This window comes from Primorskyibacter sp. S87 (genome assembly GCF_049801055.1).
GTDB lineage: Bacteria > Pseudomonadota > Alphaproteobacteria > Rhodobacterales > Rhodobacteraceae > JBNAGF01.
Genome location: NZ_JBNAGF010000009.1, coordinates 16100 through 73229 on the forward strand (window position 1 = coordinate 16100; position 57130 = coordinate 73229).

The window sequence follows — 57130 nt, forward strand, 5'->3', positions numbered from 1 at the left end:
CCCGGCCTGCCGGCAGAATTTCAGGAAGTTTCGCTGCGAAACCTCAAATTGGCTCCAGCAGATGCCGGACATTCTCCATTACCGCATCAACAAGATCCGCCGTTACATTCTTTCCATGAAACCGGATCGCCCAGCCGTTGGGACCATGTTCCTTTTCAATCGAAATCCCATTGGCAAGCTCCGTTCGCCCAGACCGCGCCACGGTATTTTTGGACTTCGGACGTCCCCCTCGCGACGGATCGACCTCTGAACCTTCAACGCGTTCAATCAGGGGCAGCATGAGGGCCCATTCCTCGGCAGCGTCTTTTGCACGGACCTCTTCAAGCACCCCACGCAGCTCTTCGGCAAAACCGCCACGCAGAGCCGAAGCCAGCCTTAGACACTGCCTTTCATTCATGGACGTCGCATAGTTGAGCATGTCGCCAAGTTCTTCATGGATCAGAGCGAAGGAGCGAATCTTGGACCTTTTTGCCTTCGAGGCTTGCCTGAATAAGACGGATACAGCTTCGTCTATGGTCTCAAACACGCCGTCATAGACCGCCATAGCCGCTGCCCGGCCGCGCTCATACTGGCTGAGCCCGGCGCGAACCTCGTTCTCCTCGATCATCGCAACGAGCGTATCGGCAAAACTTGACGGCTTTCTGATAAAGGCAGGAATGGTCTTCCAATGCGCGCCGCCGCTGGCCGTATTGAGATTTTGAAAGGCCGCAAGGCGCCGGAACCCTGATATCAAGGCATATCTTCCAGCCGCCTCCGGATTGGCCGGCTCGAAAACCTCAATGGGCAAACGTAGGCCATTGCGAGAAATCGAAGCCGCCAATTCCCGCATCTCCTCGTCATCCAGCGACATTCGATCCCGCGATAGCGCGTCGGCTGTGACGTCGTGGATCGGGATCTCGACAGCGACAAGCCCTTTGTCCTCAGCATCACGCATACGCTCTGCATCGGCTCTATTCCGGGCAATTTCCTCTCTGTCCGCCTGGGGGAGGGGGTCGTTGTGCATCGCAGCATCAGCAACCACATCGGCAATCGGCGGTCGCGCCCCGAGTCGGGTGGACAGATCCAGATCCACACCGGCTTCGATCTCCTTCAATTGCTCGGGTGAGGGGGCCTCAAGCGTTCTCCGTCTGGCCATCTGCTCTCTCCTCCTGCTGTGCCTCTTGCTGGGATTCCGTCATCTGGCTGTCGCGCCACCACGACCCGATCAGCAACTCTTTGAATTCCGCATAGGTCCGGTCGAACACTTCGCGTCCGCGTGTATAAGTCTCGCGGTTGAAGTTACGGTAATCCGCCTCGTAAATACCGTTCACGCTTTCGCCGGCTTGTCCGACCATGGCGGTATAATCTTGCCGGTAAGCGTTCATCATATCGCCGAAATAGGCCTGTATCACATTAGCCAAATCTGTCTGCTGGCTTGCGTCGAACCGGGTAATGACCGCGCGTACTACGTCCCATTCAAACTTCATCTCCGGCAATCCTGCCCGTCGCCGGGCAGCGTTTTCACCATCTTCGATACTGGCAAATGTCGAGTAGAGCATGTCAAAAAACCGCCCAGTAGAGTCGAATTCCAGGAAAGATGCTCCCAGCGGCACAAGAATGATGTCTGCCGCGGCCAGCGCATTGATCGTCAGGTATCCAAGGGCCGGAGGAGTATCGAGCAGAATGATATCGTATTCCTCCAGCGCCCCGCCACGTTCCAGAGCTTCGGTCAAGGCATCCCAAAGCGGCCAACTGCGCAGGCCCATCCTCCAGACGGGAATCTGGAACTCAGCCCAGTAGAGATTCAGCTGGGCTCCAATCAGGTCGATGTTAGGCCAATGGGTCTTCTGAACTACGTCTCCGAGCTCAACCTTGAGGGATTCCGTCAGCGTTTCATCAAGAGGAAGGGCAGGGGACCCGGCCGCCTCCCGGACTTTGTTTTCTGCCTCCACATGCGTTGCATAATCTCGTGCAAGCAGCGGAAATACGGTTTGCCATTCGTCGGCCACCTGACCGCCCATGATCGAGGTCATCGAGCCTTGGCTGTCAAGGTCCACAACCAGCACCTTGTACCCATCCAGCGCTGCCGACATCGCCAAATGTGCTGCCGTTGAGGTTTTACCAACGCCGCCCTTGAAATTCGCGACCGCGACTACCTTTGCGGGCAATCCCTTTGGCCGGTAAGGGCGGTACTCTTTAGTGCTGACGCCTTCCTCGGCGAAATGGTCGCGCAGCTTCAGAACATCTTCGAGACTGAACCAGCGGGACCCTGTCTGACCTTCACCCTGCGGCAGATCGGGGTTCTTGTTCAGCACCCGCCGCAAATGCGCCGGCGCCACGGGGATCAGGTATCGGCAGATTTCCCACGTCGAGAATTTGCGCAACCGCTTGCGACCATCCGGGGCGTAACCGCGCTTGGCCAAATCATCCCGCCCACGTCCCGCAAAGGCGGCAGCCTTAGCGAATCGGGCGGTATCGACTGCCTCGCCGAGTTTGCTTGCAGCTGCTTCGGGATCGAGGTTGAAATAGGGGGGCAGGGGGGTATCCGGTCTTTTTGCCATATGCTCGTGCCTCTTGTTGGGCTTGTGCGATCAGATCGCGTGATTTGCCTGTTATCTAACAAATCATCGCACATCTTTAGCTGGCTGTGAATCATCTAATTCAACCGCACTCAATTTCGTTGCACGGTGGTTTCGCAGCGAAACTATGGGTTTAACCCTAAATGAAATAGACACGACGGAGCTATAAAGATTGTGAATCTTTAGAGAGTCTTTAGAATCTTTCGGATCTGTAAGGCCAAGTAATAAATAGTAAAAATGCCAATCTGGTACCGATCTCCGGTATGAAAGGAACCCATATGCGGGATATTGGGTCACCGTTTGCGGGATCAAGCGCCCCGATTCGCAGGAGCAGGGGTTCCCGGACTCGGGAAGGGGCAGAATTGGGCTGTTTCGCACTCTTTATCCCCAAATCCTCCGGGTTTCGACACCTTAGCTCTGTGGACAAGTGGGTGCCTGTTGCTAAAGGTACCCGTTTGCGGGACGGGCCGATCCTGTATTTGGGTCCCCAAACACTGATTGAGCGCGGGTTCCTTTTGCGTCATACTAAGCGCGAGCCACCCCCGGCCAGCAGAAGATAACGAACGTAAACGTCGATTGGGGGAGGAAAGGGCAGTGAGATGGAGCAGGACAGCATTCCGCATGACCAATTGACCGGACCGCTTCGGCGGCAGTCAGTCAAAAAGAACGTGGCCGCGATTCATGTCTCGGGCAAGTTAACGCTGTTACAGCGCAAGCTGTCGAACGTGTTGTTGCTGAATGCCTATGACGCGCTGATTTCGAAACCCAAGCACCAGATCGACGCGCGCACTTTGTGCATGATGGTAGGGTACAACTCGAACGATATGGAAACGCTCAAGCAGTCACTGCGCAGTCTGGCCGAAACCGTTGCCGAGTGGGACATGCTCGATGCGCAGGGACGGCAGGAATGGGGCGTCAGTTCGCTGCTGTCCTATGCCAAGCTGAAGGGGGGGGTCTGTGAGTATGCCTATTCCCCGGCGCTGGCGGAAAAGCTGCACGACCCCAAGGTGTTCGCGCTGATCAATCTCAACATTCAGCGGCGGTTCACCTCGGGTCACGCGCTGGCGCTGTATGAGAATTGCTATCGGTTTGTGCGTACGGGCTCGACAGGTTGGTGGCCGATCGATCTGTTCCGGCGACTGATGGGTGTGGATGGAAGCGCCTATTACGAGAGCTTCAAGCACCTGAATGCCAAGGTTATCAAACCGGCCGTGTCCGAGGTGAACAAGACCTCGAACATTCTGTTGACGCCGGAATTCAAGAAGATGGGGCGTCAGGTTGCGGAAGTCCGGTTCCTGATCAAAGAGAACCCGCAGCTGGCGATGCTGGATATCGATGATGGTGAGGGGGTCCGGCAGGGTGCAGTCTATCATCGGTTGACCGAGGTTGGCGTCAGCGACCGGCTGGCACGCCAGTGGATCGCCGAACATGGCGAGGACTATGTCGGCGAGAAGCTGGATTATCTGCAGGGCAAGGACGGCGTCGAGAGCCCGGTGCGTTATCTGAGTGCCGCTCTGCGGGATGATTACCGTGCAGAACCCGAGAAAGAGGTGTCTCCGGAGATTCTGGCAGCCGCTGAGGCCCGCAAGGTGGAAGCGCAACAGGCCGCAGCTGACGAAGCGGCCCGCGACCAGGAGAATGCAAAGATCCGCAAGCAACGTGCGGCCCGGCTGGCCCGGATCCGGGAACTGGCAGCCGGTCGCTCGCCGACCCAGCGCGATGCCGATAAACGGCTATTCCTGACCCGATTGGATGATGAAACCGATCGATCCGAATTCCGCCGGCTGGGATGGGGATCAGCCCTGTTGGTGCGCGACATGGTCGCCTTTTGGGAAGAGCTGAGCCCGGGCGCCTTTGAAGACGTTGACGCCTGATCAGGTATCGCAGGCGCGGATCCCCATGGCGATGATGCGCTTTCCTTTGATTTTGTAGGCTCTGTGCAGGCGGTTTCGACCCGTTTTCATGTACCAATCGCGCAGAGGTTGGGGGTAGTATTGCGCGATCACCTGCGAAAAATACTCGAACCGGTCCGGCGGTAGAGGCTTGCCATTCAGCTTTGGGCCGTGAAAGCCGAATTCGGTATTTGGAGAGATGCAGGTGTTTGGCAGGCCCAGCAGCATTGTGCAGGTGGAGTAGCAGACCTTTCCCCGGATTTCGACCGGTTGGCCGGAGGCACGCAAGTTTCGCAGTTCATACAGCCTGTCCTTGATGTATCCGCCGCGATCATTGCCGACGACGTATGGCGGATATGAACTTTGGGCGCTGGCATCGGACACCGGGTCAAGCCCGAACGATCCTGCCACGACCCAGAGAAGAAACGCGGCAGTCTTGCGAGCTTGGCTGGCATAGCCCTGTTGCGACCGCGAAACGGCCCTATTCAGATATCTCATTGTTTCACCCCTAGATTTGCCGGCGGAATTGCAGGCAACCCACGCCCCACGTGGTTCGGGTAGGAGAGCCGTTTCGTTATTAACAGGGGATTGAGATCACGACGGAAAACCCGGCAAATGATCTGAAAACTGGATCTATCGGTGAATCGAAAAAGCCCGCCGGTTAGGGCGGGCTCGACGAGAACGCGACTAAATTAGTGGAGTGTCAGCTGCCGCCGCCCGTTGTGGTTGTTGTGCTGGTGCTGGTGGTTGATCCACCACCACCGGCGAGTGCGGCAAGACCCAGAAGGCCGGCACCTGCGCCGACAAGCGGCAGAAGGTTGTCGGCGTTTTCCAGAAGCTCGATGCATTCAGGAATTTCGGCATTTTCAGGCTGCCGACAGAATTCACGGTTCAGGACGGTGGGTTGTGGCGTGGGTGGCGTATCCTGGGCAAATGCGACCGGCGCGACCACAGCCAGAGTTGTACCAACAATCAGCGCTTTGCGAAATGCCATAACCAATATCCTCAACCAAGAGTTCCGACGATCGGGCAACTTGTAGCACGAGTCGCCGATATGTTGAACAGGGCAATATGTGCTGCCCTGCTCATTTGTCGCCAAATTGTGGTTTATTCACCGCGCTTTATGTGCTTTGGCCGGCTACTTCTTGCGAAACGCATCCTGGAGGGCCGCGCCGAGGGCACTGTTGGGTTGCGATTCCTTGCCGGATCGGGTGCCGGCGCCCTTGTGGTGTTGTGGCGGCTTGGTCTGTTTTCCGCCCCTGTTCTTATCGCGGCTCTGAACAGCTTCCTGATTCCGGCTTTTGTGTTCCTGCTGGTCGGGATGATCTCTGCTCTTGCGCATGGAAAGCCCGATCCTCTTTCGAGGCACGTCCACCTCGGTGACACGGACCTTGACCACCTGTCCGGTCTTGACCACGTCGTGCGGATTTTTCACGAACCGGTCGGCCAGTTGGCTCACATGCACCAACCCGTCCTGATGCACGCCCACATCCACAAAGGCACCAAATGCGGCAACGTTTGTGACCGTGCCTTCGAGCAACATTCCGGGTTTCAGGTCGGTGATTTCTTCGACTCCATCGGTAAAGGAAGCGGTCACAAAGCTGGGCCGCGGGTCGCGTCCCGGTTTTTCCAGTTCGGAAAAGATGTCGCGCACAGTGGGAAGGCCAAAATCATCATTGACGAACTGCTCTGCTCTTAACCCCTTTAACGCGCCAGCATCGCCCATGATCTGGCGAATGTCCCGGCCACAGGCCTGAACGATTTTGCTGGCAACGCCATAAGCTTCGGGGTGGACGGAGGAGGCATCCAGTGGCTCTGCGCCGTCCCGAATTCGGAGAAACCCGGCGCATTGTTCATAGGCGCGGGGGCCGAGTCGGGCGACATCCAGCAGTTGTTTGCGAGTGGCAAACGCGCCGTGGATATCACGATGCGCGACGATGGATTCAGCCAGACCCGGTCCAAGGCCGGAGACATGGGCCAGAAGCGGTGCGGATGCTGTGTTGAGATCGACACCGACGGCATTCACCACGTCTTCGATCACGGCTTCGAGCGATTTTGACAGGCGGTGCTGATCGACGTCGTGTTGATACTGGCCGACGCCAATGCTTTTGGGTTCGATTTTTACCAGTTCGGCCAGCGGGTCCTGCAAACGGCGCGCGATAGAAACCGCGCCACGCAAGCTGACATCAAGGTCGGGAAATTCCCGCGCGGCCAGTTCAGACGCAGAGTAGACCGATGCGCCGGCCTCGCTGACAACGACCTTGGTGGGAGATTTCACCGCTTGGGGCAGCATTTTCAGCGTTTCACCCACCAGCCGTTCGGTCTCGCGGCTGGCTGTTCCGTTGCCAATTGCAACCAGCTCGATCCCATGGCGGGAAATCAAGTTGAGAATCGATGATTGCGCGCCCCTTACATCGTTTTTGGGCTGGAAAGGATACAGGGTTTCCGTGGCTACCACTTTTCCGGTCGCGTCCACAACTGCGGCTTTGACGCCGGTGCGAATGCCAGGATCGAGCCCCAGCGTCGGGCGCGCGCCGGCAGGCGCGGCAAAGAGCAGATCCTTGAGGTTGCGGGCAAAGACCTGAATGGCTTCTTCCTGTGCGCGCGATCGGAGATCAGCCATCAGTTCCAGCATCATCGAAAGCGACAGCTTCACCCGCCAGGCCCAGCCCGCCGTCTTGCGCAACCAATTATCACCGGGGCCGTCGCCGCGGGTATTCAGGTGTGATGCCACGATTGCTTCGGCCCGTGCCACTCCGTGTTCGGGTTCGGGGCTGATATCGAGGGTAACGACACCTTCTTTGGATGCACGCAGCATCGCGAGAGCGCGGTGCGACGGAATTTTGGACCACAGTTCCGAATGGTCGAAATAGTCCGAGAACTTGGCGCCGGCCTGTTCCTGCCCTTCGATCAGTTTCGCCGTCAACAGAGCCTCACGTTGCAGAAAGCTGCGCAACTCGCCCAACAAAGCCGCGTTTTCGGTAAGGCGTTCCACCACGATGTCCCGCGCTCCGTTCAACGCGTCTTTCGCTGTTGGAACCGCTTCGGAGATATACTCTTCGGCAAGGGATTCAGGGGATGCACTTCGGTTGGCCAGAATGGCATCAGCCAAGGGCTCCAACCCGTTTTCCCGTGCGATCATCGCTTTGGTGCGGCGTTTGGGTTTGTAAGGCAGATAGATATCTTCAAGCTGCGCCTTTGTCTCCGCCTGAGCGATCGACTTTGCCAGACCGTCGGTCAGTTTTCCCTGTTCCCCGATCGAGCCAAGAATGGTTTCGCGCCGCGCTTCCATCTCCCGAAGGTAATCCAGCCGATCGGCCAGAACCCTGAGCTGGCTGTCATCCAGCCCTCCGGTGGCCTCTTTGCGGTATCGGGCTACGAACGGAACGGTGGCGCCTTCGTCTAGCAGTGTGACGGCGGCTGTAACCTGCTGCGGTTGAGCGTTGATCTCGGTCGCAATGGTACGGGTGATGCGGGTGGTTGTGTCCAAGTTTTGGGCTCCTGTGGGCAGAGTCTGGAGGAGTGTCATAGCCGCATGGCGATCATCGTGCCAAGGGGGTGGCGGAATTTCGGTCGGAGCTCCACAAAAACTTTTGTCATGGTGGCGTGCAAAATCCGTGAATATTGCGCGTTAAAAAATTCGTGCTACAAGGAGTCATGCAGGAAAAAGAACTGCCCGAAGACGATCAAGAAACCTCTGAAGAGGATCTGTGGTTTCTGCCCGGACCACCCGAGGAAACCAACCCAGAAGACCCGCCCTGGCCAATGGCGGCTCGGGAGGGAAGCTTGGAGCCTGCCGTGTGGCGCGGGGCGGAAGCCGCTCAATTTCGAGCATTGCTGAACGCAGGGCAGGCCGCGGCCCGGTTCGCAGAGCGGCTGAGGCAATTCCCCGACGGGGTCGCGGAACGAATGGCGCTTTCGACAGTATCAGCCATTCTACAGGAGGAGGGCATTTGGCTGGGCGAAGACCGGATCGCGCTCTATCGGGTCTTGCGTATTGGCGTCAGTGACCAGGCACGCGACCTGTCACGTGCAGATTGGGCAATCCGGCGTTTGTTGGCCGCAGCGGGTTCCGAAAGCCCGGTTGCAGATCTTGCCGTTTTTCTCGGTCGCAGCGCGGTTAGCGAGCCGCAAAAGATTAGGGGTGAAGATCGCCCGTCCGGAATCGAACTGGATGGGTTGAGCGATCAGATGCACCATACCCTGTCGGGGACAAAAAATTGTCACGCGTTTTTGCGTGCGACTTATGCCTTTTCGATGTGGCGGGCTGAGGGGATTACGCCTTGGGATGAACTGTTGGAACCGACGGTGGCTGCCTTGAGGATCGCCGCGTCCGATACGGGGTTTCCTGCTGGATTGCAGTTTCTGCCATTGATTGCCGGGTATCGGTTGGATCGTCACACGCTGGAGGATGCGCGCGGATCTGCCGAGGCACGGCTAACTACTTTTTGCACTGCGGTCGAAGCCGGCGCCTTGAGTGGATTGATGGCACTGGATCAGCTTGCCGCTTGGGAAACACGAGCCAAAGAGGCTACTGTAGACCTGTCTGGACGGACGCCGCCGTTGCTGATCGAGGCATTGATGCGCTATCCGATGGTTTCAGCTGAATTAGTCTCGGAAGTCGTCGGCAATTCTAAGGCAGCGGCGCGACGCAATCTCAACCTTTTCCTCGAACGCGGACTGATCCGCGAGGTCACCGGGCAGGACCGCTATCGCTTTTGGACGGTGACCGGGTAAAGGGCCGGCTCCTGACGGCTAGTGCAGACCGCGCGGGATCGTTCTGGACCAGGTCTTGACCATGACCTCTTGCCCGTCCGAACCCTCGGTGGCGCGCAGGTCGCGAGTCAGGTAGAAGTTCCCGGCGTCGCAGGTCATTGAATTTCTGGTTTCAATGGTGACCCGCCAATCCCCGCGTTCGAAAGTAAACAACCATTCAGCGTCAAACCGGGCCGAGGCCGGATCGTCGGGATGAATGCCATAGTGCATCCGCACGTGGCTGCCGACGACCAGCCCGTGATACGGATCACGCGCTTTGCCATAGTCGTCGAACGTGTCCAGCACCAGTCGACCATCCGCCAGTGTTCGGCGCTCGGACGTGCCACTCGCCGTGCGAAGTTGATCGACTTGGAGCATTGGGTAGTCGCGTGCCGGGCCGGGGTTTTGCGGGGCAATCTCGTGGGTGACCATGCGCTTTGGCAGATGCAGGGCGCAGTTCTCGAGATGCAGCGTGACTTTGGCTGCATCGCCCACAGGCCAGACAATCGGCCAGTAGGATGTTGACAGCGCCAACCGAAGCACATGCCCGGGCCGCAGATGATGCGCACATTCGTTGAGTTCTATCTCGGCCTCGTAGATCTTGCCGGGCACCAGCTCTTCGGGTTCGGCGTGGCTGGCATAATGCGTCAGGTTCAAGGGCCGGAACGAGATGCGCTGCGACACACCCTCGGGGCTCACATCACAGAGGCGCGCCACAAGCTGGGCAACCGGTTTGTCCACCGAGAAGGAGAACCGGAAGCGGGGACGGCCCAATAGTTCCAGCGGCTCAGTCAGAGGCGGCGTATCAAAGCAGATCGAGAGAGCATCATCAATTGCCTGATCTTCTGCAAGCTCGTTGTCGATCCGCATGCCGGGGCAGAAATACCCGCCAGCCTGCCCGAGTTGAGCAGGATTAGACACAAGTATGGTCCCGTCGGATCCGGAGTGATCCAACCCGTTCGGGCCGGGTTTGAGGACGAAATCATGAATGTTGGCCGAAGGCCAGTCCGCCTCGGCGATCCAGCGGCCTTTGCGGGGTTTGTTCTCTTTGGTCGGGTTGAAATGCTCCTGAATATAGGCGCGGTAGTCGGGCAGATCTTCGGCCCCGTTTTCCGCTCCCCTGAGCCATCGATCGAACCACGTGATGACTTCGCCGTGAAAATCCGCCGGGTCAAGTTTTGCGATATGAGCGTATCGATGTTCCCACGGGCCCATGAGTGCCTTGGCCGGAACGGAAAGGTTCTTGGCGATTGCGGATGGTGTGTTCAGGTAGGCGTCCGCCCAACCGGTGATCGCAAGGACCGGCGCCTGAATGCGTGACCAGTCCTCGCAGATTGATCCATGCTGCCAGAATCTGTCACGGGTGGGATGTTCCAGCCAGTCGGCGGCGCTGAAAGGGACATCTTCCAAGCGGGCAATCCAGTCTTCGCGCCAGTCCGGTCTCAGGTCCGGATCGGCAGGCCGGGTCAGATAGGCGAACATCTGGCTGCCCCAGTTCACGTTGTCGGACAGAAGGCACCCGCCCATGAAGTGAATGTCGTCGGCATAGCGGTCCGCCGTCGAGGCCACGGAAACCACCGCCTTGAGGGCGGGCGGGCGACGATAGGCCAGTTGCAGACCGTTGAATCCACCCCATGAAATCCCGATCATGCCGATATTGCCGTCGCACCAGTCCTGATCGGCAATCCATGCCAGAACCGCTTCGCCGTCGCTGAGCTCCTGTTCCGAATACTCGTCGTCGAACTGCCCCTCGCTGTCGCCGGTTCCGGCAATATCGACCCGAATGCAGGCATATCCCGCCTTGGAAAAGACGGTATGTGTGGTTTCATCCCTCGGTGCGGTGCCGTCACGCTTGCGATACGGCAGGTATTCGAGGATTGCCGGAACGGGGCCGTCTTCATCGGGCATCCAGATCCGGGCGGCCAAGCGTCGACCGTCTGGCAATTCAATCCAGGTATTCTCGATCACTTTGACCGGCATCTGCGCCCTCCGATGTAACTGCGGTTTTGATTGAGCATCAGCCTATCCGCATTGTCCACGCCGGAACTGACCGGGTTCCGACATGAATGGTAAATTTGCGGCGCTGTTCTCAAGACTTCTTACAAGGGAATCTCCCAAGCTTGGGAACCAGACTACCGATAGTTCCGCCGGGATCGGCCGCGCCAACCGACCTTTGCAATAGGTATCATTGCAACACCGGCGTTGATCGGCAAACGTGGTTTTCAATATCGATGTGATGTTTGGGGACAGGATAGGAATGGACCATGCTGCCCGCCTGGATGGCGATTTTGACTATATCATCGTAGGGGCCGGGACCGCAGGTTGCGTGTTGGCCAATCGGCTGACCGAAGATCCGGGCATCCGGGTGCTGTTGCTGGAAGCAGGGAGATCCGACAATTACCATTGGGTGCATATTCCGGTCGGTTACCTGTATTGCATCGGAAACCCGCGCACCGACTGGATGATGAAAACCGCGCCCGAACCGGGTCTGAATGGCCGGTCGCTTGTCTACCCGCGCGGCAAGGTGCTCGGTGGGTGCACCTCGGTCAACGGTATGATCTACATGCGTGGGCAGGCGGTGGATTATGATCACTGGCGGCAGTTGGGAAACACGGGCTGGGGCTGGGACGACGTCCTGCCGTATTTTCTGAAATCCGAGGACCACCATGCCGGGGACAGTGACATGCATCGCAGTGGTGGCGAGTGGAAGGTCCAGAGGCAGAAGCTCAGCTGGGAGATTTTGGAGGCGGTGCAGGAAGGCGCAAAGGAATTCGGTATTCTGCCGCGCGCGGATTTCAACGACGGCAATAATGAAGGCTCTGGCTTTTTTGAAGTCAACCAGACGAGCGGGATTCGTTGGAGCACTGCCAAGGGTTTTTTGAGACCGGCCATGAAACGGACCAACCTGAGGGTACTGACCGAGGCGACTACAGATCAACTTGTTCTTGACGGCAAATCCGTGCGTGGGGTCCGGTTCCGCCGGGGTGGGCAGGTGTTCGAAGCCTTTGCCAAGGCCGAGATTCTGCTCGCCGCAGGGTCGGTCAACTCGCCCAAGATTCTGGAACTGTCGGGGATTGGCCGCGGGGGGCTGTTGAAATCGCTCGACATCGATGTTGAACATGAAAGCGACGGGGTCGGCGAGAACCTGCAGGACCATCTGCAAATCCGGACAGTGTTCCGGGTCAGCAACGCAAAAACGCTCAACACGATGGCAAACTCCATGATCGGCAAGGCGCGGATTGCTTTACAATACGGGTTGTCTCAATCCGGTCCGATGTCGATGGCGCCCAGCCAGTTCGGGATGTTCACCAAATCAGATCCATCCCGTGAAACACCAGATCTCGAATATCATGTCCAACCGCTGTCGACTGATAAACTGGGAGATCCGCTTCACGCCTTTCCGGCAATAACAGTGTCTGTTTGCAACTTGCGTCCGGAAAGTGCCGGATCGTGTCATGTGGTCGGAACAGACCGCGACCTTCAGCCCGACATCCGGTTGAACTATCTGACTGCACAGCGGGACAAGGATGTGGCAGTCAAGTCGGTCCGGCAGGCCCGCCAGATCATGACAGCCAAGGCTCTGGCCTATTATCAGCCCGAAGAGATCCTGCCGGGTCCGTCGGTTCGCAATGACGAAGATCTGGTCAAGGCGGTTGGGGATATAGCGACGACGATTTTCCATCCGGTCGGAACCTGCCGAATGGGCAGCGACGCGCAGTCGGTGGTCGATCCACAGCTGCGGGTGCGTGGGCTGTCCGGGCTGCGCGTTGTAGATGCCTCGATCATGCCGAAAATCGTGTCGGGAAACACGGCATCGCCGGTCGTCATGATTGCAGAGAAAGCCGCGGACATGATCCGGACGAATTCCTGAAACTGGTACCAGATGCCACCGGTCAGGAAAAAGTGAACCAAAAATTTGATCGTTCACAAGCAGCCAAGCGTATCATCAACTAAGGGCGTCGCAGGACGTCAAAACGTCTGGTCTTGGTTCGCAACAGTACCAAGCCGGGCTTGATCTTGCATTGGCGGCCTGCTCTGTCGATTGTGTGCGGTGAAGAGATGTTGGACATTGGCATTGGTGACATGGGCGACGAGGGCAATTTCTATTCGCGCTTGCCTGCCACGGGGGATTTCGCAAGCCTTGCGGATGCGCGAAACCACTACCCATTGCCTGACGACTGGATCGTGGTTGTCACCGATATCGAGTCATCTCGAAAGCGGATTGATTCTGGCGGTTACAAGGTTGTGAACCTTGTTGGGGCTTCGGCAATTGCAGCCTTCATGAACCTTGTCAGTGATGAAGCGTTTCCGTTTGTCTTTGGAGGCGATGGTGCAAGTCTTGCTTTGCCGGGGCGATACGCCGCTGATGCGCGCAAGGTTTTGGCGGATCTGCGCCGTTGGGCCGGCGATGAGTTCGGACTAACCCTGAGGGCCGGTGTTATGAGCGTCGCGGAAATCCGAAAAGCCGGGTTTGATGTGTGCACGGCTCGCTACGCGGCCTCAGAGTCAGTCAGCTATGCCGCCTTTTCGGGGCGCGGAGTGCGCTGGTTGGAAAAGCGGGTCAAATCCGGAGACACTTTGGTAGAGATGGCGGCCCCCGGCGCGACACCGGATCTGACCGGTCTGTCCTGCCGTTGGTCGAACCTTTCGTCACAACGGGGCACGATCCTGTCCCTTGTGATCGAACCGGCGGCAGACGCGGCCGAAGAGACCTTTCTTGAAACCACGCGGGCGCTGCTGGCCCGCATCGATGACAAATCTGGTGGGGAAAAGTTGGTTCCACCGCGCGGGCCGGGGGTTGAGTACCCGCCTCCCGGGATGACCATCGAGGCCCGCGCTACAAGGGCAGGGGGCAGTTTCATGCTCCGGTATCTGGCCCTTTGCGCGCAAAACCTGCTGGCTTGGACGCTGTTCCGCACCGGTTGGTCGATCGCAGGGTTCGACCCCCGCCACTATGCCCGCCAGACCGGGTTGAACACGGATTCCCGCAAGTTCGAAGACGGTTTGAAAATGACGTTGGATTGCGATGCGGAAACCCTGAATTGGGTCAAGGAGTTTCTGGCCAAGGCCAAGCAAGGCGGAAAGATCCGGTATGGGCTGACCGAACAATCCGAGGCCTTTCTGACCTGCATTGTCATGTCGGCACTTGATGACAACCATGTCCACTTTGTCGATGGTGCGAATGGCGGCTACGCCGCCGCAACGACCATGATGCAGGACTGAGCGGACATGCACGGACCCATCAACGTGAATCGGGCACTCATCGTCGGTGCAAGCGGCGGAATAGGGGCCGCTGTTGCGGAGACGCTCGAAGACAAAGCCGTCGAGGTGGTTCGCCTGTCGCGGTCTGCGGGCGGATTTGACCTGCGTGACCCAGAGAGCATTGATCGCAGCCTTACCGCCTGCCATGGGCTGTTTGATCTGATTTTCGTGGCAACCGGAATACTGGCCCCGAAAGGGTTCGGACCCGAGAAATCGCTGGATCAGATCGACGCCGCGGCAATGGTCGAGGCAATGACGGTAAATGCGGTGGGACCGGCTCTGATCATGCGCCATTTGCCTCGATTGTTGCCAAAGACTGGGCGCACGGTTGTCGCCGTTTTGACCGCGCGAGTTGGGTCCATCGGAGATAACCGTCTGGGGGGATGGTACAGCTATCGTGCCTCGAAGGCCGCCGCGAACCAGATTGTGCGAACGGCAGCGATAGAAATCGGTCGCAAGCGCAAGGAAGCGATCATCGTCGCCCTGCATCCCGGAACCGTCGCTACCCCGTTTACCTCTGGATTCCAAGGCTATCGTAAATCAACCCCGACCGAGGCTGCTGGCAACCTTCTGAGTGTGATAGGCGATCTGACACCCGCCGACACCGGAAGCTTTCGGGATTGGGCGGGTCTGGAAGTGCCATGGTAACCCCGCCGCAACTCTAAGTCTTGGAGACCTTCTGACATGGGTCCAGTCATTGTTTGGTTTCGTCGTGACCTTCGGCTGAACGATCACCCCGCCTTGGCCGAGGCGGCGCGGTCCGGGCGGCCGGTGCTTCCTGTGTTCATCAGAGACAAGAGCGTGGTTGGGCTTGGGGCTGCCCCGGCGTGGCGCTTGGAAAAAGGGCTCGAGAGCCTTTCCCGGTCTTTGGCGGGTATCGGGTCTCGCCTGATCCTGCGCAATGGCGATGCCGACGACTGCCTTGACGATCTGATCCTGGAGACGGGGGCCGATGCCGTATTCTGGACGCGGCTTTATGATCCGGCGTCCAAGCAAAGAGACCGCGCCATCAAGGCTTCGCTCAAGTCCCGCGGCGTCGATGCACGAAGCTTTTCCGGCCATTTGCTGACCGAGCCTGTGCGTCTTCGAACCAAGGAGGGCGGGCCTTTTCGCGTCTACAGCCCGTTCTGGCGGGCCATGGTGCGCGAGGGCATTCAGGTTGATCTGATGCCGGCGCCCAAAGATATGCGCCCACCGGAGCGTTGGCCAGCCTCAGAAAAACTTGAGGCTTGGAACCTCGGGCAGGGCATGCGCCGGGGAGCAGCGGTTCTGTCCCGGCATGTTGTTGCTGGCGAGGAGGCGGCGTTGGAGCGGTTGGATCAGTTCGCGGAGGGAAAGATCGACGGATACAAGTCCAACCGGGATCTGGTTTCCGAGGCCGGCACATCCGGACTGAGCCCGTTTCTGAGCCTTGGCGAAGTTTCCCCCGTTCGGTGCTGGGCGCGCGCGATGCATGCGTCCGAGAGCGGTTCGCCCGGTGCGGGAACATTCATGAAGGAACTGGCGTGGAGGGAATTCGCCCACCACCTGATGCATCATTTCCCGGATTTGGGTCACCGGAACTGGCGTGATGGGTGGGAGAGTTTCCCCTGGAACCTTGAGGAAAACAGGCCCGACGTTCTGGCCTGGAAACAGGGTAGGACAGGCTACGCCCTCATTGATGCGGCAATGCGAGAACTGCAGGTCACCGGAACAATGCACAACCGTGCGCGCATGGTGGCCGCCAGCTTTCTGACCAAGCATCTGATGACCGATTGGCGCGTTGGTCTCCGCTGGTTCGAGCAGCATCTTGTGGACTGGGACACGGCAAGCAACGCAATGGGATGGCAATGGGTAGCCGGGTGCGGTCCGGATGCCGCCCCGTTCTTCCGCATTTTCAATCCTGAGACACAGGCGAAAAAGTTTGACCCCGATGGCCGGTATGCGCGGCGCTGGATTGCCGAAGGGCAGGCGGACCCGCCAAGCACGGCTATGGATTTTTTTGAGGCCATCCCGGCCCGGTGGCAGCTATCGCTCGACATGGCGCCAGCAGCGCCGATTGTTGAACTCGCAGACGGGCGGTCGCGTGCACTCGCCGCTTATTCCCGGCTTACTGGCAAGTCTCAGGACTTGCCGAACGTCGGGTAATTTCAGGGAAATTTTCGGCACTTGGGCGAACAGTCGGATTTTTCTTAAATCGATGTGATCCATCCGTCAGGCTTGATCGTATCGTTTTTATGATGTCTGTAAGCCTAGATATGCCACGCACGTTGCCCCCGAGGGGTAAACCGTCAAATCGTGAAAGCAGAGCTTTGCCGACCCATCAACCGGACTACTCGAACCAGACCATCTGGATGCTGGCGATCCGTGATAAGCGGGACAAACAGGCCTTTGCGGAACTGTTCGACTATTTTGCTCCGAGATTGAAAGGGTTTGTCATGCGTTCGGGCACTCCGGCAGCGCAGGCAGAAGAAATCGTTCAGGATGTCATGCTGACTGTCTGGCGTAAGGCGGCGATGTTTGACCCGCACCGAGCGCAGGTTTCGGCATGGATCTACCAAATCGCCCGGAACCGTCAGATCGACATCCGGCGGAAAGAAAACCGACCGGTTCCCGAGGAGCTCAAGGAAGATCCTGGAACCGAACCCGACGCAAACCAGATCCTGGCAATGGAACAGGAAACGGGACAACTGAAACAAGCGCTGGCGAAACTGAATTCGAATCAGCGTGAGATAATCGAGAAAGCCTATCTGGGTGAGCTGACCCATCAGCAGATCAGCGAACAGACCGGGCTCCCTCTTGGAACCATCAAGTCAAGAATACGTCTTGGGCTCGAACGCCTGAGGCGAGAATTGAAGGGACTGCGATAATGTCCGCAATCACTCATCATACCCCTGAGGCTATGTTGGCCGCTTATGCCGCCGGCACCCTGCCGCACGCTTTTTCTGTCGTGGTCGCAACCCATGTGTCTTTGTGTGACCAGTGTCGCACGACTCTGGCTGCACATCAGGCCGTTGGCGGCGCAATTCTGGATGACATGGACTCAGTTGCCGTGTCCGGCGGATTGCGGTCTGCGCTGATGCAGCGGCTCGACGAGCCATTTTCCCCTGAGCCGGTTTATGACCGCTCCGGCATCTATCCTGGTCCGGTTATGGAAGCACTCAAGGGGGAACCGCCCCGTTGGAAAACCTTGGGAATGGGCGTGCGTCAGAGCATCCTTTCGTCCGGCGGCGAAGGTTCGGTGCGTCTGCTGTTCATCCCACCCGGGCAGGCCGTGCCAGATCATACTCACAACGGGCTGGAACTGACCCTTGTTCTGCAAGGCAGCTTCAGTGATGAAACCGGGCGGTTCGGAGTTGGCGATCTTGAGATCGGCGATGAAAGCCTGCACCACACGCCCACTGCCGACCCAGGTGACCCTTGTATCTGTTTAGCGGCGACGGACGCACCGCTGAGTTTTAATGCGTTTCTGCCGCGTCTGCTTCAGCCGATTTTCAAGATATAGAACCATCATTTTTGATGGATCTGAAAGAGCCGCGGAAACCCCGCGGTTCTTTTTTATTTCAACAGATTAACGGAAATTTTCACGACTTCGTGAGGTCGTGAACTAAGGACCACAAGCGCCCGTAATCCTTTCATGAACATCAGTTCAAAACCGGCGCCATCGCCACAACTCGCCCTGATCCAACGGAGGATTCACATGTTCACTTCCATCAAAACCGCCGCCGCAGCTGCCACCATCGCATTTATCGCCGGCGCCGCCTCGGCCAACACGATCGTCGACATTGCAGCAGGTGATGAACGTTTTTCGACCCTTGTAGCCGCAGTCAGTGCTGCTGGTCTGGCCGAAGCTCTGTCCGGCCCCGGCCCCTTCACCGTTTATGCACCGGTCAATGACGCCTTTGCCGCTCTGCCCGAAGGAACTGTGGAGACCCTGCTGAAGCCCGAGAACAAGGATCAACTGACCAACGTGCTGCTCTATCACGTCGATGATCGCAAACTCTCCTCAGACATGATCCCGGCCGGTTCTACCTATTTCAAGCCGATGCTGGAAAGCGCCCGCCTGTGTATCACCGCAGGCAGTGAAGGTGTCAAAATCGCAGACGGTTCTGGCGAAATGGCAACGGTCGTGATCGCTGACATCAAAGCCGATAACGGCGTGATCCACGTCGTCGACAAGGTTCTGCTGCCCGGCGATCGCCCGGCCTGCTAAATCGGCCAACGCCCTCCCGTCGCGGCGGGAGAAGTGATTTTTAGAAACCGGCGCCGATTGAACGGCGCCGGTTTTTTGGTGTATTTGAGGCTAAATTTTTGTTGGTCGGGTCGTTGGCTTAACGCACTTAAAAAAGCCACCGCCCTATGGGACGGTGGCTTGGCAGAGGAAACTACTTTGGATCGTGTGATGCCGATGCCGCCGTCCTCTTCAGGCGCCGCGGTAAACGATCCAGTCTGGCAGCAGACCGTACAGTTTCAGCACCCACGAGAACGGAGCAGGGAAATCCGTTCTGAAGCGGCGTGACCGCATCGCTTTCAACACCCGCTCTGACGCTTCTTCGGGTTGCATCAGCATTGGCATCCTGAACCCGTTTTTGTTGGTCAGACGCGTCTTGATAAATCCGGGGTTCACAAGCCGCACAACGACACCAGACCCTTTGAGATCGTGGCGCATGGTTTCCGCAAGACTGATCAATGCAGATTTGCTGGCACCATAGCCAATGGCTGCAGGCAAGCCCCGATATCCTGCGAGAGATCCAATCAGGGTTATGTCCCCTGAGCCCTGGCGGATAAACCGTGGCACCATCTCTCCGAGGATGCGCAGGGCTCCGGTAAAATTCACATCGGCCATAGACAGAACGGCATTGGTGTCCCAGTCGGTGGCTTTCGTTGGGTCATAGGCGCCAGCATTGTAGATCAGACCATCAATCGGCCCGATTGAGGCGGCGGCCTTACGCACTGACTCCTCGTCGCGCACGTCCATCGGAACGGCGCGCGCATCAACCAGCTCGGCGCAGAGGTCGTCCAGCCGTACGGTGTTTCGCGCCGACAGGATCATACGGGCGCCCGATCTGCTCAGGTCTTTGGCCAGCTCGCGGCCCAAGCCTTCGCTGGCGCCGATGAGCCAATATGTTTTGCCTTGAAAGTCGGTCACAGCGCTTTTTCCCTAAAGGTTGGGCTTTCGGAGACTGCCAGCTCTGGCGGGGCTGGTGTTTTCATAAACGGCGCGCGTTTGAGAAACAGGATCGCAGCCTGCCAATGGATCAGTGCCAGAACGCGAACGGCGCCGGCCGGGCGGCGCAAAGCGGCCCATAACAGCGAACGGCTGGTGGCGGGCGTCCGCGGGCCGGACAAGGTGGCGACGACACCTTCGCGACCATTTTGGTAGTTTATCCGGATTTTGACGGCCAGTGCCGTCAGCGAGAACCGGAACTTGTAGATGCCATCAACCTGTTGAAACGGCGAGACATGCATCAACTTTGTCGCCGTCAGAGTGTCAGCAGCTGCAATTGGGCGGAAGTCGTCATGGGCACAGAAGTAACAGTGACGATGACCAAAGGTGTTGTTCACTTCGGCCACAAAGGCACAGGGCGCGTCATCGATCGTCGCAATCCAGAAGCTGACCGGATTGAAATGAAACCACAGGAAAGTAGGCTGTGTCAGGAGCAGGAGCTTTGCCCGCTGAACCGGGAAGCCGCGCTTGCGCAATTCATCGCGAAACCACTCCACGCCACGACCGTTTCTCCGCGGACCACCGTGTTCGCGGTCCCATAGGGACCAGAGATTGAACCGATTTCGCGAAATAGGCCACGGCGGCGTGGCCGTCATATCGGTCAGCACGAGATCTACACCGTAGCGAAAGGCGTTCCCAAGGCGTCCGCGCCGCGCGTGTGTCGTATGAGCTTGGATGTGGTCGATCATGTAATGTTTACGGCACTGCGCCTTGTCCGGATCACTCAGCTAGAAGGAATTCCAAATTTAAATGATCCAACCCAACAGGCACCGCGTATCTTCTTCAAAAGGCAAGTATAAAGAGGTTTTCATGCTGGATCAGTCACATGGCCCCCGAAAAAGAATAGCAATTGTTGGCGGGGGCATCTCCGGGCTGTCTGCAGCGTATTATTTGTCCGCCAGCCATGACGTAACTCTGTTCGAGGCAGAGAACCGTATTGGCGGGCATGCGCGAACGGTTATCGCCGGCAAGAATGGCGATCAGCCGGTGGATACTGGCTTTATCGTGTTCAACTATGCCACTTATCCGCATCTGACTCGCCTGTTTCGGGATCTTGGCGTTCCAGTGATCAAGAGCGAAATGAGTTTCGGCGCGAGTATCGATAACGGTGCTCTGGAATACGGTCTGAACAACGTAAGGGCGATTACAGCTCAAAAGCGGAACCTGGTCCGCCCACAATACTACAAGATGATCGCTGACATCCTTCGGTTTGGGAAGCATGCCGAGAATGCGGCCAAGAACGATGACAAGACGATCGGAGAGCTGGTCGATGAGTTGCGGCTCGGGTCGTGGTTTCGCAACAACTATCTGATGCCGATGTGTGGGGCGATCTGGTCTACCCCGGTTGATGATGTGAGCGATTTTCCAGCCCGGTCGCTGGTCCAGTTCTTTCGAAACCATGCCCTTTTGGCAGGGATGAAGGAACATCAGTGGTGGACGGTTAAAGGCGGCAGCATCGAATATGTGCGACGCCTCGAAGCGGCGTTAACGGGGCGCGGGTGTTCGATCCGCAAGGCCACTCCGATCGCATCCATAAACCGTACAACGGAGTCTGTTTCAGTCAGGGATTTTCAGGGCAAGGAAGACCTATTCGACGAGATCATCCTCGCCTGTCATTCGGACCAGGCGTTGAAGATCCTCGGAGTAAACGCCACGCAAGAGGAGGCCGAGGCGCTTGGTAGCATCAGGTATCAGCCAAACACTGCCGTTCTTCATTGTGACACCAATCAGATGCCGCGGCGGCGCGACTGCTGGTCAAGCTGGGCCTATCGATCCCAGAACGGGGCCATCGGTGTGACTTACTGGATGAACAAGTTGCAGAACATCCCGCAGGACGATCCTCTTTTTGTCACTCTGAATCCTTCGTCGGAGATCCCCGACCATAAGGTCTATGACCGCGTCGAATTCGACCATCCCGTGTTTGATCGTGCAGCGCTGAAAGCGCAGTCGCAAGTTCGTGCGATGCAGGGAAGAAACAACACATGGTTCGCCGGAGCCTACAATCGGCACGGTTTTCACGAAGACGGGATCGCCAGCGCCATGCGGATTGTTCGCATGATGAACCAGCCAACTCAGATCAATGGAGCACGAGATGCGTTTGACGAACCGAGCCCTGAAATCGGAATTCCTGTCGACCTGCGCGCAACTGCGTGAAGGTCAATTGACCCTGCGAACACCCGAGGGTGAGCGCTATAGCTTTGGGTCAAGCGGCCCCGAGGCCGAGCTCGTGATCCGCGATTGGTCGGCAATATCGGCTATGGCGGCGCACGGGCAAGTCGGTCTGGGTGAGGCCTATGTGCAGGGGTTGTGGGACACGCCGTCGGTCGAAGGTCTGATGACCTTGGCGATGCGCAATCGCGAACATTTCAGTGCATACGATCAGGCCAGCCCGATGAGCCGGGCCAAGTTCCGGCTGGTTGATACGATGCTGCGGGCAAACTCTCGCAAAGGATCGCGCAAGAATATCCGAGCCCATTATGATGTTGGCAACGAGTTCTACCAGTTGTGGCTGGATGATGGCATGACCTATTCTTCGGGTCTGTTTGACTCCGGATGCAATGATCTTGCGCAAGCACAGAGCCAAAAAAATGCTCGCGCTCTGTCGCGTCTCGGTGACGGTGAGCAGGTGCTGGAAGTTGGCTGCGGCTGGGGCGGATTTGCGGAACATGCCGCGCAAGAGGGCCGGGACGTGACCGGTGTAACCATCTCGCGAAACCAGCACAGCTATGCGGAATGCCGCTTGGACGGCGCGGCCGATATCCAGCTGCGCGACTATCGCGATATTCAAGGCAAGTATGACAACATCGTGTCTATCGAAATGGTCGAAGCGGTCGGAGAGCGTTATTGGCCCGGTTTCTTTTCGACGCTGAAACAGAGCCTCGCCGATGGCGGAAAGATAATGTTGCAGGCGATTACGGTGAAAGACGGGTTTTTTGAAACCTACAGGACTTCATCGGACTACATCCGGCAATACGTTTTTCCGGGCGGAATGCTCTTGTCGGACAAGGTCATCGAAGATCAAGCGGCGCAGGCCGGGCTGAAGGTGAGGGACAATTTCGCCTTTGGGCAGGACTATGCCCGAACCTGCCGGATCTGGTCCTCACGGCTGGCAGATCAAAAACACCGCGTTCGCGAGCTTGGGTTTGGCGAAGCCTTTTATCGCAACTGGCACTATTATCTCGAGATCTGTGCCGCCTCGTTTGCCATAGGACATACCAATGTCGTGCAGGTGGAGCTGGCCCATGCGTAATCTCGTTTTTGCCCTCACTGTTCTGCTCAGCCCGGCGCCTGCTCTGGCTTCGGCGATTGAGACTGCGATTTCCGACGCCGAGCTGCGCGGCAAGGCCGTCTTTCGGTTTGTCGGTCTTCCGATCTACGAAGCGCGTCTGTTCACACCGAGTGGGGCGCCTTTGGACTGGTCGAGCGACTTTGGGCTCGAGCTGAACTATCTGCGCAACCTGTCGGGCGAAGATCTGGTCGACAATACGATGAGCGAGCTTGAACGTATCGGCACACCCATGCCGGTTCAGGATCAGTTCGCACGCTGTTTCAAGGATGTGCGCAAAGGCGATCGCTACCTTGCTGTCACGCGCGGACAGAACAAGATCGGTTTCTGGCGCAATGGCAGTCCTGTCTGTACCGTCAGCCATCCGCGGATCAGCCAGCGATTCATGGCTATCTTTCTTGGTGACAATACGCGTTCGGGCGCCTTCACCCGCAAGCTGAAGGGCGAGTGATGCTCTACCCCCGGGTCAGCCTTTACGCGTTGATGCTGGCTGCGGCCGGGATTCCGCTCTATATCCACCTGCCGCGTTTCGCATCGGTGAATCTCGGGATCGGGTTGGGTGTTGTCGGAACAATCCTCTTATTGATCCGCGTTGTCGATTTGGTCCAAGATCCCCTGATCGGGTGGGCTATTGACCGATTTCCCGGCGCGCAGACCCTGTTTGCGATGATGGCGGCTGGTGGGCTGGCGATCGGATTCCCATTGTTGTTCTCTCTCGATCCCGGCCCGAATGTGGCGTTTCAGCTCATGTTGGTGCTGATCCTGCTGTTCTCGGCCTACAGCCTTGGCATGATCCTTCTTTACGGGCGAAGTGCGACGCTCGCCCTTAGCCCCCGTCCACGCGATCTGATGACCCTCGCTGCTTACCGCGAGGTGGGCATGCTGGCTGGCGTGGTCATAGCGGCCCTGATGCCCACCATCTTTGCCGCAGCTGGTGCAGACAACGGTGGATACCGCACCTTTGGTCTGTTTCTTGGAGTGGTTGCGATGGCCACCGCGTTGATCACCCGGCCAATCTGGCAGCGCACACCGGTTCTTGGAGACGGCATTTCGATTTCGGGGATGGTTCAGGCCGGCGCTTTGCGATTGCTGTTTCTGGCACTGATCAACAGCCTTCCGGTCGCCATCACCTCAACGTTGTTCCTGTTCTTTGTCGAAGACCGGCTTCAACTTGCCGGGATGGCGGGGCCGCTGCTGATCCTGTTCTTTCTGAGTGCGGGTTTGAGCGTGCCGGTCTGGACCCGGTTGAGCTATCGGATCGGGCCTAGGGAAACGCTGCTGATTGCCATGCCGCTGTCCATTATCGGCTTTGTCGGGGCCGCATTTCTTGCGCCAGGGAATCCCGGGGGGTTTGCCGCGATCTGCATTGCATCCGGAATCGCGCTTGGGGCCGACATGGTGTTGTTGCCAGCGATGTTCTCGGTTGCACTGACGGGGGCAGGGCTCAATGCTTCTGCCGCCTTTGGGCTCTGGTCATTTGCCGGCAAGATGGGCCTCGCCCTTGCCGCGTTTCTTGTGCTGCCTGTTCTTGAACTCAATGGCTTCGTGCCTGGTCAGGCCAACAGCGCCCGGGCGCTTGGAGCGCTCAACCTCGCCTATGCCGCAATCCCCTGCATCCTGAAACTTATTGCCTTGGGCTTTGTGCTCTCACTCGCCCCAGAGGAAAGAACCCAATGAAAATCGTGACCGCAATTCTGTTTGTTGTTCTTCTGCTTGTTCTGACGAAGAATTTGTTTCTGAGCTTTCGGTCGCAGTCCCCGGAGACTTATGCCGGCACGGGACCAGCCTTTGATCTGCGAAAGCACCTGTCGGGCCAGATATTGTCCGAGGGTTTGATCTTTGGCCCGGTCGGAAAGATGACCAACAGTTTCGTGGCTGAAATGGTGGGTGAATGGGATGGAGACAGCGGCACGCTGAGCGAGCATTTCACCTATTCAAATGGCGCTGTTCAGAACCGAAAATGGTTCCTCAAGATCGGACCGGGCAACACGTTTACAGCAACTGCCGATGACATCGTCGGAGAGGCACAAGGTGTAGTTTCGGGATCCACGGCAAAGCTTAGCTATCGGATCATCCTGTCCGAAGACGCTGGCGGGTACGTTCTGGATGTCACCGACTGGATGTATCTGACGTCGAACGGGACCATCATGAACAAGTCTGAAATGCGCAAGTTCGGGATCAAGGTCGCGGAACTGGTGGCCACGATGAGACCGGACCCTGCGACACAACCCTGACGAAGCTCGGTTCGTTCGGAAAGCGGCTGGTCCTGGCAAGGGGAAGAGAAACCATGAAACAACTTTTCGCCATCTTGGCTCTGAGCCTACTTGCAGCCTGTGCGGGCAAGCCGGATCTGAACGATCGTGTCCTGTCTGGCCGGGAGCTGAACCTCGAGGAATTCTTCGAAGGCAAGTCGGTTGCTTATGGTCAATTTCAGGATGTGTTCGGAACCGTTCAACGACGATTCACCGTCGAAGTTGAAGGGACGTTTGATGGCCGAAATCTGAAGCTGATCGAGGATTTCACCTATGATGATGGTGCGACCGAGCAACGGATCTGGGTGCTTGAAAAGACTGGTGAGCAGACATGGTCCGGCTCCGCCGAAGGCGTGATTGGCACCGCGTCCGGGCAAGAACAGGGCGACATGTTCAACTGGAAATACCGCATCGATCTGCCGATCAAGGAAGGCACGATGCGGGTATCATTCGATGACTGGATGTGGCTTCTGGAGGACGGAAGATTGCTCAACCGGGCCTATGTGTCCCGGTTTGGTGTCCGAATTGGCGAGGCGATTATCTATTTCGAGAAGAGGTAGAGCGGTCTCGAACCGCCCCTGTGCCAAAATCTCTTGCTGATAAGGAATTCGCCGACTAGTTCGGCCTTGTTCGCCGGTTAACAAGGCAAACTCAAAATCCTTTGGCATGTGGATTTGACAACAAATGGCGTTGGAGATCTGAAAGGACCATCAGCGCCGGTCTTACTTGGTTTGTATCAGATTCAACCTGTGCCTACCCGGCCAGCCCGGTGGTTGGTCAGTGTGAATGCCAGTTCCCGCCAATAATCGTTTTACAGACAAAAACGAGACAGCAATACTTGCGGCGAAAATAGCCGGAAGGAAACCCATGCGAACCCAAGTTGCCATTATCGGAGGTGGTCCGTCCGGTCTTCTTCTGAGCCAATTGCTTCATCGCAAGGGTATCGACACTGTCGTGCTTGAAAGAAAGACACGGGACTATGTTCTGGGTCGAATTCGTGCAGGGGTGCTTGAAACGGGGTTCGTTGACCTGATGCGCGAAGCCGGTGTGGCCGAACGAATGGATGCAGAATGTATCATCCATGACGGCACGGTGATCGCCTTTGGTGAGAAACAGTTTCGCATCGACTTTCGGGAAGCGACGGGCGAGAGCGTCGTGATCTATGGCCAGACCGAACTGACGCGCGATCTCTATGATGCGCGCGAGGCGGTGGGTGGGAAGATCGTGTTCAATGTCGAAGATGTGGTCATCCACGGTGCCGACACCGACGCGCCGCATCTGACCTATTCGGTCGACGGGGCCGAGAAACGGATCGACTGTGAATTCGTTGCCGGCTGCGATGGGTTCCACGGCGTCAGCCGTCAGACAATTCCGCTGAATGTCCGGCGGGAGTACGAGAAGGTTTATCCGTTCGGATGGCTCGGCCTGTTGTCTGATACGCCGCCGGTCCATGAAGAGCTGATCTATTCGAATTCCGAGCGTGGCTTTGCGTTGTGTTCACAGCGAAGCTGGACCCGCAGCCGGTATTACATTCAGTGTTCGCTTTCAGATCACGTCGAGGATTGGACCGATCAGATGTTCTGGAACGAGCTCAGGCGTCGGCTGCCACAAGACGTGGCCGAACGTCTGGTGACGGGCAAGTCCATCGAGAAGTCCATTGCGCCCTTGCGGTCTTTCGTGACCGAACCGATGCGTTGGGGCCGGCTTTTTCTTTGCGGTGATGCGGCACATATCGTGCCACCGACCGGAGCCAAGGGTTTGAATACCGCCGCCAGCGATATCCATTATCTCTATCACGGGTTGCTGCAATACTACGAGGAAGGCGACAGTGAAGGGATCGATCGATACTCGGAGAAAGCGCTGGCCCGGATCTGGAAGGCCGAAAGGTTCAGCTGGTCTACTACGAATTTGCTGCACCGTTTTCCAGATCAGAACGGCTTCGACCTCAAGATGCAGAAAGCGGATATCGACTTTCTGCGCGAGAACCGCGAAGCTCAGTCGGTCTTTGCACAGAACTATGTCGGGCTGCCGTTCTAACCGCGGCTTAGATATTCGGAGCATTGGGATGGGTTGCAATTGCCCCCGTCCGCAACATCGGGGAGTCAGGTAGATGAGCAACAGTTATCAAGTCGGGATGTCCGTCCGGCGACGTGTCTTGGGAGATGCACATGTCGACCGGGCCGAGGCCGCCAGAACTGATATTGATGAACCGTTTCAAAAGCTCATTACCGAGGGTGCCTGGGGAACAGTCTGGGCCTCGGATGGCATCAGCGACCGTGAACGCTCGATGTTGACGCTGGCACTGCTTGCCGCGCTCGGGAATTTCGACGAGATACCAATGCACATCCGGGCCACCGCCCGGACTGGTGCCAGCAAGCAAGACGTGCTGGAGGCGTTTCAGCATGTGGCAATCTATGCCGGAGTGCCGCGTGCCAATCATGCGCTGAAGCTGGCCAAGCAAACTTATGCTGAGATGGAAAACGACCAATCTGGGTAACGCGCGAACACCCGGCTGAACAAGGAGATCCGCCAAATGCCCAAATCCGGCGAATTCTACCAGAGGGACCGCACGTGGCACCCGCCCGCGCTGTCGCCTGACTACAAGACATCTGTTGCGCGTTCACCGCAATATGCCCTGATATCGTTGCAGAACTCGGTTAGTGAAATCAGCGGCCCTGTTTTCGGGCACAACGACATCGAAGATCTGGATAATGACCTGATTAACAACTACGCCCAGCCTGGAGAAAGCCCAATCGGGGAAAGGATCATCCTGCACGGCAGGGTTCTGGACGAAAACGCGCGCCCGGTACCCAACACGTTGGTCGAGATCTGGCAGGCCAATGCAGGTGGAAGGTATCGCCACAAGAAGGACACGTATCTTGCCCCGATTGATCCGAATTTCGGCGGGTGCGGGCGCACCCTGACGGATCAGGACGGATACTACTATTTCCGCACGGTTAAACCGGGTGCGTATCCGTGGCGAAACTGGGTCAACAACTGGCGCCCGGCGCATGTTCACGTGTCGGTCTTTGGCTCTGGTTTTGCCCAACGCCTGATTACTCAATGCTACTTTGAGGGGGATCCGCTGATCCGCCAATGCCCGATCGTCAATACGATCCCGGATCAGGAAGCCGTTGAGCAACTGGTTGCCGCATTGGATCTGAACGCCACAATTCCCCTTGATACAATTGCCTACAAATTCGACATCGTGCTGCGCGGGCGGCGTTCGACCCTGTTTGAAAACCGGTTGGAGGGAAACTGATGCCGCAGTCGCTCAACTATCTGAAAGAGACGCCGTCTCAGACCGCCGGTCCCTACGTCCATATTGGGCTCGCTCCCGGTGCGGCCGGGTTCGACATTTACAAGCAGGAACTGGGCTGGGACATCGCAGGCCCCAATGCACGGGGCGAACGCATTCGGGTCGAAGGTTTGGTGATTGATGGCACAGGCTCGCCGATCAAGGATGTGCTGATCGAGGCATGGCAAGCTAATGCCGATGGAAACTATGCGCATCCCGAAGGCGGTGGACCGGTCGAAGAAGGATTTCGTGGCTGGGGCCGGGTGATCTCGGATTTCGAGACCGGCGAGTGGGGGTTTGACACCGTCAAACCGGGCACGACCCAAGGCCGAAACGTCGGCACGCAGGCACCACATATCAACCTGTGGATCGTGGCTCGCGGGATAAATGTGGGTCTGAATACCCGCGTCTATTTTGATGACGAGGCCGAGGCCAATTCGACCGATCCGGTGATGAACCTGATTGAGTGGGAGCGCCGCCGCGCGACCCTTATTGCCAAGCGGGGTGAACGGGACGGACAGGTTGTCTATCGTTTCGACATCAAGCTGCAGGGCGAGGACGAAACCGTATTCTTCGATATCTGAGCCGAGGGGCCAAGCACCATGACGAAACCTTGCATCATCTGCGTCGCCATCACGGGCTCTGTTCCGACCAAAGCCAACAACCCGGCCGTTCCGATCACGGTCGCGGAACAGGTTGAAAGCACGCACGAAGCGTTTGAAGCCGGCGCCGCGATTGCCCACTGCCATGTACGAAACGACGATCAGACCCCAAGTTCCGATCCCGACAAATTCGCGCGTTTGAAGGAAGGGCTTGAGAAACACTGCCCCGGAATGATTATCCAGTTTTCGACCGGCGGTCGCTCGGGGGCTGGCAAAGCCCGAGGTGGAATGCTGCCGCTGTCACCGGACATGGCTTCGCTGTCGGTTGGGTCGAACAATTTCCCGACGCGGGTTTATGAGAACCCGCCTGATCTGATCGACTGGTTGTCCGGTGAAATGCAGACCTACGAGGTCACGCCCGAGATCGAGGCGTTCGACCTGTCCCACATTCTGCAGGCGATCAGGTTGCACGGAGAAAGTCGGTTGTATGGCAAGCTCTACGTCCAGTTCGTGATGGGCGTAAAGAATGCCATGCCTGCAGATCGTGAAGTGTTCGATTTCTACGTCCGCATGATGCAGAGCCGCGCGCCGCACGCCGAATGGTGTGCTGCCGGGATCGGGGTCAACCAGTTGGCGGTGAATGAATGGGCTATTGCCGCTGGCGGTCATACCCGAACCGGCCTTGAAGATAATGTGCGCCTCGACAAAGACAGGCTTGCCCCATCTAATGCGGCTCTGGTCCAGCGCGCCGTGCAGATGTGCGAAAAATACGAGCGCCCGGTGGCGACATGGCGGCAGGCCCGAGAGACGCTGGGTCTGAATTCGGTTGCCGTTTAGGCCAAGAGCTGTTGGGTCATCGCACTGTCGGGGTCGGCCAACCCGTCGATGACGTTGAAATGATGCCGTGCGGGTTCGACGGCCAATGTGCCGATAGCGCCGGCGCGGGTCCAGTTTTCGACCAGCAGGGCAGACTGGCGCAGGAACTCCGGACGCTCATTCCCGCCGACCCATGCGGTCAGCTTGGTGCCGGGCAATGGCTTGTGCAGGGCCGCACTTTCGCTGGCGGCACTTTCCCGATCCAGCCCCAGTTGGGCGTTCATCTCGGTCATCTGGAGTGGTCGCAGATCATGCAATCCGCTGATCGACAGGACGTGTTGGACGCGGCTTGCAACGCTGTCTGGCAGGGGCGTGTCATCACAGGCCATCCGGCTCACAAGATGCCCGCCGGCTGAGTGGCCGACCAGACGGATCGGCCCGGAAATGTGAGTGGCAGCAATGGTGATGGCCCGACCAATCTGCGCGGTGATCTGGGGTATTGTGGCCGCAGGTGCCAGCGTATAGCTGGGCAGGGCAACTGCCCAACCGTGGTGCAATGGTCCACCCGCAAGGTGCGACCACGAGGATTTGTCGAAATCCAACCAGTAGCCTCCATGGACAAAGACCACGAGCCCCTTGGGATGTGCCTCTGGTAGAAAGAGATCATACCGTTCACGTGGATCATCGCCATATGACAGATCGGGCTGCCCGGCGGCGCGATCCCGGAAATCTGCCGCCTGCGTGGCCCATCTCGGCGGATAGCTCATGCCATCTGGGATGTAGGCACCATTGGCAAAGGCGTCATTCCAGTCGATTCCACTCAGGTCGACCATCGGCAGCATTCCTAGTTGTTACGTTTTTTGTTGTAAGCACCGGTCGGATCGAGGTGCAATGGGATGTGCTTTGTTGACGTTGCGACGCGACGTAAAGGCCGCATCCGCGGTGGACAGTGACGGCAGGGGCTGTGAGTATCCGCGCCTGATCATCTTGATCCGTGTCGGCCGGGCGTCAAAACCGGTTGAAAGACGATATCCGTATGCGGGAGGAACGGCCATGTGTCCCCAAGCCTATGACCCCGGTGACGAGGGTGCGAAAATGTCATTCAGGGATGCAATGTCCTATGGCGACTACCTTCATCTGGACGCTTTGCTGGCGCAGCAACATCCGTTGACCGAGGCCCATGACGAGATGCTCTTTGTCATCCAGCACCAGACCAGTGAGTTATGGATGAAACTGGCCATCCATGAACTTGGCGCGGCACGCGAGGCTCTGAAACGGAATGACATGGCGGCGATGTTCAAGATGATGGCGCGAGTCAGTCGAATCTTTGAGCAGCTCAACAACGCTTGGGACGTGCTCCGCACGATGACACCATCAGAGTACACCCATTTCCGAGAGGCGCTGGGTCCGTCCTCGGGATTTCAATCGTATCAGTACCGGATGATCGAGTATGTTCTGGGCAACCGAAACCCCAACATGCTCGAACCTCATGCACATGAACCCGAGGTGCACGCCATGCTCTCGGAAGAGCTGGATCGACCGAGCTTTTATGACGAGGTTATATCCCACCTGTTCCGCATTGTGGACGGACCCAACGTGGCTCTGCCTGAACCACAGCTTCGCAGCCCGCATGTGGCAGATCCCGAAGTGCAGGCCCGCTGGAAGGTCGTATACGAGGATATCGAGAAATACTGGAACCTCTACGAGCTGGGCGAAAAGCTCGTGGACATTGAAGATTATTTCCGCCGCTGGCGTTTCAACCACGTCACAACGGTCGAAAGAATAATCGGGTTCAAACGTGGCACGGGCGGAACATCGGGCGTGGCTTATCTGCGCAAGATGCTTGGTGTTGAACTGTTTCCCGAACTTTGGAATCTGCGAGGAGAACTTTAGGAATGCCGGGCGTATCTCTGCCAAGAAAAGAACTGTTCGATATCCCCGAGGGGGTCATCTATCTGGATGGAAATTCGTTGGGTGTCTTGCCCAAAGGCGCGGCGGAACGTGCCGGGCATGTGATCCGCGAAGAATGGGGTAAAGAGCTGATCCGGGCGTGGAACACCGCGGAATGGATGGCGTTGCCGCAGAAAGTCGGTGACCGGATCGCGGGCCTGATCGGGGCGCCGGCGGGATCCGTGGCAACCGGAGACACGTTGTCGATCAAGGTGTATCAGGCTCTGGCCGCTGCACTGCAGATGCGCCCCGATCGCCGGGTGATCCTGTCGGACAACCGCAATTTTCCCACTGATCTCTATATGGCCGAAGGGTTGATAGATACGATTGGCAAGGGTCACGAGTTGCGCACGCCGGCGCCCGAGGATGTCGCCGCCGCGATCACCGAAGACGTGGCCGTGGTCATGCTGACCCAGATCGATTATCGCAGCGGTCGAAAATACGACATGGCGGAGATCACACGCCTCGTCCATGAGGCCGGGGCGGTCATGATCTGGGATCTGGCGCATTCGGCAGGGGCTTTGCCGGTTGATCTTGAGGGGTGCGGTGCCGAGTTCGCAGTTGGGTGCACGTACAAATACCTCAATGGGGGGCCCGGCGCACCGGCCTTCATCTATGTTCGTCCGGATTTGGCCACGCAAATTGAACCGGCTTTGTCCGGCTGGCTGGGGCACGATGCTCCATTTGCGATGGAATTGAACTATCGCCCTGCGGTATCGACAGAACGGATGCGTGTCGGCACGCCGTCCGTTGTGCAGCTCTCGATCCTCGATACTGCACTGGACGTCTGGGACGGTGTTGATCTGGTCGACTTGCGCGCGGCCTCGTTGCGGTTGAGCGAAAGGTTCATTGCCGAGGTCGAAGCCCGTTGTCCGCTACTGAAGCTTGCCACCCCGCGGGATCCTAAGATCCGCGGCTCTCAGGTGTCGTTCTCGTTTGAACATGGCTATGCCGCGATGCAGGCCCTGATCGAGAGCGGTGTGATCGGTGATTTTCGCTCCCCTGACATCATGCGGTTTGGTTTCACCCCGCTTTATATCGACGAAGAGGATGTCGTGGCCGCCGCCAAGATCATGGAAGACGTTCTGGGCAACGAGTTGTGGCGTGATCCGAAGTATCACGTCAAATCGCGGGTGACTTGACAGGGTTTTTTTCACGGTTCGACTACGGGTAGAACTACGTAGTGGCGAACGGGTTGGCAGCGTGTAGGATTTCCGCAGCCAGTGCAGCCACGCCCGGAACCCTGACATGCCGAACAAACTGACCACCGCAGATGCCGCCGCCAAACTGATTTCCGATGGCGATACTGTCACGACATCTGGATTTGTTGGTATTGGAGTGCCGGAAACTCTGCTGAAAGCCGTCGAAGCGCGGCATCTGGCGGGGGAAGGACCGAAAGGTCTGACACTGTTCTTTGCCGCCGGGCAAGGGGACGGAAAGGATCGCGGTCTGAACAGGCTGGGACACGAGGGTCTCCTGGCCCGGGTGATCGGTGGGCATTGGGGATTGATCCCCAAGGTCGCGCGGATGGCTCTGGATCGAAAGATCCGAGGCTACAACCTTCCCCAAGGGGTGATCAGCCATCAGTTCCGCGACATCGCGGCTGGTAAACCCGGAACTCTGACCCGCGTTGGTCTGGGCACATTCGTCGACCCGCGATTGGATGGCGGGCGGATAAACGACTTGAGTGATGATGATGTTGTTCGTCTGATGGAGATCGACGGAGACGAATATCTCTTCTATCGGTCGCGTGCCATTGATGTGGCTCTGTTACGCGGCACAACGGCTGACCCGGCCGGAAATGTTACCATGGAGAGAGAGGCTCTGATCATCGACAATCTCTCGCAGGCGATGGCTACAAAGAACTCGGGCGGCGTCGTAATCGTTCAGGTGGAAAGGATGGTAGAGCGTGGCACGCTCTGTCCGCGCGACGTGGAGATCCCCGGCGCATTGGTTGACGCAGTGGTCCTGTCTGAACCGGAAGATCACATGCAGACCTTTGCCACCCCCTTTTCCCACGCCTTCACCGGACGGTTCCGGGTGCTGTCTGATGCGATGCCTGAAATGGCGCTGGACGCCCGAAAGATCATCGCTCGGCGGGCGGCGTTCGAGTTGCCGATCAATGGCGTGGTCAATCTGGGGATTGGCATGCCCGAGGGCGTGGCGGCAGTTGCCGGAGAGGAAAAGCTGCTACCACATCTCACGCTGACCGCCGAGCCGGGCGTGATTGGCGGACAACCCGCATCTGGGCTTGATTTCGGCGCAGCGGCGAACACGGATGCGATCATCGCGCAAAGCATGCAGTTTGATCTCTACGACGGGGGTGGGCTTGATCTTGCGGTTCTCGGCATGGCCGAGGTGGATGGCACCGGCTCGGTCAACGTGTCTCGCTTTGGATCCCGACTTGCCGGGGCTGGCGGGTTCATCAACATCAGCCAGAATGCCCGGGCCGTGGTGTTTGCCGGGACCTTCAACTCAGTCGGTCTCTCTGTTGAGATCGCGGAAGGAGCGTTGCGCATCCTCTCAGAAGGCAAGGTCCGCAAGTTCGTCGGGCAGGTCCAGCAGCGGACTTTTTCCGGCCCATTGGCGCAGACGGTTGGCAAACCGGTATTGTTTGTAACCGAACGCTGTGTGTTCCGCTTGACACCTGAGGGGTTGGAGCTTGTCGAGATCGCACCGGGTCTTGATCCGGAACGGGATGTTGTTTCTCGGATGGAGTTCACCCCGATCATTCGGGATGTGCTTCAAATGGACGAACGGATCTTTCGGCACGAGCCGATGGACCTGCGGCTGGAGCTGCTTCATCTCGATCTGGTAGACCGAATTGCGCTTTCTACCGAGGACAGCCGGCTATTCATAAATTTCGAAAAACTCCGAGTGCGGAACACCGGCGACCTGGAGGCCATCAGCACCCGCGTGACCGAACTTTGTTCGCCGCTGGGGCGGCGCGTGGATGTTGTCGTCAACTATGATGGCGCACGGATCGATCCGGAAATCGAAGATGAATATGTTGCGATGGTCAATGCTCTGGATGACCGGTTCTACCATACGGTGACCCGGTATTCGTCTTCCGCCTTCATGCGGACAAAACTGGGCGCAGCCTTTGATCGTGGGGCAGCCCCACATGTATTTGAAACTGCAGAAGAGGCGCGTCGCTTTCTGGGAAAAACCTGACCGGAGATCTATCGGTGGGCTGGCCCCAGATAGGCAAACCGATAGGCCAGTGCCACGCCCCCGGCACCACCCACAATATTGCCCAGCGTCACAAAAAACAGGTTGATCAGAGCAGCGTTGACAGAAACCTGGGCCCCGGCCATCCAACCTTGCGGGAAGAAGAACATATTGGCGACCGAGTGTTCGAGACCCAACAGAACAAACCCGGTGATCGGCCAGAGAATGGCCAGGATTTTTCCGCCGGCGGTTCGCGCTGCAAAGGTCAGCCATACGGCGAGACACACCAAAGCGTTGCATAATGCACCACGCACAAAGGCCTCGAGGATTGGTATCTGCGCCTTTGCTTCGGCAATGGCCGAAGCGGTGGACCCCATCGGGCCTGCCAACAGTCCGGAATAGCCAAAAACGATGGCCAGACCGGCGGCTCCGACCAGGTTTCCCAGGTAGACGATCCCCCAGTTGCGCAGCAAGGCACCAAGAGAAATTTTTCCCTCGACGGTGGCCATCACCATCAAGGCGTTTCCGGTGAACAATTCGGCGCCGCCAACGATGACGAGGATCAGCCCAAGAGAAAACACCGCGCCGCCAAGCACCCGGGACGGGCCAAATCCTGTATCCACCCCGGTCATGGTCATTGTGTAGGCGGCCGCCCCGAACCCAATGAAGGCTCCAGCCAGCAAGGCAAGCACAAACATTTGCGCGACAGGAAGGGCGGCCTTGTTTACACCGGCCGTTTCTACAAGAACCGCGATTTCCGCGGGCTTGTAGGCATCGTGTTTGTCGGATCCAGTCATCGGCTCGTATCTGGCTCTATTCTGGCTGAACAAGGACTTCGTGCAAGGCTTGACCCGACGCGCCAGAGGGGATGGTCGTGCCCAAGATCTGGCTGAGCGTCACCGCAACATCGACGGTCGCCACCTGCCTTGGAACTTTTTGCGGGCTGATGCCGGGTCCGGCAAACAGGATCGGCACGTGGGTGTCGTAGCGCCACGGTGAGCCGTGCATCACGGCGATCGAGCCTTCGTCCAGCAGGAAGGAGTAGGGGGCCTGCACAACGTAGATGTCGCCGGAACGGGCAGGGTGGAAATTTCGTCGGATGAACCCTTCGAGCCAGTCATCGCGCTGTTCGGCAAACGGAACGTTTGGCATCGCCATCGCTATGCCGGGCCGGGCCATGAGGTCATCGACGATGGCCCGCTCAACCGCGCGTAGGTCTGCGTCAGCCGCGGCGATGGCATCGTGATCAAGATAGATGTAAGGCCGAAAAAACTCCTTGATCGCCTGATCAATAGCAAACAGATCGGCAACCATGAAATTCAGTTCTTCCTTTAGCCGGGTGTGACTGGTTCTTGCAGTTCCGAACCCGTTTGCCGACATGAATTCGGGCATTTCCGGCATGCCGTGATCGGCTGAAAGCACATAAAGCGTGTTCTCGCTGCCGACCTCTTTGTCGAGGAAAGAAAACAGATCGGCCAATGTCCTGTCCAGCCTGCGCACCATGACCTCATTTTCGAGACTGGAGGGGCCAAAGAAATGGTTGGTGGCGTCTACCCCCGAAAAGCTGACAGAGAGGAAATCCGTATTGGCATCCTGCCCCATTGCCTCACCGATAACCGCCGCCTTGGCGAATGAGGCGGTCAATTCATCCCCAAGCGGGCTCACCAGAACCTGCGTGTAATAGAGCCCGTCCTCCGGATCCCCATAGGCATGTGGGAAAGTGCGGCCAAACCCTCTCAGATCAGTCTCGAAGGAACGGTTGTCATTGTCGGCCAACAGATAGCTGTCGAGTGGTTCTTCTAGCACCCAGGAAGTTCCGATGGCGGCATCTGCCGGCCGCAGTGAGTTCCAGCTCGAAACCCAGTCAGGATAGGTCTCGTAATAGTAAGAGCTGGTCTCGAACGCGCCGGTCGCTGTCGACATCCAGAAGGCCTTTCCCGCATGCCCGGCCATTGCGACGGCGGATCGGTCCTTGCCCGATATTCCGATAATCTTTGACCGGCCGTTGTTCGACTTGAACAGCTCGTCTCCAAATGTGGTGGCGAGGATGTTTGCAGGAGAACGCCCGTCGCTTTGCGCAGCGGCTTGGGTTGGGTCAAGCTGATCCTGATCGCCCCCAAATCCAGGAACTGGCAGTAAGAAATAGTCTGGATCCTCGATGTTGTATCCCAACCGCCCGGTTGCACGATCAAACCATGCATTACCAATCATGCCATGCTCGGACGGGTGCGCCCCGGTGGCCAGCGTCGCATGGCCAACAATGGTTTCAGTGTTGGCGTGCAGATGATGTGCGTCGGTGTACCAGACCCCGCCTTGGGTGAGGCGACGAAACCCGTTTTCCGAGAAACTGTCGTGGTAGCGGTGAAGAAGATCGCCGCGCAGGCCGTCCACTGTGATCTGCACGATCAGCCGGATCTCAGGAGCCTCTGCCGTTGCCACGACAGGAAGCACAAGGGCAATGGCCGATGCAATCGTTCGGAAAAGGCACATGATCTCATCCCTTTGCAATAGCTAGAGTCTAGGCGCGGAGGAACATCGAAGCCAGTGTTTTCAGGTTTTGTCCGTGCGGCGTTTTTGCCGAATTGTCAAGGTGACGCGACGGGTTCAATCAGCGGGCCACAAGGACTTTCCAGGCGGAACGAATGATATTCTCCCAACCCTCGTGGGACTTCAGATCGTTCGAGGCGTCACCCATAAGCGAAGTTACCATGAGCCGCCCGCGAGTCTGTGCCTCAGCCGGATCGAACCCTGCTTCTTCGAACATCCATTTGGCGAAATCGAAACGCTTCTGTACGGTTCGGAGATAGACATTCCGCGCTTGTTCATCGTGGCGGGCCCAAGCCGAAATCGCGTGGTCCGGAACCGCGGCATCCTCCCGAACCACCTGTAACATCAGGTTTAGAATTCTTTCGTCGGGAGGCCCGTCGAATGTCTGAGCATCCTGAACGATATGATCTGTCAGATGGTGTTCCCAATGCTCAAGGACCTGATCAAGCAGATCCTGAACATTCTTGAAGTGCCAGTAGAAGCTGCCACTGGTCAGGCCAAGCTGCGTTGCTAGCGGGACGATCCTGATCCCGTCCGCGCCGCGTTCGCGCAGCACTTCGAGTGCTGCAACAAGCCATACTTCGCGACTTGCCCTTCTTTTCTTTCCAGTGGTCTCCATCAGGCGCCTTGTTGACAGCTTCGCTTACATCACCATACCATAGAGTAGTCTATGGAAAACTCAAGAATACAGGTTTTCCGAAACAGAGTTTGACTGCGGAGCAAATTTCCACGGTCAGAGTGACAGGGAGAAAAGCCATGAAGCCGAACTGTTGGGAGCGCCTGAAAGGAACTATCTGGGTCGGGATTGTGGCTTCGGCTGTTGGGTCTTTGGCGGGACCGGCTGCTTTGGCTCAGGACAACCTTCCCTTGGGACGGGCCGCTGTGGAAATCAAGGATGGGGTTTACCCCGCGTCCTATTTTCCGAACACCGAGATCCTTGGTGCAGACGAGATGAGGATAACCGCGCTGGGAACAGGAATGCCAAACCAGACCAAGATGGCAGTGTCGATTTCATTCTTTGTCGAGCTTGGCAATGGTGACAAATTCCTCTTTGACATCGGCACCGGGTCGACTGGCAACCTGTTCTCGCTTCGGCCGGACTTTGCCAAGATCGACAAGGTTTTCTTTAGTCATCTCCACGTGGATCATGTTGGTGATTTCATGGGGCTGCACGTTGGCGGCTGGCTGTCGGGCCGATACACTCCTTTGCGCATTTTCGGCCCGTCCGGTGCGACACCGGAGCTGGGCACGAAAAGCTATGTCGAGAATATGCAAAGAGCCTACGCGTGGGATCTGGAAACCCGGACAGGCGCGCTCCCGGATGAAGGGGCCAAGCTTGACGTTACCGAATTTGACTACATGCAGGAAAACGAGATCGTATACCAGGAAAACGGTGTCACTGTTCGGTCGTGGCCCGCAATCCACTCTCTTGACGGGTCAGTCAGTTACTCGCTTGAGTGGAATGGTCTGAAGTACGTGTTTGGTGGCGATACCTATCCGAACAAATGGTATGTAAAATACGCAAAAGGCGCCGATATTGCCTCGCATGAGGCATTCCTGCCGCCGGAGGCATTGGCAACCTATTTCGGCTGGAGTCTGCGGCAGGCCACATATGTTTCGACCCGGGTCCACACGGAACCGGCCGCTTTTGGCAAGGTCATGTCCGAGGTGAAACCGCGCCATGCGATGGGCTATCATTCGGTCCTGTCCCCGGATAACTACCAGGCCATTCTGGAAGGTGTCCGGCAGACCTATGACGGGCCGCTGACCCTTGCCCGTGATCTGACCGTGATGAACGTGACCAACGACCAGATTGTTGTGCGGGACGCATCAGTCGACATCTATGCCCTGCCACCAGCGGTCAGCGAAGGCTATATCAACGCGCCGCGTTCGGAGGAAAAGGAACCATCCGACAAAGTGAATGCGGGCAAATGGGATGGTTATACACCGCCGCCTATGCCGGAGAACTGAATTGTATCTCGGTAGGCCTGTTGCCGGAAAAACGCCCAACACGCACGCGGGGATCGGTTGTTGTCTGTTATTTTCCTCAGGCGGTTGATGTTCGGAAGCAAAGCCCCGAAGGTGTTGAGAACGCGGGGCGAAAGGGATCGGGGTTGCTTCTGAACACATTGAACAAATGGTTTCTGTCGCTGGTCGTTCTGGTCGCAGTTGCGTCAGCGCCCGCCCGGGCCGATCTCACCCCGATGACCGGCGCGGCGGTTGCCCGCAATATCGCCCAGATCTCGGTCTCAAACGAAGGTGTCACAATCGCCATCGAGATCTTTGTCGAAGATCTCAGGTATTTCGCACCGTTGCTGCCCGACACATGGGTGCCGGAGGGGGCCGCGCCGCGCCCACCGGAGGCCGCGAGGCTGAAAGCGTTTTCCGAAAGAGGACTGAAAATCGTGACGGGACAGGGCAAAGTGCTGCCAGTTTCCGTGCGCCTTATCGAGCCGCGCAATCGGGTAGATCGTGCCCCGCCGAACGCCGGCATGATTGATCCAATCACGGGCCGCATGTTCCCAAAGCCTCCGGATGACCCACGGGTGGTTTATGCGGAACTATTCTATGATTTCAAAGGCCCTCGGCCGCACGAACTGAAATTCACACCGCCGCTCAACGAAGAAGGCGAACCCTTTCTGTCAATCGGAATGATTGTTTTTGACCGTGAGGTTCCGGTCACGGATTTTCGGTATCTGTCGGGCGGGGCAAATCTGACCATCGACTGGGATGATCCTTGGTACACAAAGTTCGACAATCCCAATTTGCGCCGCCACCACCGTTACCCTGTGATGACTTTCATCTATGCCGAACCGTATGAAATTCGCTACGAAGCGGTGCTGCGTGTCCGCGAAGCGGCTGAATTGGCCGGGGTGGAGTTGGGGGGAGAGTTTTTCTCCGAAGGGCAGCGCGACGCGATTGCGGGCGTGTTGCCGGATCTTGTGAACAACCGGTCCCCGATGACCATCGAAGGACAACCCGTTCGACCGGATTTCGACCGGATGTCCTACTTGAGGATCGGTGCAAGCGGGCTTGTTTTCCTTGAGGAGGGCGAAGAAATTCGGACCGATGCCGCCTTGGTCGGCCTCATTTACTCGGTCCCGACAGAGAAGTTCGTAAAGGAAGCTACGGTCGAATGGACTCTCTTCTCGGAAGGAGTGGATCGGATTCCGTCTCAGGTCATCGACGCAGCAGGGCCGTACCTGATGGATTTGACGTCTGATGATCCGGTGATGGTCTGGACCAACCATTTCAAAAAACCGCCCTATCCGGAGGTTGAGGCCGTTCAGGTTGATACTGGACCGGATCGCAGCATCCTGATTGCGGCTCTGGCGGTGATTACAGCAATTCTCGCAGGGTTTTTCCTGATATCACTTGTCCGTCCGGGCCGCGTTTCCCGGCGCTTGGGGGTGACAGCAGCGATTGCCGCGGTCGTCGTCGGCGCGCTTATCCCCGGTCTGTACATGATGCAACACCGTGCGGCGCTACAGATGTCGGACGAACAGTTGCAGGCTCTAACCACCGAGATGCTGGGGAATATCTACCGGGCTTTCGATTTCCGGCTGGAAGATCACGTATATGATCGTTTGGCCCTGACCCTGACCGGCGATGTTCTGGAAAGAGTCTATCTGGAGCAGCGCGCATCTTTGCGGGTTGAGCGAGCCGGAGGGGCGCAGGCGCGTGTTGATGCGCTGGAAGTCTCGCGGGTCGAGAACCTTCAGGATGCAGAGACTGGGACATTGCACCTGTCGGTTGACTGGGGTGTGAGTGGCATTGTCGGGCATTGGGGACACAACCACCGGCGCACCAACACGTATACGGCCGAGATGGTCATCCAGCCCGAGGATGGCGCATGGAAGATCAGCGGTTTCGAGGTGCTGTCACAGGAACGCATATGAAGATCGAGATTTCAAATTTGAGTTTTGATTATCCAACCGGAGAGTTCGGGATTCAAATTCCCGAACTACAGATCGAGTCGGGTCAGTCGCTCGCACTGGTGGGGCCTTCGGGATGTGGAAAAACGACGTTCCTGAACTTGCTCTCGGCGCTGATTACCCCGCAGTCGGGCGGGATCAGGGTCGGAGAGCTGGCGCTAAAGGGTCTTGGGGATCGTGAGCGTCGGGCCTACCGCGCCGGGCAGACGGGCTATGTATTTCAGGATTTCGGGTTGGTCGATTACCTGACGGCGCGCGAGAATATCCTCTACACGTACCTTGTCACCGATCGTCCCGTTCCCGTCGATCTGGACAATCGGATTCAGAATTTGGCCGAGAGTTTTGGCATTGATCATATCCTGCACAAGAAACCCGCCCGGATTTCGCAGGGCGAAAAACAGCGAGTTGCAATCTGCCGCGCCATCCTGCCGAGGCCACAGTTGATACTTGCCGACGAACCTACTGGAAATCTTGATCCAGAAAACAAGGCTGCAATCCTTGAACACCTGTTCGCTCAAGCAAGCGAAACCGGAGCGACACTGGTGGTCGTGACGCACGACATAGCTCTGTCCGGCCGCTTCGACAAAGTCGTTGATTTTGCACAATACGGAAAGAGAGGCGCATGAAACCTCTGCTCTTTCTCGCTTGGCGAAACCTGTCGCATCACAAGATACGCAGTCTCGTTCTCGTGCTTGTTCTGACCATCGTCACTTCGATACCTGTTTTGGCAAACCTCGTTGTCGCGCGTGCCGAGCAGGATTTGACCAGCCGTGCCGCTTCGACGCCGCTTGTCTACGGCGCTCAGGGGTCTGAGATCGACCTCGTTTTAAGCGCCGCGTATTTCAGTGGGGTTGCCGGAAATTCTGTTCCGATGTCGGATTACACAACGATGATCGACCTTGCACTCTATGACCTTGTGCCTTTGCGGATATCCGCATCGTCGCGGGGTTATCCGGTTGTGGGCATCGACTATGAGTATTTCAGGGTGCGTGGGCTGAGCACCAAGTCAGGAAAATTCCCGCTGCGGATCGGCGAGGCAATTCTGGGTGCGGCGGTGGCAAAACGTCTGGGTCTGAAGCAGGGTGATACGATCTGGACGGATGCCACCCAATCCTTTGACCTGTCAGGAGCGTATCCCGTGGCCTTGACCGTATCAGGAATTCTGGCGGCTACGGGAACGCCGGATGATCGCGTTGTCTTTGTCGATCTGTCGACCGCATGGATTGCCGAAGGTATCGGCCACGGCCATCAGAAACTTGATCCGGATCGCGACCAGAACCTGTTGTTGAAGTCCAAGGACGGCGATGTTGTCGCCAATGCCAGTCTGCGGACATTCACCGAGGTTACCGACGAAAACCGCGAAAGGTTTCACTATCACGGCGAAGAAAGCGATTTGCCGATTTCCGCGATCCTCGTGTTTCCGCGTTCCGACAAAGCAGCGGCCTTGTTGAAGGGTCGGGTTGTGGATCAGGCCGAGACCCGGCAGATCGTTCAGGTTGACGAGGTTGTGGAGCAGTTGCTGACTCGGGTGTTCCAAATGAAGACTGTTCTTCAGAACGTGGTGGCAGCAATGGCCGTGGCGGCCCTGTTGGCCTTGCTTCTGGTGATTGTCCTTTCAGTCAGAATGCGTCAGCGCGAATTTGAAATTGCGAACCAGATTGGCGCGCCAAGACGTCATGCCGTCTGGCTGGTGGCGGTTGAACTGGTTCTGGTTCTGTTTGTGGCCCTGATCCTAACCGGTCTGGTCGCCGGGGGCATCTATCTGGCGACGCCGCAATCACTGCAGGGCTGGCTGATCGGGGGGCAGGGGGCATGAAATTGTTGATGGTTTTGACATTCCTGTTGTCAGCGGTTGCTGGCGGTTTGGCAGCACAAGGCCGGATGGATGTTCTGACGGTCACGCCAGCCCTGGCTGTTCTGGGGCAGGAGATCGCACCCGACGGGGTTTCCGTGTCCTACCCCGGACCGGCGGACGAAAACGCAAGTGACTGGGAGCCAGGCGATGATGTTTTGCGCCTGTATCAACAGGCTGATCTGGTTCTGCTTGTCGGGGCGGATTACGCTGGCTGGGTTGAAAAAACCGCGCTGCCAAGGGCCCGGTTGGTCGAAACCTCGGCTGCGTTCCCTGAGCGGTTCATTTCGCAGGCTTCAGACGTATCGGACCATCAGCACGGGCCGACCGGCGCCGCAAATCATCACACGGCCTTTGCCAATCATTTCTGGTTGGATCCCGGGATAGCGCGTCTTCAGGCACGTGCAATTGCGGACAGTTTTACCGCGTTGTGGCCGGAGAGAGCCGATGAGATCGCCGTAAACCTGGCGGAACTGGACCGATCTCTGGCAGAGATTGGGGCCGGGATAGGCAGGGAACTCGCGAGTTTGGGGGGTGTGAATATGCTCGCCTCGCATCCTGTCTACCAATATTTGGATGAAGCATTTGGGTTGGATCTACACAACTTTCATTGGGAACCGGATCAACACCCGAAGCCAGAAGATTGGGCGGAATTTGACGACAAGCTCGCCGCAGACCAGCCGAATGTCATGATTTGGGAGGCGGACCCTCTGCCGGAAACCAGATCCGAGTTGAGCAAACGCAATGTCGGGATCGTCGTGATCTCACCTTCGCCGCCTGAGTATTCAAAGGGCAGCCTGAGAGCGCGACTCGGGTTTCCGGAACGGATTGCGCCAGCCAAATAAAGCCCCGCGCTCAGGCCCGTTGGGGGGCAAATGGGGTCAGGCTGTCTGAGAAATGCCGCAGGAAATCCAAAACCAGCGGCGAGTTGTTGCCGGCGATGGGTCGAAGCAGCGACAAGCGATGCACGATCTGGGGTTCAAATGGACGAATCACGATGCCGCGGTCTCGAAATTGTTCTGCATCAAGGGCACTGACGACCGAAACGCCATGCCCCTTGCTGACGATTGTACAAGCGGCCGTGAATTGCCGCACTTCGATCCACGAATTCATTTGAACGTCGTGATCCGTGAACGCCGCCTGCAGGTGGCGGAAAAAGGGACTGTCCCGCCTCGAATGAATGAGTTTTTCGTCCTTCAGATCGCCTGGTTCGATTGATGCCCTGCCTGCAAGGCGGTGACCTGCGGGCATGATACACACGGTTCCAATGGGCACATCTGTGCTCTCGATCGCGGGGTGGCCATTAAAACCGTCGGTTATTCCGCAATCATATTGCTGCCCGATGATCCACTCCAGAATTCGTTCCGGTCGGTCTGGTTCAAGCGTCACCGTGACCTGCGGACGATCCTTCAGAAAATCGGTGAGAGCGTCTGGCAGATGGCTTGTGGCAAATCCCGGCAGACACGCGATGCGAAGGTGGCCAGCGGTGCGTTTTTTCAGGTTATGGCGAAGATCCTCAAGATGGTTGAGGCTGTCAAACACCCGCCCGATTTCGGCCAACATGTATTCGGCCTCGGCGGTGGGAATCAGGTTGCCGCTTTCTCGCCTGAACAGGGGAAGATCGACCGATTTCGAAAAATCTGCCAGCAACCTGCTTACCGCGGGTTGCGAGACGCCAAGTTCCGCCGCCGCGCCAGTTACGGACCCAGCCTGTGCGACCGCACGGAATGCTTCGAGTTGTCTGAGCTTAAATTTCAATACTTTACCCTGTTCTGCCCCGAAGCGCCTTTTGCCCAACGTAACCGATTTATAACAAACTGTTATTTTGTGCGTCAAAAAAGTTTTGCTTGAGTTATTTTCTGGCCTGCCCGATGATCCGACCAATAAAAAATCCAGGGAGGAAAAAATGTTTCTGAAAACACTGTCTATCGGCGCCTCGGCTCTGGCCTTTAGTGCCGGAATTGGTTTTGCGCAGACAGAGATTCAATGGTGGCACGCCATGGGTGGCACCAATGGAGAGCGCATCGACAAGATGGCGGCTGACTTCAACGCCACCCAGTCCGACTACAAGGTCGTGCCGGTCTACAAGGGCAATTACACCGAAACAATGACCGCCGCCGTGGCTGCGTTCCGGGCCAAGGAACATCCGCATCTGGTGCAGGTTTTCGAGGTTGGCACGGCGACCATGATGGCTGCCAAAGGTGCGATCTATCCGATGGAACAGCTGATGAAGGACGCGGGCGAGCCGTTCGACAAAGGTGCCTTTCTTCCGGCGGTGATCTCTTACTACCAAACGCCCGATGGCGAGTTGCTGTCGATGCCATTCAACAGCTCGACACCGGTTCTGTGGTACAACAAGGACGCGTTTGAAAGGGCAGGTGCTGATGTTCCGACCACTTGGGACGACGTCAAGATGGCCGCCCAGAAGCTGGTTGACAGCGGCATGGATTGCGGCTTGTCCTTCGGCTGGCAGTCCTGGGTGATGATCGAGAACTTCTCGGCCTGGCATGACCTTGAGATGGGAACCAAGGAAAACGGCTTTGCCGGGTTCGATACCGAATTCACTTTCAACAACGACAAAGTGGCGGCCCGGCTCGATGACATTGCCTCCATGTCCGAAGGCAACCTGTTCAAATACGGTGGCCGACGTGGTGACAGCCTGCCCCTGTTCACAAATGGCGAATGCGGCATGTGGATGAACTCTTCGGCCTATTACGGCTCGATGGTCAGCCAGGCCAAGTTCGAGTTTGCCCAGACCATGTTGCCGCTGGATACCGATGTGGCATCGGCCCCACAGAACTCGATCATCGGCGGAGCGACCCTCTGGGCGTTGGCCGGGCATGAGGGCGAAGAATACAAGGGTCTGGCCAAGTTCATGACCTATCTCTCCTCGCCCGAGGTTCAGGCATGGTGGCATCAGGAAACCGGCTATGTTCCGATTACATCGGCCGCTGCTGAACTGTCCAAGAGCCAGGGCTTTTACGAAAGCAACCCTGGCACCGACACTGCCATCAAACAGTTGAGCCTGAACGCGCCGACGCCCAACTCGCGCGGGATCCGCTTTGGCAATTTCGTGCAGGTGCGGGACGTCATCAACGAAGAGATGGAGGCGCTCTGGGCTGGTGACAAGTCGGCTTCCGAAGCTCTGGATGCTGCGGCTGAACGCGGCAATGACCTGCTTCGCAAGTTTGAACGCTCGGCCAAGTAAACGCGCCTTGCCCCGACGGCTCCTCCCCGTCGGGGCAATCATTCTTCTGACAGGCTCACCCGAGGCGTGAATGCTTAAACGTGTCCACTTTCCGACATCGGTACTGCCGTATCTTCTGGTGGCGCCGCAAATCATCATCACTTTGGTGTTTTTCATCTGGCCCGCCAGCCAGGCGATATACCAGTCGTTCCTGATTGAAGATGCATTTGGGTTGTCGACCGAGTTCGTCTGGTTCGAGAATTTTGCCTATCTGCTTCAGGACCAGCATTATCGGGACAGTTTTGGGCGCACGATTTTCTTTTCGATTGCGGTTGCCTTTCTTTCCATGTTCACCGCGTTGCTCCTTGCAGGTTTTGCCGACCGGGTAATCCGGGGAGCGATGACCTATCGGACGTTACTTATCTGGCCATATGCCGTGGCTCCGGTTTTGGCGGGCGCGCTTTGGGTGTTCATGTTCAACCCGACATTGGGGATTTTTCCCTTTCTACTCGACATGATTGGGGTTGATTGGAACCACTATCTGAACGGTTCACAGGCTATGGCGCTGGTGATTTTTGCAGCCGCCTGGAAACAGATCGCCTACAATTTCCTGTTCTATTTGGCGGCGATGCAGGCGATCCCTCGCTCGGTGATCGAAGCAGCCGCGATAGACGGGGCCGGGCCGATACGGCGGTTTGCAACAATCATTTTCCCGCTGATATCGCCCACGACTTTCTTCCTGCTGGTCATCAATGCTGTTTATGCCTTCTTTGACACCTTCGGGATCATCCACGCCGTGACGCAAGGCGGTCCGGCCAATGCGACAACGATTCTTGTCTACAAGGTCTACAATGACGGGTTTGTTGGGCTCGACCTTGGAGGCTCGGCCGCACAATCGGTTATCCTGATGGCATTGGTCATCGCCATGACGGTGGTTCAGTTCCGATACATCGAACGGAAGGTGGAATACTGATGGTTGAGAACCGCCCCTTCCTTGCTTTGCTTTCGCATTTCGTGCTGATCCTCGGAATTGCCATTGTTGCGCTGCCGATCTGGATCACCTTTGTTGCCGCCACGCATGATGCTGTTCGAATGACGCAGGCGCCAATCCCGATGATGCCGGGCGGACATTTCTGGGAGAACTTCAAACAAACTCTGTTTGGCGCCGGACTGTCCGGAACCGAGGTTGCCCCGGTCTGGCGAATGCTGCTGAACTCGTTGGCAATGGCAATGATGATTGCAATTGGCAAAATCGCGATCTCGCTGATTTCGGCCTTTGCTATCGTCTACTTTAAGTTTCCGTTTCGGATGGGGTTCTTCTGGCTGATCTTCATCACCCTGATGCTGCCGGTCGAGGTTCGGATTCTTCCTACGTTCGAGGTGGTTGCCGATCTGGGTATGCTGAACAGCTATTGGGGGTTGTCGATCCCGCTGATCGCCTCGGCTACGGCGACCTTCATGTTCCGACAGGTGTTCCTGACCATTCCCGACGAAATGCTGGAAAGTGCGCGCATTGATGGTGCCGGGCCGCTCAGGTTCTTTTGGGATATACTGATACCATTGTCGCGCACTAATATTGCGGCGCTGTTCGTGATCCTCTTTATCTATGGCTGGAACCAGTATCTCTGGCCGCTCTTGATCACCACCGATACCGACATGACCACCATCGTGATGAGCATCAAGCAGATGCTTGAGGCCGCCGAGCAATCGCCGCAGTGGAACATCATCATGATGACCGCGCTGCTGGCGATGATCCCGCCGGTTTTCGTGGTGGTCGCAATGCAGAAGCTCTTTGTGCAAGGGCTGACCGAGACTGACAAATAGGCAAGGCAAGATATGGCATCCATCAATCTCAAGGATCTTGTAAAGGCCTATGGCCAAACCGAAGTTCTTCATCATGTCGACGGACAGATTGAAGACGGAGAGCTGGTTGTTATCGTCGGCCCTTCGGGGTGTGGAAAATCCACATTGCTCAGGATGATTGCCGGGTTGGAAACCGTGACATCGGGCCAGATCAGCATTGGCGACCGGGTGGTGAACCAGCTGGAACCAGCGGATCGGGATATCGCGATGGTGTTCCAGAACTACGCGCTGTATCCGCATATGTCCGTACGCGAAAACATGGCCTATGGGCTGAAGATCCGAAAGATCGACAAATCCGAGATCAACCGCAGGGTCGAAGAAACCGCCGATATCCTTGAAATCCGGCCATACCTTGACCGAAAGCCGCGACAGCTTTCCGGCGGGCAGCGCCAACGCGTTGCAATGGGTCGGGCCATCGTCCGCGATCCGCAGGTGTTTCTGTTTGATGAGCCGTTGTCGAACCTTGATGCCAAGCTGCGGGTTCAGATGCGTCTTGAAATTCGCAAGCTGCAACAGCGTCTTGGGGTGACGTCGATTTACGTGACTCATGATCAGGTCGAAGCCATGACACTGGGTGATCGGCTGATGGTTTTGAATGGCGGCTACGTCGAGCAATTCGGCACGCCGATCGAGCTTTATGACCGCCCACAGACAGTTTTTGTCGCTGGTTTCATTGGCAGTCCGGCGATGAATTTTGTTCCGGCAACGGCGGAACAGGGTCGTTTGACACTGGAGAACGGTGCACAGATTCCCGGTGGAGCAGGTGCTTCAGGAAAGATTACGCTTGGCCTGCGACCGGAACACCTGCAGGCGGACGAAAACGGGCCTATTCGAGTCTCGGTCGGGCTGTTTGAGCATCTCGGCGCCAACACCCTGCTGCATGGCACGCTCGAAGGCAGCAACAATGAAATCGTTGTCAGCATACCCGGCCATATCAGCGCTGCGCCGGACGCTGTCATGGGATTTTCTGTGTCGGCAGATCTGTTGCACCTGTTTGATGCTGAAACAGGCAAGCGGATCGGGGCGTGACAGATTTTCCTCAACTTTCCGGGTTCAGGGGCGGCGACGGCTTGGTCCGCCTCATCGGTCACCGTGGGGCGCGGGGGGTTCTGCCGGAAAATACCATGCCCAGCTTCGAGTTCGCCGTAAGTGTCGGAGCCGGGGCACTTGAGTTTGATGTGATCCTGACACGGGACAACATTCCCGTAATCACCCACAATCATCGACTTTCGAGCGCGGCAACCCGGGACGGCAATGGCGACTGGCTGCAGGGTGAAGAGCCCAGCGTGGCAGATCTGACATTCGCAGAAATCCGTGAGTTGGATGTTGGCGGGCTGGATGGTCAAACTGTTTACGGGCGCCGATTTCCCGATCAGGCCTTTCTGACCGGGTTGCGAATTCCAGCCCTAACGGATTTGCTTGATCTTGCATGCCAACCCGAGAACGGCGACTTGCATCTGCTGCTTGAACTGAAATCCGATCCGGCCGAAGAAATCGATTCTAAGGCGCGCACGGACTTTGTTTCAACGGTGGTCACGCAAGTGCGAAAGCGAGCGCTTGAGCCCCGCACTATCCTGCATAGTTTTGACTGGAACCTGCTTGATGAATGCCGCAGGCAGGCGCCGGACATGCCGACGTCCTACCTGTCCCAAAGGCCGGAGAATAGCGACGACCCCGGAGAGGATTCCTCCAAGGCTGTCGGCCCGGATTTTGAAACACTGTCGGTTTCCGTTCCCCGGGCCGTTGCAGATGCCGGGGGCCAGATGTGGTGTCCTTACTTTATGGATGTCACGCCCGATCAGGTTGCCGAGGCCCATGCTCTTGGGCTCTTGGTTTCAACCTGGACTGTCAATGAACCTGACGATATCGCGGCGATGGTCGCTGCGGGTGTGGACGGAATTGTCACGGACTATCCCGGCCGGTTGCAGCGGTGCCTTCTTGACATGGGATACCGATGGTCGTGATGGACATATAGGCCATTATCCGAGGGTTTCATTCCAGCAGACGGGGCGCAACAAGCTGACCGTCTTCAAGACCTGCAGAAGGGAACAGGATCACGGTATCAGAAGGCTCTAACCCACCCAGAACCTGTGCCTGTACCCCGTTGTTCTGTCCAATCTCAACGTCGCGAAGCTGTGCTTTTCCATCCGCGACTACATAGACTGACCAATCGGATGCACGCTTGAACAGGGCGCTCGACGGCACGATTAACGTATCCACTGATTGCCACACGACGATCCGGACTTCGACGCGGTATCCATGGCCGAGACCATTTGACTGGGCCTCGGGTTCGGCGAAGGAAATCGTGGTCTCGACCCGCTGCTCTTCGACACCGAGAGCGGAGTATTTGGTGTAACCATAAGGATCGATCCGCGACACGGTGCCTTCCAGATCCCGGATGCCGCCCCAATTCGTAACGATCACCCGGTCGCCTTGCGACACCTGCACAGCATCCGAAGAAAGAAGCTCGGCGACGATTTCAAGATCCCCATCGACATCGCCGATCTCGAGAATGGGTTCGCCTGCGGGTAGGGTCGTTTTGCTCTTGTGCATGACTTTCAGAACGGTGCCGTCGATCGGCGCTCTGAGCGGGATACTCGGCGTGTTATAGGCATCTTGGGAAATCGCATTTGCCAGCCCCTGGTCTTCGATCCCGATCAGACGGGCGCGGGCGTTTTTTAGTTCCGCCTGCCGCATTTCGATGGCGGCGTTTACCGTGTCCAGATTGGCCTGAGCCACGCGCCAGGCCTGCTCGGCCCGTTCCAGCACAACCTTGCTGGCGATCTCTCGTTCGACGAGGGTTTTGTATCGCTCCAGTTCGCTATTGCTGTAATCAAGCGTGGCGACTGCAGCTGCCAGATCCGCTTGAGCTACTCGCAGCGCCGCTTCGGCAGCCCGGACGGAGGCCAGCGCTTGTTCCCGGGTTCGGACGTCCAGCGCAGACGGGTTGGCCGGGCGCATCCGGGCCACGACAGTTTCACCACGCTGCACACGATCACCTGGCAGAACCGCAACGCGCTGCAATTCCCCGGCAACCGGAGACGACACGACATATGGCTCGGTCACTCTTGTCCGGCCCTCTTCGTTGATCGTGACCCGCATCGACCCGTTTGTAACTTCTGCCATGTCTACCAGCATCGGACGCGGCCAGAAGGCAGCGATCAAGATGCCAAGAACAACGGTGGCCGCGATAAGCGACAGCGCCAGGCGAGATCGCTTTTTCTTTTGTGCCATGCTTCGTCACTCCCTCGTTTTCAAAGCCATGACCAGATCCATCCGGTCGATGTCACGTTTCACCAGCCACCCCGAAATCGATGCAGCCACCAGAACCACGATTACCGATGCGCCAAAGCTAGCCGCACTAAAGGACGCCTGTATCTGATACAGATCAGTGCTGAACCCCTCAGAGACGGCAAAGGTCAGAAAGTAACCCGCCACGCCACCCACAGGCAGGGCCAGTAGGGTCACGACGGCGAGTTCCCCCAGCAGGACGAATGCCACCTCGGCGCGGCTAAACCCCAGAACTCTGAGACTGGCCAGATCGCGGGATCGTTCGGCCTGCGCCACGCGGGCGGCATTATAGACAACACCAAAAGTGATCACGGCGGCGATCAAGGCCATGACATAGCGCATCGACCCTGCCCCTTGATCCATGATCTTCTGCAGAGCCGCCCGACCCTCGGAGTTCAGGCTGACCCCGGCAACCATCGGCATTTCCTTGAGCTTGCGATAGACTTCGGCTGATTGCGCTTGATCGACCCGCAAATAGGCGCCGGAGACCCTGAGAGGTTCGTTGAGCGCCCGATTCAGGGCGCCGATTTCCATGTAGGCGGGTGAGCCGATCAGGGTTTGAGCAACCTGCGCAACCGGCAGAACAACCTTCGGCTGCCGACCTTCGCGCACATCTATGCTCAGCATATCGCCCGCCTCAATGTCGAGAATCTTGGCCAGCCCGCGTCCCAGTATCAGCCCGTCCGGCCGCATGTCGATCTGGCGTGTGTCGGCATCGACAGCCCGATAGAGCCGCGCGTCGGAGCCCAGCCCACTGATCGCGCCCCGATACGTGGTCAGCCCATTCTTCAGAATGGCCGGGACATTACGCACCGGCTCGACCTCGAGCACTCCTGGCAGGCTTTCCAGATCAAAAACCGAACGTTGTTCCAATGGGTGGATGAACGTCACGGTCACATCGCTGCGGTCGACCACGTTGAAGGTCAGTTCGAGCATCTCGTCGAAATTCGCGAGAATTGACGCCATCGCCGCCGACAGAGCAATGCCTGCTCCGATCCCGACAGTTGCGCTGAGCATGCGCCAAGGCTGGCGGACGAGGCGGCGCAGGACCATTCGGGTGGGCTGGTCAAGAACGCGACTTAACCCGGCACCAAAATGGGCCGACTTGCTGTAATCCGGCGGGGCAGGGGGTCGCATTGCTACAGCGGGTGTGAGTGAAAAAATGCCCCGCAGAACGAACAGACCCCCTGCCGATGCGGCTAGAACACTGGTCAGGAATCCGATTGCAAATGAGGCAGGGTCCAGTCTGAAAACGAGAAACGGAAACTTGTAGTATTCTAGAAACACATCAATCATCGCGCGCCCGGCGGCAATCCCGGCCAAACATCCAGCGACGGCACCGCCGATGGCAATCAGAAGGACAAGCTGGAAATAGTGACTTCCGACCTCGATGCTGGTGTAGCCGAAGGCTTTCATCAGGCCGATTTCTTCGCGCTCGGCCTGCAGCATCCGCGAGATCACGATGTAGAGCAGGAACGCGGCCACCGCGAGAAAGATCGGCGGGACACTGGAACTGGTCCGGCGCAATCCGTCAATTTCCTCGGACACGAAACGATCCGACATCAGATCAATCAACCCATAGGCTCCGAGGCCGCCATAGCGGTCTAACAAACGATCGGTGGCAGCCAGCACTTCGGGTAATTCCGCGCCTTGTGCAAGCGATAGTAGCACTTCGTTGAAAGCGCCTTCCATGTCGAATGCGGCTTCGAGGGCGCTGCGGCTCATCCAGATCACCGCAAAGCGGCTGTCATCAGACACGAACTCGCCCGGTGCAGCGGTATAGAGGAACTCTGGTGACTGGGCAAAACCGACCACCTTAAAGGACCGCCGAAAGCCGTTCATTGTCGCCGTCAGCGTATCGCCGGGCTTCATGTTGTGGGCTTTGGCAAAACTTCTCAGAACAACGACTTCGTCGGCGTGCCGCCCTTCCATCCGGCGGCCATCCGTGAGGTAAATTTCGTTGAGCTTGGGGGTCCCAAAGTCGGGTAGCGATACAACTTGAGCCTGAATCGGAAGCTCGCTGTCCGGAAGATCCACCAGCGCACTTCCAACCACGCGCGGTTCGACGCTGGCCACGCCTGGCAATGCTGACAAATCGCCCATAAGACGGTCTGGTGCACGGGCGACCGGAGCAAACACATCGGCCAGCCGATACCGTTCGTAGTAGGTTTTGCGGGTTTCTTCGAGCGACGCAACCAGCCCGGTCATCATGACCTGCATCAGCACGCCGACGGCCACCACCAGAGCAATCGCAATGGCTTGCCCCTTGATCCGCCAGATGTCTCGTCCGAGTTTGCGGGTCAGCGGCGACATCTCGGCCTACCAGACAATTTCTTCGGGGCTCAACGGAGTATCGTTCAGCTCTACCTCGCTGACATCCCCGTCTGCGAACCGGATCACCCGGTCTGCCATTTCCGCCTGCGCGGCGGCATGGGTGACGATCAGGATCGTGGTGCCGAGTTTCTTGTTGATGTCGCTCAGCACTCTCAGCACAGATCGTCCGGTATGGCTGTCGAGCGCCCCGGTAGGTTCGTCGCAGAAAAGAACCGTCGGCTGCTTGGCAATCGCGCGGGCAATGGCGACGCGTTGCTGTTCGCCGCCCGACAGCTGGGCGGGAAAATGGTCGGTTCGCTCGCCAAGGCCTACAAGGTCCAGTGCTTCGCCGGGGTCCATTGGGTCCCGCGCTATCTCGGTGACCAGTTCCACATTCTCATGGGCCGTCAGGCTGGGCATGAGGTTGTAGAACTGGAACACGAACCCCACGTGATCCCGTCGATACCGGGTCAGCTCCCGGTCGCTCATTGTTGTCAGGCTTTGGCCCTGAAACAGCACCTCGCCCGAGGTCGCCCGGTCGAGCCCCCCGGCGATGTTGAGCAAGGTCGATTTTCCGCTCCCGCTTGGCCCCAGAAGAACGACGATTTCACCGCTGGGGAGGGTCAGGTCCACACCACGCAGGGCGCGCACCGTCGCGGCACCGCTGCCATATGTTTTTGTCAAACCCGAAATCTCGAAAGCGATGTCTGTCATTGGATCGCGAGATGCCCCCTGTCGAACCGGTCTTCCCTTGGTGTCAACTAGCGTAGGTTCGATAGTAGAGGGTTGCGGGCAATTGCAAACCCCGTCGTAACGTCTCAGGTCCGGTTGATAAGTCTTGGTTTGCAATGGGCCACCCGGGCCTTACCATGGTCAAACTGGACGACCTACAGCCAGAAAGGTGTTCATTTCGTCTCTGATCCAGCCAAGAAATGCCTCAGACGCTGGCGTTTGATTGTGGGATGAGGGCGGCATCAGAAAATACCCTTCGGTGAGCGGAGCAGAATGTTCGAATGGTCGGATCAGGGTTCCGTCGGCCAGAAAATCGCCCACCAAAGTGTCATGCCCCATTGCAAAACCGCAGCCGTTTCGGGCAGCCGTGATTGCGATGACATAGGTGGAGGCGAGGTTGACGTCGCTATCGCGGACCATTTCTTTTCCCCGCGAGTTGAACCAAGCGCTCCATGTTCCTGTTGTGCCGGCGCAGTCAAACAGCGGTGCGTTCCTTAGGTCATGGCCACTTTCCAGATAACCTGCCGCACAGACAGGAAAGAAGCGATCTTGCGTCAGCCGCATGGCCTCGCCCGTCATGTCTTCCGGGCGTCCGAACCGGATTTCCACAGCTGCGTTGGCTGCATGCCGCTCCGGATCCCAGATCGGTGTTACGATGTTCAGGACGAGCCAAGGGTAGCGAGCATAGAGCCGCTTTAGCCGGGGCGCGAGCCACAGAACCGAGAAGGCCATGTTGCATTGAACAGTCAGGTTGCGCCCTCTGTTTCCCCCCGTGAAGGCGCGCGTTCCATCTGTCAGCAAATTAAAGGCTTCGCGGATTGTTGGTAGGTAATTCGCGCCATCTTCGGTCAGCGCCAGCGCACGTGGTTTGCGGACAAAGAGATCGCGTCCGAGAAAAGCTTCTAGGCTGCGAACATGCTGGCTGACTGCAGATTGGGTAAGATTCAATTCGGCTGCGGCCCGGGTAAAACTAAGATGGCGGGCAGCGGCTTCGAAAGCGCGCAGCCACGTGAGCGGGGGCAGGCCGGCAGTCGGGTTTGTCATGCGAAATACAGCCATTAATTTTCCTAATGCTTTAACCGAGAATCCATTGTTTGTCAGCGCAATTTGAGACTGCAAAGATGAATTCGAACGATCAGGAGCGCGCGATGTTGAAGGTGGCAGACCAGCAAAACCTCACGAACTGGCAGGAACGGGTTGATATGGCTGCCGCTCTTCGATGGACGGCTCGACTGAACATGCACGAAGCCGTAGCCAATCACTTTAGCCTTGCCGTAAGCGACGACGGATCGCGATTTCTGATGAACCCCAATCAAGTTCATTTCGGCCGCGTGAGGGCATCTGATCTGCTGCTGCTAAACGCAAATGATCCAACAACAATGCAACGCCCCGACGCGCCGGATCCGACCGCGTGGGGGCTGCACGGGTCGATACACCGGCTTTGCCCTCATGCGCGATGTGTGATGCATGTGCATTCCATTTACGCCACCGTGTTGGCTTGTCTTGCTGACAGCGCCTTGCCGCCCATAGATCAGAACACTGCGACCTTTTTTGGCCGCTACGTTGTGGACGAAAACTTTGGCGGTTTGGCCTTTGAAGACGAGGGAAAGCGGTGCGCCGGAATGCTGACCGATCCGAAAGTGAAGGTCATGATCATGGGCAATCATGGCGTATTGGTAATCGGGGAAACGGTCGCAGATACGTTCAACCGACTCTACTATTTTGAAAGAGCGGCGGAAACCTACATCCGCGCGCTGCAGACCGGCATGCCGCTGCGGGTTCTCAGCGACGAAGTTGCCGAAAAGACCGCGCAGGAACTCGAAGACTATCCGGACCAGGCAGAGCACCACCTGTCAGAGCTCAAGGCAATCCTAGATGACGAAAAGGATCCCTATGCAAGTTGACGCGGCAAACAGCATTGCCGGCCAGCAGAGAAAGGCGGGTGATGACGATCCGGAAAATGCCCGGTGGCACCACAGGCCGGCAGGTCCGGTTGGCCTGAATCCTCTTTTCGAGTGGCCGCCGCGTCCCGTCGCGGTGTTCAATTGGTATCGAGGCGCTTGGTTGCAGCTCACCGCTCTGACAGTGCCATTTGTGATCGCCGTGACGGTCTATTTCTGGTTCTTGCCACCTCTCGAGGATATGACGCGGTTTGAACCCGGTTGGATGTTCCGGATCTGGTTGCTCAACATCATTCCCCAATCCATCGTTGCCGGTGGGCTGCACTGGTGGCTTTACGTCCGAAAAGGGCAGGGGACGAAAACCAAGTTCGACCGTAGGGATCTGACGCGGGACAATGGTGTTTTCACCTTTCGAAATCAGGTTTGGGATAACATCTGGTGGACCCTCGGCAGCGCCATGA

The 57130-nt window shown here is 57.5% G+C and carries 52 protein-coding genes (1 of these 52 only partly in view); 35 read left to right on the forward strand and 17 right to left on the reverse strand.

Annotated elements, in window-relative coordinates; translation table 11 throughout:
- Positions 1-43 precede the first annotated feature (43 nt).
- Positions 44-1135, reverse strand: a complete 1092-nt coding sequence (locus tag ACP15U_RS15095; RefSeq protein WP_425045982.1) for a ParB/RepB/Spo0J family partition protein — start codon at positions 1133-1135, stop codon at positions 44-46.
- Complete coding sequence (locus tag ACP15U_RS15100) at positions 1113-2540, reverse strand: AAA family ATPase (protein WP_425045983.1); 1428 nt, start codon at positions 2538-2540, stop codon at positions 1113-1115. The genes ACP15U_RS15095 and ACP15U_RS15100 overlap by 23 nt, the downstream gene beginning before the upstream one ends.
- A 617-nt stretch (positions 2541-3157) precedes the next feature.
- On the opposite strand from ACP15U_RS15100, the gene ACP15U_RS15105 reads away from it, so the two are divergent.
- Positions 3158-4432: a replication initiation protein gene (locus ACP15U_RS15105; RefSeq protein ID WP_425045984.1), complete on the forward strand. Its 1275-nt coding sequence runs from the start codon at positions 3158-3160 to the stop codon at positions 4430-4432.
- On the opposite strand, the gene ACP15U_RS15110 is transcribed toward ACP15U_RS15105, so the two are convergent.
- The 3 genes from ACP15U_RS15110 to ACP15U_RS15120 form a co-directional block, all read right to left on the reverse strand.
- Positions 4433-4948, reverse strand: a complete 516-nt coding sequence (locus ACP15U_RS15110) for a hypothetical protein (RefSeq protein ID WP_425045985.1) — start codon at positions 4946-4948, stop codon at positions 4433-4435.
- 205 nt (positions 4949-5153) lie between these two features.
- Positions 5154-5444 (reverse strand): hypothetical protein, encoded by a 291-nt coding sequence (locus tag ACP15U_RS15115; RefSeq protein WP_425045986.1) that lies wholly within the window; start codon positions 5442-5444, stop codon positions 5154-5156.
- Positions 5445-5588: 144 nt separating this feature from the next.
- A complete protein-coding gene (locus ACP15U_RS15120; protein ID WP_425045987.1) occupies positions 5589-7940 on the reverse strand; it encodes a Tex family protein in 2352 nt (783 codons plus the stop codon).
- Positions 7941-8107: 167 nt separating this feature from the next.
- Here ACP15U_RS15120 and ACP15U_RS15125 point away from each other — a divergent pair, with 167 nt between their 5' ends.
- Positions 8108-9187, forward strand: coding sequence for a helix-turn-helix domain-containing protein (locus ACP15U_RS15125; RefSeq protein WP_425045988.1), 1080 nt, complete (start codon positions 8108-8110; stop codon positions 9185-9187).
- Between the two features lie 18 nt (positions 9188-9205).
- On the opposite strand, the gene ACP15U_RS15130 is transcribed toward ACP15U_RS15125, so the two are convergent.
- The gene (locus ACP15U_RS15130; RefSeq protein WP_425045989.1) at positions 9206-11185 is read right to left on the reverse strand and encodes a CocE/NonD family hydrolase; all 1980 of its coding nucleotides are present in this window, start codon (positions 11183-11185) and stop codon (positions 9206-9208) included.
- A gap of 277 nt (positions 11186-11462) precedes the next feature.
- Between ACP15U_RS15130 and ACP15U_RS15135 the strand changes: the two genes are divergently transcribed.
- The 7 genes from ACP15U_RS15135 to ACP15U_RS15165 all read left to right on the forward strand — a co-directional run bounded on the left by ACP15U_RS15135 (position 11463) and on the right by ACP15U_RS15165 (position 18659).
- Positions 11463-13076 (forward strand): GMC family oxidoreductase, encoded by a 1614-nt coding sequence (locus ACP15U_RS15135; protein ID WP_425045990.1) that lies wholly within the window; start codon positions 11463-11465, stop codon positions 13074-13076.
- 188 nt (positions 13077-13264) lie between these two features.
- Complete coding sequence (locus tag ACP15U_RS15140; RefSeq protein WP_425045991.1) at positions 13265-14428, forward strand: DUF3095 domain-containing protein; 1164 nt, start codon at positions 13265-13267, stop codon at positions 14426-14428.
- A gap of 6 nt (positions 14429-14434) precedes the next feature.
- Positions 14435-15115 (forward strand): SDR family NAD(P)-dependent oxidoreductase, encoded by a 681-nt coding sequence (locus ACP15U_RS15145; RefSeq protein ID WP_425045992.1) that lies wholly within the window; start codon positions 14435-14437, stop codon positions 15113-15115.
- 36 nt (positions 15116-15151) lie between these two features.
- Positions 15152-16594, forward strand: a complete 1443-nt coding sequence (locus ACP15U_RS15150) for a cryptochrome/photolyase family protein (RefSeq protein WP_425045993.1) — start codon at positions 15152-15154, stop codon at positions 16592-16594.
- 206 nt (positions 16595-16800) lie between these two features.
- Complete coding sequence (locus ACP15U_RS15155; protein WP_425046122.1) at positions 16801-17316, forward strand: sigma-70 family RNA polymerase sigma factor; 516 nt, start codon at positions 16801-16803, stop codon at positions 17314-17316.
- On the forward strand, positions 17316-17951 hold the full coding sequence (locus ACP15U_RS15160) for a ChrR family anti-sigma-E factor (protein WP_425045994.1): 636 nt from the start codon (positions 17316-17318) through the stop codon (positions 17949-17951). Before ACP15U_RS15155 ends, ACP15U_RS15160 begins: the two co-directional genes overlap by 1 nt.
- A 195-nt stretch (positions 17952-18146) precedes the next feature.
- Positions 18147-18659 carry a fasciclin domain-containing protein gene (locus ACP15U_RS15165; protein WP_425045995.1) on the forward strand — a complete coding sequence of 171 codons (513 nt, stop codon included), beginning with the start codon at positions 18147-18149 and terminating at the stop codon, positions 18657-18659.
- A gap of 210 nt (positions 18660-18869) precedes the next feature.
- Here the strand turns inward: ACP15U_RS15165 and ACP15U_RS15170 are convergent, their stop codons facing one another.
- Together ACP15U_RS15170 and ACP15U_RS15175 are read right to left on the reverse strand one after the other, a co-directional pair.
- Entirely contained in the window at positions 18870-19595 is a 726-nt protein-coding gene (locus ACP15U_RS15170) for an SDR family NAD(P)-dependent oxidoreductase (protein WP_425045996.1), read from the reverse strand.
- Complete coding sequence (locus tag ACP15U_RS15175; RefSeq protein WP_425045997.1) at positions 19592-20362, reverse strand: DUF1365 domain-containing protein; 771 nt, start codon at positions 20360-20362, stop codon at positions 19592-19594. Before ACP15U_RS15175 ends, ACP15U_RS15170 begins: the two co-directional genes overlap by 4 nt.
- 121 nt (positions 20363-20483) lie before the next feature.
- Here ACP15U_RS15175 and ACP15U_RS15180 point away from each other — a divergent pair, with 121 nt between their 5' ends.
- The 11 genes from ACP15U_RS15180 to ACP15U_RS15230 all read left to right on the forward strand — a co-directional run bounded on the left by ACP15U_RS15180 (position 20484) and on the right by ACP15U_RS15230 (position 29948).
- The gene (locus ACP15U_RS15180; RefSeq protein ID WP_425045998.1) at positions 20484-21827 is read left to right on the forward strand and encodes an NAD(P)/FAD-dependent oxidoreductase; all 1344 of its coding nucleotides are present in this window, start codon (positions 20484-20486) and stop codon (positions 21825-21827) included.
- On the forward strand, positions 21766-22923 hold the full coding sequence (locus ACP15U_RS15185) for a class I SAM-dependent methyltransferase (RefSeq protein WP_425045999.1): 1158 nt from the start codon (positions 21766-21768) through the stop codon (positions 22921-22923). The genes ACP15U_RS15180 and ACP15U_RS15185 overlap by 62 nt, the downstream gene beginning before the upstream one ends.
- Positions 22916-23410 (forward strand): hypothetical protein, encoded by a 495-nt coding sequence (locus tag ACP15U_RS15190; protein WP_425046000.1) that lies wholly within the window; start codon positions 22916-22918, stop codon positions 23408-23410. Before ACP15U_RS15185 ends, ACP15U_RS15190 begins: the two co-directional genes overlap by 8 nt.
- Positions 23410-24636, forward strand: a complete 1227-nt coding sequence (locus tag ACP15U_RS15195) for an MFS transporter (RefSeq protein WP_425046001.1) — start codon at positions 23410-23412, stop codon at positions 24634-24636. The genes ACP15U_RS15190 and ACP15U_RS15195 overlap by 1 nt, the downstream gene beginning before the upstream one ends.
- Complete coding sequence (locus ACP15U_RS15200; protein WP_425046002.1) at positions 24633-25193, forward strand: DUF3833 domain-containing protein; 561 nt, start codon at positions 24633-24635, stop codon at positions 25191-25193. The genes ACP15U_RS15195 and ACP15U_RS15200 overlap by 4 nt, the downstream gene beginning before the upstream one ends.
- A 53-nt stretch (positions 25194-25246) precedes the next feature.
- Positions 25247-25771 carry a DUF3833 domain-containing protein gene (locus tag ACP15U_RS15205; protein WP_425046003.1) on the forward strand — a complete coding sequence of 175 codons (525 nt, stop codon included), beginning with the start codon at positions 25247-25249 and terminating at the stop codon, positions 25769-25771.
- A 307-nt stretch (positions 25772-26078) separates the two neighbouring features.
- The gene (gene pobA / locus ACP15U_RS15210; protein ID WP_425046004.1) at positions 26079-27248 is read left to right on the forward strand and encodes a 4-hydroxybenzoate 3-monooxygenase; all 1170 of its coding nucleotides are present in this window, start codon (positions 26079-26081) and stop codon (positions 27246-27248) included.
- Positions 27249-27321: 73 nt separating this feature from the next.
- Positions 27322-27708, forward strand: coding sequence for a 4-carboxymuconolactone decarboxylase (pcaC, locus tag ACP15U_RS15215; RefSeq protein WP_425046005.1), 387 nt, complete (start codon positions 27322-27324; stop codon positions 27706-27708).
- Between the two features lie 36 nt (positions 27709-27744).
- Positions 27745-28473: a protocatechuate 3,4-dioxygenase subunit beta gene (gene pcaH, locus ACP15U_RS15220; RefSeq protein WP_425046006.1), complete on the forward strand. Its 729-nt coding sequence runs from the start codon at positions 27745-27747 to the stop codon at positions 28471-28473.
- Complete coding sequence (pcaG, locus tag ACP15U_RS15225) at positions 28473-29093, forward strand: protocatechuate 3,4-dioxygenase subunit alpha (protein ID WP_425046007.1); 621 nt, start codon at positions 28473-28475, stop codon at positions 29091-29093. The genes pcaH and pcaG overlap by 1 nt, the downstream gene beginning before the upstream one ends.
- Before the next feature lie 18 nt (positions 29094-29111).
- Entirely contained in the window at positions 29112-29948 is an 837-nt protein-coding gene (locus ACP15U_RS15230) for a 3-keto-5-aminohexanoate cleavage protein (RefSeq protein WP_425046008.1), read from the forward strand.
- Here the strand turns inward: ACP15U_RS15230 and ACP15U_RS15235 are convergent.
- On the reverse strand, positions 29945-30760 hold the full coding sequence (locus tag ACP15U_RS15235; RefSeq protein ID WP_425046009.1) for an alpha/beta hydrolase: 816 nt from the start codon (positions 30758-30760) through the stop codon (positions 29945-29947). The two genes, ACP15U_RS15230 and ACP15U_RS15235, sit on opposite strands and share 4 nt — an antisense overlap.
- A gap of 220 nt (positions 30761-30980) precedes the next feature.
- On the opposite strand from ACP15U_RS15235, the gene kynA reads away from it, so the two are divergent.
- The 3 genes from kynA to ACP15U_RS15250 all read left to right on the forward strand — a co-directional run bounded on the left by kynA (position 30981) and on the right by ACP15U_RS15250 (position 35051).
- Positions 30981-31820 carry a tryptophan 2,3-dioxygenase gene (gene kynA / locus ACP15U_RS15240; protein ID WP_425046123.1) on the forward strand — a complete coding sequence of 280 codons (840 nt, stop codon included), beginning with the start codon at positions 30981-30983 and terminating at the stop codon, positions 31818-31820.
- Positions 31821-31822: 2 nt separating this feature from the next.
- Complete coding sequence (gene kynU / locus ACP15U_RS15245) at positions 31823-33019, forward strand: kynureninase (RefSeq protein WP_425046010.1); 1197 nt, start codon at positions 31823-31825, stop codon at positions 33017-33019.
- Positions 33020-33125: 106 nt separating this feature from the next.
- Positions 33126-35051 (forward strand): acyl CoA:acetate/3-ketoacid CoA transferase, encoded by a 1926-nt coding sequence (locus ACP15U_RS15250; protein WP_425046011.1) that lies wholly within the window; start codon positions 33126-33128, stop codon positions 35049-35051.
- A gap of 8 nt (positions 35052-35059) precedes the next feature.
- Here the strand turns inward: ACP15U_RS15250 and ACP15U_RS15255 are convergent, their stop codons facing one another.
- From ACP15U_RS15255 to ACP15U_RS15265, 3 genes are all read right to left on the reverse strand, one after another.
- Positions 35060-35845, reverse strand: a complete 786-nt coding sequence (locus ACP15U_RS15255) for a formate/nitrite transporter family protein (protein ID WP_425046012.1) — start codon at positions 35843-35845, stop codon at positions 35060-35062.
- Positions 35846-35861: 16 nt separating this feature from the next.
- Positions 35862-37538 (reverse strand): alkaline phosphatase family protein, encoded by a 1677-nt coding sequence (locus ACP15U_RS15260; RefSeq protein WP_425046013.1) that lies wholly within the window; start codon positions 37536-37538, stop codon positions 35862-35864.
- Positions 37539-37656: 118 nt separating this feature from the next.
- On the reverse strand, positions 37657-38214 hold the full coding sequence (locus ACP15U_RS15265) for a TetR/AcrR family transcriptional regulator (RefSeq protein WP_425046014.1): 558 nt from the start codon (positions 38212-38214) through the stop codon (positions 37657-37659).
- Positions 38215-38351: 137 nt separating this feature from the next.
- Between ACP15U_RS15265 and gntH the strand changes: the two genes are divergently transcribed.
- The 5 genes from gntH to ACP15U_RS15290 are packed head-to-tail and all read left to right on the forward strand — an operon-like array spanning position 38352 to position 44227.
- Positions 38352-39566: a guanitoxin biosynthesis MBL fold metallo-hydrolase GntH gene (gntH, locus tag ACP15U_RS15270; protein WP_425046015.1), complete on the forward strand. Its 1215-nt coding sequence runs from the start codon at positions 38352-38354 to the stop codon at positions 39564-39566.
- Positions 39527-41494 carry a hypothetical protein gene (locus tag ACP15U_RS15275; RefSeq protein WP_425046016.1) on the forward strand — a complete coding sequence of 656 codons (1968 nt, stop codon included), beginning with the start codon at positions 39527-39529 and terminating at the stop codon, positions 41492-41494. The genes gntH and ACP15U_RS15275 overlap by 40 nt, the downstream gene beginning before the upstream one ends.
- On the forward strand, positions 41491-42156 hold the full coding sequence (locus ACP15U_RS15280; protein WP_425046017.1) for an ABC transporter ATP-binding protein: 666 nt from the start codon (positions 41491-41493) through the stop codon (positions 42154-42156). Before ACP15U_RS15275 ends, ACP15U_RS15280 begins: the two co-directional genes overlap by 4 nt.
- The gene (locus ACP15U_RS15285) at positions 42153-43346 is read left to right on the forward strand and encodes an ABC transporter permease (protein WP_425046018.1); all 1194 of its coding nucleotides are present in this window, start codon (positions 42153-42155) and stop codon (positions 43344-43346) included. Before ACP15U_RS15280 ends, ACP15U_RS15285 begins: the two co-directional genes overlap by 4 nt.
- Positions 43343-44227 carry a metal ABC transporter substrate-binding protein gene (locus tag ACP15U_RS15290; protein WP_425046019.1) on the forward strand — a complete coding sequence of 295 codons (885 nt, stop codon included), beginning with the start codon at positions 43343-43345 and terminating at the stop codon, positions 44225-44227. The genes ACP15U_RS15285 and ACP15U_RS15290 overlap by 4 nt, the downstream gene beginning before the upstream one ends.
- Positions 44228-44237: 10 nt before the next feature.
- On the opposite strand, the gene ACP15U_RS15295 is transcribed toward ACP15U_RS15290, so the two are convergent.
- Positions 44238-45140, reverse strand: coding sequence for a LysR substrate-binding domain-containing protein (locus tag ACP15U_RS15295; protein ID WP_425046020.1), 903 nt, complete (start codon positions 45138-45140; stop codon positions 44238-44240).
- 148 nt (positions 45141-45288) lie between these two features.
- On the opposite strand from ACP15U_RS15295, the gene ugpB reads away from it, so the two are divergent.
- The 5 genes from ugpB (at position 45289) to ACP15U_RS15320 (ending at position 50396) form a co-directional block, all read left to right on the forward strand.
- Positions 45289-46590 carry a sn-glycerol-3-phosphate ABC transporter substrate-binding protein UgpB gene (gene ugpB, locus ACP15U_RS15300; protein WP_425046021.1) on the forward strand — a complete coding sequence of 434 codons (1302 nt, stop codon included), beginning with the start codon at positions 45289-45291 and terminating at the stop codon, positions 46588-46590.
- Between the two features lie 70 nt (positions 46591-46660).
- Positions 46661-47542 (forward strand): sn-glycerol-3-phosphate ABC transporter permease UgpA, encoded by an 882-nt coding sequence (gene ugpA / locus ACP15U_RS15305; RefSeq protein WP_425046022.1) that lies wholly within the window; start codon positions 46661-46663, stop codon positions 47540-47542.
- Complete coding sequence (ugpE, locus tag ACP15U_RS15310) at positions 47542-48393, forward strand: sn-glycerol-3-phosphate ABC transporter permease UgpE (RefSeq protein ID WP_425046023.1); 852 nt, start codon at positions 47542-47544, stop codon at positions 48391-48393. Before ugpA ends, ugpE begins: the two co-directional genes overlap by 1 nt.
- Before the next feature lie 12 nt (positions 48394-48405).
- On the forward strand, positions 48406-49461 hold the full coding sequence (locus tag ACP15U_RS15315) for a sn-glycerol-3-phosphate import ATP-binding protein UgpC (RefSeq protein WP_425046024.1): 1056 nt from the start codon (positions 48406-48408) through the stop codon (positions 49459-49461).
- The gene (locus tag ACP15U_RS15320) at positions 49458-50396 is read left to right on the forward strand and encodes a glycerophosphodiester phosphodiesterase (protein ID WP_425046025.1); all 939 of its coding nucleotides are present in this window, start codon (positions 49458-49460) and stop codon (positions 50394-50396) included. Before ACP15U_RS15315 ends, ACP15U_RS15320 begins: the two co-directional genes overlap by 4 nt.
- A 28-nt stretch (positions 50397-50424) precedes the next feature.
- Here the strand turns inward: ACP15U_RS15320 and ACP15U_RS15325 are convergent, their stop codons facing one another.
- The 4 genes from ACP15U_RS15325 to ACP15U_RS15340 form a co-directional block, all read right to left on the reverse strand.
- Positions 50425-51666: an efflux RND transporter periplasmic adaptor subunit gene (locus ACP15U_RS15325; RefSeq protein WP_425046026.1), complete on the reverse strand. Its 1242-nt coding sequence runs from the start codon at positions 51664-51666 to the stop codon at positions 50425-50427.
- A gap of 6 nt (positions 51667-51672) precedes the next feature.
- Entirely contained in the window at positions 51673-54036 is a 2364-nt protein-coding gene (locus ACP15U_RS15330) for an ABC transporter permease (protein WP_425046027.1), read from the reverse strand.
- 6 nt (positions 54037-54042) lie between these two features.
- Positions 54043-54750 carry an ABC transporter ATP-binding protein gene (locus ACP15U_RS15335; RefSeq protein WP_425046028.1) on the reverse strand — a complete coding sequence of 236 codons (708 nt, stop codon included), beginning with the start codon at positions 54748-54750 and terminating at the stop codon, positions 54043-54045.
- A 159-nt stretch (positions 54751-54909) separates the two neighbouring features.
- Complete coding sequence (locus ACP15U_RS15340) at positions 54910-55827, reverse strand: LysR family transcriptional regulator (RefSeq protein ID WP_425046029.1); 918 nt, start codon at positions 55825-55827, stop codon at positions 54910-54912.
- Between the two features lie 89 nt (positions 55828-55916).
- Between ACP15U_RS15340 and ACP15U_RS15345 the strand changes: the two genes are divergently transcribed.
- Both ACP15U_RS15345 and ACP15U_RS15350 read left to right on the forward strand, forming a co-directional pair.
- Positions 55917-56672 (forward strand): class II aldolase and adducin N-terminal domain-containing protein, encoded by a 756-nt coding sequence (locus tag ACP15U_RS15345; protein WP_425046030.1) that lies wholly within the window; start codon positions 55917-55919, stop codon positions 56670-56672.
- A protein-coding gene (locus tag ACP15U_RS15350; protein ID WP_425046124.1) for a sterol desaturase family protein crosses the window boundary here: on the forward strand, positions 56662-57130 show its 5' end (the start). 563 nt of this gene lie beyond the right edge of the window; only the first 469 of its 1032 coding nucleotides appear in the window; its start codon is at positions 56662-56664; the stop codon falls past the right edge of the window. Before ACP15U_RS15345 ends, ACP15U_RS15350 begins: the two co-directional genes overlap by 11 nt.

Bases quoted from the DNA above. Each gene is read 5' to 3' on its own strand.
- ACP15U_RS15095 (WP_425045982.1), bottom strand. From the start codon at position 1,135: ATGGCCAGACGGAGAACGCTTGAGGCCCCCTCACCCGAGCAATTGAAG.
- ACP15U_RS15100 (WP_425045983.1), bottom strand. From the start codon at position 2,540: ATGGCAAAAAGACCGGATACCCCCCTGCCCCCCTATTTCAACCTCGAT.
- ACP15U_RS15105 (WP_425045984.1), top strand. From the start codon at position 3,158: ATGGAGCAGGACAGCATTCCGCATGACCAATTGACCGGACCGCTTCGG.
- ACP15U_RS15110 (WP_425045985.1), bottom strand. From the start codon at position 4,948: ATGAGATATCTGAATAGGGCCGTTTCGCGGTCGCAACAGGGCTATGCC.
- ACP15U_RS15115 (WP_425045986.1), bottom strand. From the start codon at position 5,444: ATGGCATTTCGCAAAGCGCTGATTGTTGGTACAACTCTGGCTGTGGTC.
- ACP15U_RS15125 (WP_425045988.1), top strand. From the start codon at position 8,108: ATGCAGGAAAAAGAACTGCCCGAAGACGATCAAGAAACCTCTGAAGAG.
- ACP15U_RS15130 (WP_425045989.1), bottom strand. From the start codon at position 11,185: ATGCCGGTCAAAGTGATCGAGAATACCTGGATTGAATTGCCAGACGGT.
- ACP15U_RS15135 (WP_425045990.1), top strand. From the start codon at position 11,463: ATGGACCATGCTGCCCGCCTGGATGGCGATTTTGACTATATCATCGTA.
- ACP15U_RS15140 (WP_425045991.1), top strand. From the start codon at position 13,265: ATGTTGGACATTGGCATTGGTGACATGGGCGACGAGGGCAATTTCTAT.
- ACP15U_RS15145 (WP_425045992.1), top strand. From the start codon at position 14,435: ATGCACGGACCCATCAACGTGAATCGGGCACTCATCGTCGGTGCAAGC.
- ACP15U_RS15150 (WP_425045993.1), top strand. From the start codon at position 15,152: ATGGGTCCAGTCATTGTTTGGTTTCGTCGTGACCTTCGGCTGAACGAT.
- ACP15U_RS15155 (WP_425046122.1), top strand. From the start codon at position 16,801: ATGCTGGCGATCCGTGATAAGCGGGACAAACAGGCCTTTGCGGAACTG.
- ACP15U_RS15160 (WP_425045994.1), top strand. From the start codon at position 17,316: ATGTCCGCAATCACTCATCATACCCCTGAGGCTATGTTGGCCGCTTAT.
- ACP15U_RS15165 (WP_425045995.1), top strand. From the start codon at position 18,147: ATGTTCACTTCCATCAAAACCGCCGCCGCAGCTGCCACCATCGCATTT.
- ACP15U_RS15175 (WP_425045997.1), bottom strand. From the start codon at position 20,362: ATGATCGACCACATCCAAGCTCATACGACACACGCGCGGCGCGGACGC.
- ACP15U_RS15180 (WP_425045998.1), top strand. From the start codon at position 20,484: ATGCTGGATCAGTCACATGGCCCCCGAAAAAGAATAGCAATTGTTGGC.
- ACP15U_RS15185 (WP_425045999.1), top strand. From the start codon at position 21,766: ATGCGTTTGACGAACCGAGCCCTGAAATCGGAATTCCTGTCGACCTGC.
- ACP15U_RS15190 (WP_425046000.1), top strand. From the start codon at position 22,916: ATGCGTAATCTCGTTTTTGCCCTCACTGTTCTGCTCAGCCCGGCGCCT.
- ACP15U_RS15195 (WP_425046001.1), top strand. From the start codon at position 23,410: ATGCTCTACCCCCGGGTCAGCCTTTACGCGTTGATGCTGGCTGCGGCC.
- ACP15U_RS15200 (WP_425046002.1), top strand. From the start codon at position 24,633: ATGAAAATCGTGACCGCAATTCTGTTTGTTGTTCTTCTGCTTGTTCTG.
- ACP15U_RS15205 (WP_425046003.1), top strand. From the start codon at position 25,247: ATGAAACAACTTTTCGCCATCTTGGCTCTGAGCCTACTTGCAGCCTGT.
- pobA (WP_425046004.1), top strand. From the start codon at position 26,079: ATGCGAACCCAAGTTGCCATTATCGGAGGTGGTCCGTCCGGTCTTCTT.
- pcaC (WP_425046005.1), top strand. From the start codon at position 27,322: ATGAGCAACAGTTATCAAGTCGGGATGTCCGTCCGGCGACGTGTCTTG.
- pcaH (WP_425046006.1), top strand. From the start codon at position 27,745: ATGCCCAAATCCGGCGAATTCTACCAGAGGGACCGCACGTGGCACCCG.
- pcaG (WP_425046007.1), top strand. From the start codon at position 28,473: ATGCCGCAGTCGCTCAACTATCTGAAAGAGACGCCGTCTCAGACCGCC.
- ACP15U_RS15230 (WP_425046008.1), top strand. From the start codon at position 29,112: ATGACGAAACCTTGCATCATCTGCGTCGCCATCACGGGCTCTGTTCCG.
- ACP15U_RS15235 (WP_425046009.1), bottom strand. From the start codon at position 30,760: ATGGTCGACCTGAGTGGAATCGACTGGAATGACGCCTTTGCCAATGGT.
- kynA (WP_425046123.1), top strand. From the start codon at position 30,981: ATGTGTCCCCAAGCCTATGACCCCGGTGACGAGGGTGCGAAAATGTCA.
- kynU (WP_425046010.1), top strand. From the start codon at position 31,823: ATGCCGGGCGTATCTCTGCCAAGAAAAGAACTGTTCGATATCCCCGAG.
- ACP15U_RS15250 (WP_425046011.1), top strand. From the start codon at position 33,126: ATGCCGAACAAACTGACCACCGCAGATGCCGCCGCCAAACTGATTTCC.
- ACP15U_RS15255 (WP_425046012.1), bottom strand. From the start codon at position 35,845: ATGACTGGATCCGACAAACACGATGCCTACAAGCCCGCGGAAATCGCG.
- ACP15U_RS15260 (WP_425046013.1), bottom strand. From the start codon at position 37,538: ATGTGCCTTTTCCGAACGATTGCATCGGCCATTGCCCTTGTGCTTCCT.
- ACP15U_RS15265 (WP_425046014.1), bottom strand. From the start codon at position 38,214: ATGGAGACCACTGGAAAGAAAAGAAGGGCAAGTCGCGAAGTATGGCTT.
- gntH (WP_425046015.1), top strand. From the start codon at position 38,352: ATGAAGCCGAACTGTTGGGAGCGCCTGAAAGGAACTATCTGGGTCGGG.
- ACP15U_RS15275 (WP_425046016.1), top strand. From the start codon at position 39,527: ATGGGATGGTTATACACCGCCGCCTATGCCGGAGAACTGAATTGTATC.
- ACP15U_RS15280 (WP_425046017.1), top strand. From the start codon at position 41,491: ATGAAGATCGAGATTTCAAATTTGAGTTTTGATTATCCAACCGGAGAG.
- ACP15U_RS15285 (WP_425046018.1), top strand. From the start codon at position 42,153: ATGAAACCTCTGCTCTTTCTCGCTTGGCGAAACCTGTCGCATCACAAG.
- ACP15U_RS15290 (WP_425046019.1), top strand. From the start codon at position 43,343: ATGAAATTGTTGATGGTTTTGACATTCCTGTTGTCAGCGGTTGCTGGC.
- ugpB (WP_425046021.1), top strand. From the start codon at position 45,289: ATGTTTCTGAAAACACTGTCTATCGGCGCCTCGGCTCTGGCCTTTAGT.
- ugpA (WP_425046022.1), top strand. From the start codon at position 46,661: ATGCTTAAACGTGTCCACTTTCCGACATCGGTACTGCCGTATCTTCTG.
- ugpE (WP_425046023.1), top strand. From the start codon at position 47,542: ATGGTTGAGAACCGCCCCTTCCTTGCTTTGCTTTCGCATTTCGTGCTG.
- ACP15U_RS15315 (WP_425046024.1), top strand. From the start codon at position 48,406: ATGGCATCCATCAATCTCAAGGATCTTGTAAAGGCCTATGGCCAAACC.
- ACP15U_RS15325 (WP_425046026.1), bottom strand. From the start codon at position 51,666: ATGGCACAAAAGAAAAAGCGATCTCGCCTGGCGCTGTCGCTTATCGCG.
- ACP15U_RS15330 (WP_425046027.1), bottom strand. From the start codon at position 54,036: ATGTCGCCGCTGACCCGCAAACTCGGACGAGACATCTGGCGGATCAAG.
- ACP15U_RS15335 (WP_425046028.1), bottom strand. From the start codon at position 54,750: ATGACAGACATCGCTTTCGAGATTTCGGGTTTGACAAAAACATATGGC.
- ACP15U_RS15340 (WP_425046029.1), bottom strand. From the start codon at position 55,827: ATGGCTGTATTTCGCATGACAAACCCGACTGCCGGCCTGCCCCCGCTC.
- ACP15U_RS15345 (WP_425046030.1), top strand. From the start codon at position 55,917: ATGTTGAAGGTGGCAGACCAGCAAAACCTCACGAACTGGCAGGAACGG.